At 67.1% G+C, this 57,671-nt stretch carries 49 protein-coding genes (1 of these 49 running past the window's edge); 23 read left to right on the top strand and 26 right to left on the bottom strand.

The annotated features are described in order from the left end of the window. The 3 genes from NA11_RS06490 to NA11_RS06480 all read left to right on the top strand — a co-directional run. On the top strand, nt 1–693 hold the 3' portion of the coding sequence (locus NA11_RS06490; RefSeq protein WP_069160988.1) for an RsbRD N-terminal domain-containing protein. Its footprint begins 261 nt before the window's first position; 693 of the gene's 954 nt are visible here — the last part of the coding sequence; its start codon lies beyond the left edge, outside the window; its stop codon occupies nt 691–693. 355 nt (nt 694–1,048) lie between these two features. Beyond that, a complete protein-coding gene (locus tag NA11_RS06485; RefSeq protein WP_069160847.1) occupies nt 1,049–2,086 on the top strand; it encodes an alpha/beta hydrolase in 1,038 nt (345 codons plus the stop codon). 107 nt (nt 2,087–2,193) lie between these two features. Beyond that, nucleotides 2,194–3,777: a GMC family oxidoreductase gene (locus tag NA11_RS06480; RefSeq protein WP_069160846.1), complete on the top strand. Its 1,584-nt coding sequence runs from the start codon at nt 2,194–2,196 to the stop codon at nt 3,775–3,777. Between the two features lies 1 nt (nt 3,778). Here NA11_RS06480 and NA11_RS06475 read toward each other — a convergent pair whose 3' ends face one another. Continuing rightward, complete coding sequence (locus tag NA11_RS06475) at nt 3,779–4,126, bottom strand: DoxX family protein (RefSeq protein WP_069160845.1); 348 nt, start codon at nt 4,124–4,126, stop codon at nt 3,779–3,781. A gap of 90 nt (nt 4,127–4,216) precedes the next feature. Between NA11_RS06475 and NA11_RS06470 the strand changes: the two genes are divergently transcribed. Continuing rightward, nucleotides 4,217–5,083 carry a sigma-70 family RNA polymerase sigma factor gene (locus tag NA11_RS06470; RefSeq protein ID WP_069160844.1) on the top strand — a complete coding sequence of 289 codons (867 nt, stop codon included), beginning with the start codon at nt 4,217–4,219 and terminating at the stop codon, nt 5,081–5,083. A 66-nt stretch (nt 5,084–5,149) separates the two neighbouring features. On the opposite strand, the gene NA11_RS06465 is transcribed toward NA11_RS06470, so the two are convergent. Next, the gene (locus NA11_RS06465; RefSeq protein WP_069160843.1) at nt 5,150–5,626 is read right to left on the bottom strand and encodes an HAD-IIIC family phosphatase; all 477 of its coding nucleotides are present in this window, start codon (nt 5,624–5,626) and stop codon (nt 5,150–5,152) included. A gap of 386 nt (nt 5,627–6,012) precedes the next feature. Here NA11_RS06465 and NA11_RS06460 point away from each other — a divergent pair, with 386 nt between their 5' ends. Continuing rightward, on the top strand, nt 6,013–7,233 hold the full coding sequence (locus NA11_RS06460; RefSeq protein WP_069160987.1) for a PucR family transcriptional regulator: 1,221 nt from the start codon (nt 6,013–6,015) through the stop codon (nt 7,231–7,233). 14 nt (nt 7,234–7,247) lie between these two features. On the opposite strand, the gene NA11_RS06455 is transcribed toward NA11_RS06460, so the two are convergent. After that, nucleotides 7,248–8,441, bottom strand: a complete 1,194-nt coding sequence (locus tag NA11_RS06455) for an esterase/lipase family protein (RefSeq protein ID WP_069160842.1) — start codon at nt 8,439–8,441, stop codon at nt 7,248–7,250. A gap of 308 nt (nt 8,442–8,749) precedes the next feature. On the opposite strand from NA11_RS06455, the gene NA11_RS06450 reads away from it, so the two are divergent. Continuing rightward, entirely contained in the window at nt 8,750–9,694 is a 945-nt protein-coding gene (locus NA11_RS06450) for an FAS1-like dehydratase domain-containing protein (RefSeq protein WP_167837581.1), read from the top strand. A gap of 6 nt (nt 9,695–9,700) precedes the next feature. Here the strand turns inward: NA11_RS06450 and NA11_RS06445 are convergent, their stop codons facing one another. Beyond that, entirely contained in the window at nt 9,701–10,732 is a 1,032-nt protein-coding gene (locus NA11_RS06445) for an LLM class flavin-dependent oxidoreductase (RefSeq protein ID WP_069160840.1), read from the bottom strand. 138 nt (nt 10,733–10,870) lie between these two features. Here NA11_RS06445 and NA11_RS06440 point away from each other — a divergent pair, with 138 nt between their 5' ends. After that, complete coding sequence (locus NA11_RS06440; RefSeq protein WP_167837580.1) at nt 10,871–11,308, top strand: nuclear transport factor 2 family protein; 438 nt, start codon at nt 10,871–10,873, stop codon at nt 11,306–11,308. Here the strand turns inward: NA11_RS06440 and NA11_RS06435 are convergent. Next, entirely contained in the window at nt 11,275–12,276 is a 1,002-nt protein-coding gene (locus NA11_RS06435; protein ID WP_069160838.1) for a GlxA family transcriptional regulator, read from the bottom strand. The genes NA11_RS06440 and NA11_RS06435 overlap by 34 nt on opposite strands. 154 nt (nt 12,277–12,430) lie before the next feature. Here NA11_RS06435 and NA11_RS06430 point away from each other — a divergent pair, with 154 nt between their 5' ends. Then, a complete protein-coding gene (locus NA11_RS06430; RefSeq protein ID WP_084654224.1) occupies nt 12,431–12,823 on the top strand; it encodes a hypothetical protein in 393 nt (130 codons plus the stop codon). A gap of 1 nt (nt 12,824) precedes the next feature. On the opposite strand, the gene NA11_RS06425 is transcribed toward NA11_RS06430, so the two are convergent. The 6 genes from NA11_RS06425 to NA11_RS06400 are packed head-to-tail and all read right to left on the bottom strand — an operon-like array spanning nt 12,825 to nt 18,400. Further along, complete coding sequence (locus NA11_RS06425) at nt 12,825–13,403, bottom strand: TetR/AcrR family transcriptional regulator (protein WP_069160836.1); 579 nt, start codon at nt 13,401–13,403, stop codon at nt 12,825–12,827. 24 nt (nt 13,404–13,427) lie between these two features. Then, nucleotides 13,428–14,897, bottom strand: coding sequence for an FAD-dependent oxidoreductase (locus NA11_RS06420; protein WP_069160835.1), 1,470 nt, complete (start codon nt 14,895–14,897; stop codon nt 13,428–13,430). A 12-nt stretch (nt 14,898–14,909) separates the two neighbouring features. Next, nucleotides 14,910–15,311 carry a carboxymuconolactone decarboxylase family protein gene (locus NA11_RS06415; protein ID WP_069160834.1) on the bottom strand — a complete coding sequence of 134 codons (402 nt, stop codon included), beginning with the start codon at nt 15,309–15,311 and terminating at the stop codon, nt 14,910–14,912. Beyond that, the gene (locus NA11_RS06410; protein WP_069160833.1) at nt 15,308–16,177 is read right to left on the bottom strand and encodes an NAD(P)-dependent oxidoreductase; all 870 of its coding nucleotides are present in this window, start codon (nt 16,175–16,177) and stop codon (nt 15,308–15,310) included. The genes NA11_RS06415 and NA11_RS06410 overlap by 4 nt, the downstream gene beginning before the upstream one ends. Then, nucleotides 16,177–16,923: an SDR family oxidoreductase gene (locus NA11_RS06405; RefSeq protein WP_069160832.1), complete on the bottom strand. Its 747-nt coding sequence runs from the start codon at nt 16,921–16,923 to the stop codon at nt 16,177–16,179. Before NA11_RS06405 ends, NA11_RS06410 begins: the two co-directional genes overlap by 1 nt. A gap of 13 nt (nt 16,924–16,936) precedes the next feature. After that, nucleotides 16,937–18,400, bottom strand: coding sequence for an aldehyde dehydrogenase (locus NA11_RS06400; RefSeq protein WP_069160831.1), 1,464 nt, complete (start codon nt 18,398–18,400; stop codon nt 16,937–16,939). Between the two features lie 297 nt (nt 18,401–18,697). Between NA11_RS06400 and NA11_RS06395 the strand changes: the two genes are divergently transcribed. The 9 genes from NA11_RS06395 to NA11_RS06355 all read left to right on the top strand — a co-directional run bounded on the left by NA11_RS06395 (nt 18,698) and on the right by NA11_RS06355 (nt 27,798). Further along, a complete protein-coding gene (locus NA11_RS06395) occupies nt 18,698–19,903 on the top strand; it encodes a cytochrome P450 (protein WP_141717457.1) in 1,206 nt (401 codons plus the stop codon). After that, entirely contained in the window at nt 19,903–20,715 is an 813-nt protein-coding gene (locus NA11_RS06390; protein WP_069160830.1) for an SDR family oxidoreductase, read from the top strand. Before NA11_RS06395 ends, NA11_RS06390 begins: the two co-directional genes overlap by 1 nt. Continuing rightward, the gene (locus NA11_RS06385) at nt 20,712–20,918 is read left to right on the top strand and encodes a ferredoxin (RefSeq protein ID WP_069160829.1); all 207 of its coding nucleotides are present in this window, start codon (nt 20,712–20,714) and stop codon (nt 20,916–20,918) included. The genes NA11_RS06390 and NA11_RS06385 overlap by 4 nt, the downstream gene beginning before the upstream one ends. Beyond that, complete coding sequence (locus NA11_RS06380; RefSeq protein ID WP_069160828.1) at nt 20,918–21,466, top strand: Cif family virulence factor; 549 nt, start codon at nt 20,918–20,920, stop codon at nt 21,464–21,466. Before NA11_RS06385 ends, NA11_RS06380 begins: the two co-directional genes overlap by 1 nt. A 5-nt stretch (nt 21,467–21,471) precedes the next feature. Beyond that, nucleotides 21,472–22,731, top strand: coding sequence for a hypothetical protein (locus tag NA11_RS06375; protein WP_069160985.1), 1,260 nt, complete (start codon nt 21,472–21,474; stop codon nt 22,729–22,731). 6 nt (nt 22,732–22,737) lie between these two features. Continuing rightward, nucleotides 22,738–24,342 (top strand): acyl-CoA synthetase, encoded by a 1,605-nt coding sequence (locus NA11_RS06370; protein ID WP_069160827.1) that lies wholly within the window; start codon nt 22,738–22,740, stop codon nt 24,340–24,342. A 109-nt stretch (nt 24,343–24,451) separates the two neighbouring features. Continuing rightward, nucleotides 24,452–26,038: a succinic semialdehyde dehydrogenase gene (locus NA11_RS06365; RefSeq protein WP_069160826.1), complete on the top strand. Its 1,587-nt coding sequence runs from the start codon at nt 24,452–24,454 to the stop codon at nt 26,036–26,038. Between the two features lie 51 nt (nt 26,039–26,089). Next, a complete protein-coding gene (locus NA11_RS06360) occupies nt 26,090–27,316 on the top strand; it encodes a cytochrome P450 (RefSeq protein ID WP_069160825.1) in 1,227 nt (408 codons plus the stop codon). After that, on the top strand, nt 27,313–27,798 hold the full coding sequence (locus tag NA11_RS06355) for a glutathione peroxidase (protein ID WP_069160824.1): 486 nt from the start codon (nt 27,313–27,315) through the stop codon (nt 27,796–27,798). The genes NA11_RS06360 and NA11_RS06355 overlap by 4 nt, the downstream gene beginning before the upstream one ends. A 71-nt stretch (nt 27,799–27,869) precedes the next feature. On the opposite strand, the gene cyp51 is transcribed toward NA11_RS06355, so the two are convergent. The 3 genes from cyp51 to NA11_RS06340 all read right to left on the bottom strand — a co-directional run bounded on the left by cyp51 (nt 27,870) and on the right by NA11_RS06340 (nt 31,967). Next, nucleotides 27,870–29,219, bottom strand: a complete 1,350-nt coding sequence (cyp51, locus tag NA11_RS06350; RefSeq protein ID WP_069160984.1) for a lanosterol 14-alpha demethylase — start codon at nt 29,217–29,219, stop codon at nt 27,870–27,872. Between the two features lie 160 nt (nt 29,220–29,379). Next, on the bottom strand, nt 29,380–30,576 hold the full coding sequence (locus NA11_RS06345; protein WP_069160823.1) for an FAD-dependent monooxygenase: 1,197 nt from the start codon (nt 30,574–30,576) through the stop codon (nt 29,380–29,382). Beyond that, entirely contained in the window at nt 30,573–31,967 is a 1,395-nt protein-coding gene (locus NA11_RS06340) for an MFS transporter (protein WP_069160822.1), read from the bottom strand. Before NA11_RS06340 ends, NA11_RS06345 begins: the two co-directional genes overlap by 4 nt. Nucleotides 31,968–32,109: 142 nt before the next feature. On the opposite strand from NA11_RS06340, the gene NA11_RS06335 reads away from it, so the two are divergent. After that, on the top strand, nt 32,110–32,739 hold the full coding sequence (locus NA11_RS06335) for a TetR/AcrR family transcriptional regulator (protein ID WP_069160821.1): 630 nt from the start codon (nt 32,110–32,112) through the stop codon (nt 32,737–32,739). A 6-nt stretch (nt 32,740–32,745) separates the two neighbouring features. Here the strand turns inward: NA11_RS06335 and NA11_RS06330 are convergent, their stop codons facing one another. From NA11_RS06330 to NA11_RS06315, 4 genes are all read right to left on the bottom strand, one after another. Then, on the bottom strand, nt 32,746–34,248 hold the full coding sequence (locus NA11_RS06330) for a dolichyl-phosphate-mannose--protein mannosyltransferase (protein WP_245745754.1): 1,503 nt from the start codon (nt 34,246–34,248) through the stop codon (nt 32,746–32,748). Between the two features lie 127 nt (nt 34,249–34,375). Then, nucleotides 34,376–35,740: an NtaA/DmoA family FMN-dependent monooxygenase gene (locus tag NA11_RS06325; RefSeq protein WP_069160819.1), complete on the bottom strand. Its 1,365-nt coding sequence runs from the start codon at nt 35,738–35,740 to the stop codon at nt 34,376–34,378. A gap of 13 nt (nt 35,741–35,753) precedes the next feature. After that, complete coding sequence (locus NA11_RS06320) at nt 35,754–36,803, bottom strand: LLM class flavin-dependent oxidoreductase (RefSeq protein ID WP_069160818.1); 1,050 nt, start codon at nt 36,801–36,803, stop codon at nt 35,754–35,756. Nucleotides 36,804–37,010: 207 nt separating this feature from the next. Next, entirely contained in the window at nt 37,011–38,459 is a 1,449-nt protein-coding gene (locus tag NA11_RS06315; protein ID WP_245745745.1) for an MFS transporter, read from the bottom strand. 222 nt (nt 38,460–38,681) lie between these two features. On the opposite strand from NA11_RS06315, the gene car reads away from it, so the two are divergent. Then, nucleotides 38,682–42,191: a carboxylic acid reductase gene (gene car / locus NA11_RS06310; protein ID WP_069160817.1), complete on the top strand. Its 3,510-nt coding sequence runs from the start codon at nt 38,682–38,684 to the stop codon at nt 42,189–42,191. Nucleotides 42,192–42,237: 46 nt separating this feature from the next. Here the strand turns inward: car and NA11_RS06305 are convergent, their stop codons facing one another. Continuing rightward, the gene (locus NA11_RS06305) at nt 42,238–43,428 is read right to left on the bottom strand and encodes a glycosyltransferase 87 family protein (protein ID WP_245745744.1); all 1,191 of its coding nucleotides are present in this window, start codon (nt 43,426–43,428) and stop codon (nt 42,238–42,240) included. Between the two features lie 280 nt (nt 43,429–43,708). On the opposite strand from NA11_RS06305, the gene NA11_RS06300 reads away from it, so the two are divergent. Further along, a complete protein-coding gene (locus NA11_RS06300) occupies nt 43,709–44,617 on the top strand; it encodes a helix-turn-helix transcriptional regulator (protein ID WP_069160815.1) in 909 nt (302 codons plus the stop codon). Nucleotides 44,618–44,623: 6 nt separating this feature from the next. Here NA11_RS06300 and NA11_RS06295 read toward each other — a convergent pair whose 3' ends face one another. Together NA11_RS06295 and NA11_RS06290 are read right to left on the bottom strand one after the other, a co-directional pair. Next, the gene (locus NA11_RS06295; RefSeq protein WP_069160814.1) at nt 44,624–46,345 is read right to left on the bottom strand and encodes an FAD-dependent oxidoreductase; all 1,722 of its coding nucleotides are present in this window, start codon (nt 46,343–46,345) and stop codon (nt 44,624–44,626) included. 111 nt (nt 46,346–46,456) lie between these two features. Beyond that, nucleotides 46,457–47,386, bottom strand: a complete 930-nt coding sequence (locus tag NA11_RS06290; protein ID WP_069160813.1) for an NAD-dependent epimerase/dehydratase family protein — start codon at nt 47,384–47,386, stop codon at nt 46,457–46,459. Nucleotides 47,387–47,554: 168 nt separating this feature from the next. Between NA11_RS06290 and NA11_RS06285 the strand changes: the two genes are divergently transcribed. Beyond that, the gene (locus tag NA11_RS06285; protein WP_069160812.1) at nt 47,555–48,253 is read left to right on the top strand and encodes a TetR/AcrR family transcriptional regulator; all 699 of its coding nucleotides are present in this window, start codon (nt 47,555–47,557) and stop codon (nt 48,251–48,253) included. Nucleotides 48,254–48,342: 89 nt separating this feature from the next. On the opposite strand, the gene NA11_RS06280 is transcribed toward NA11_RS06285, so the two are convergent. The 5 genes from NA11_RS06280 to NA11_RS06260 form a co-directional block, all read right to left on the bottom strand. Beyond that, on the bottom strand, nt 48,343–48,561 hold the full coding sequence (locus NA11_RS06280; protein ID WP_069160811.1) for a hypothetical protein: 219 nt from the start codon (nt 48,559–48,561) through the stop codon (nt 48,343–48,345). 7 nt (nt 48,562–48,568) lie between these two features. Beyond that, the gene (locus NA11_RS06275; RefSeq protein WP_084654268.1) at nt 48,569–49,915 is read right to left on the bottom strand and encodes a glycoside hydrolase family 1 protein; all 1,347 of its coding nucleotides are present in this window, start codon (nt 49,913–49,915) and stop codon (nt 48,569–48,571) included. A gap of 419 nt (nt 49,916–50,334) precedes the next feature. Next, nucleotides 50,335–51,267, bottom strand: coding sequence for a TIGR03621 family F420-dependent LLM class oxidoreductase (locus tag NA11_RS06270; RefSeq protein WP_084654222.1), 933 nt, complete (start codon nt 51,265–51,267; stop codon nt 50,335–50,337). A 79-nt stretch (nt 51,268–51,346) separates the two neighbouring features. Further along, complete coding sequence (locus tag NA11_RS06265; RefSeq protein WP_069160809.1) at nt 51,347–53,653, bottom strand: MMPL family transporter; 2,307 nt, start codon at nt 53,651–53,653, stop codon at nt 51,347–51,349. A 184-nt stretch (nt 53,654–53,837) separates the two neighbouring features. After that, nucleotides 53,838–54,425, bottom strand: coding sequence for a nitroreductase/quinone reductase family protein (locus NA11_RS06260; RefSeq protein WP_084654220.1), 588 nt, complete (start codon nt 54,423–54,425; stop codon nt 53,838–53,840). 165 nt (nt 54,426–54,590) lie between these two features. On the opposite strand from NA11_RS06260, the gene NA11_RS06255 reads away from it, so the two are divergent. Together NA11_RS06255 and NA11_RS06250 are read left to right on the top strand one after the other, a co-directional pair. Beyond that, nucleotides 54,591–55,067, top strand: a complete 477-nt coding sequence (locus tag NA11_RS06255) for a nitroreductase family deazaflavin-dependent oxidoreductase (protein ID WP_069160808.1) — start codon at nt 54,591–54,593, stop codon at nt 55,065–55,067. A 62-nt stretch (nt 55,068–55,129) separates the two neighbouring features. Then, complete coding sequence (locus tag NA11_RS06250; RefSeq protein ID WP_069160807.1) at nt 55,130–57,409, top strand: molybdopterin guanine dinucleotide-containing S/N-oxide reductase; 2,280 nt, start codon at nt 55,130–55,132, stop codon at nt 57,407–57,409. Nucleotides 57,410–57,671: the final 262 nt, after the last annotated feature.

Raw genomic sequence — 57,671 nt, 5'->3', positions numbered from 1 at the left:
ATTGCGGCCGAGACCGAGGACGACAAGGTGGTCGCGGGCGCGCAGCTGATGCTGCGTGTGCTCGAGATGGTCACGGTCACCACCTCGACGGCCTACGTGGACGAACATCGCGTGGTAGCAAGAGAACACCAGACCGCAGCGCAGACCCTGGTGTCCGCGCTGCTCGGCGGGCACGGCGTCGCCGAGCTGGCCAAACAGACCGGGATCGCGGTGGCGCCCGCCTATCAGGTTGTGGCGCTGAGTATTCCGGCGCACCCGGAGGAGCGAAGACCCGGTGCCGGCGTCGCGGCGGCTCGGCGCAGGCTGCGCAGGGTACAGGCCGCGCTGGCCGATCCGCTGGGCTCGCGCGCGTTGTCGCTGTTGTCCGTCGCAGGCGGCACGGTGCTTGTGCCGATCGAGGACCGGTCGGCGCGCGTCGGCGTTCCCGCGGTGACCGCGGACGTGCTCGGCCTGCTGAGCGAAGCCGCGGAGGTGCCGTTGACCGCGACCGCGGCCAGCGGCCCGACCGCCCGCATCCCCGAACTGGCCGCTCGCACACACGATTTGCTGGACAGCGTGCGCGCCGACGAGCGGCCGCCAGGCCTCTATCGGGTTGTCGAGCCCGAAGCGGATGACGATTGTGATACTGCCCAGCCCGGTCACCCGCCGTACGTCAACTCGACCAATGATTCCGAATTCGGCTGGTCGGCTTGAGATTTCACACTATCGTCGATCGCGCCGTGCCGGGTCGCGCCGAGAACAGAGGAGTTCGGTTGACCACCGCACCGACCGATCGCGACACGCTCCGCATTCCGGAATTAGTCGCCGAAAGTTCACTCGTTTGCCCGGCAGCAGCCACCGGGAATTGTCATAAGAACTCCGGAACAGTGTGTGCCGCGCCCACCGTCGGGCGTAGGCTCCGACCCGAAGCCACCGACGAAAACCTGTGCATGACCGATGACCGCTCCACCTGCTCTCGCGCAATGCGCCGCGCCATCGTGGCCGCGGCCGCGCGTGGCCGATTGCCTGGATCGCCCGCCGACCAGGCAGTACGAGGTGTCGTAGCGCGATGAGTCTGCGGGGCCCGATCAGCACGGCGGCAATAGCCATCGTTCTCGCGGCCGTCGCCGCGCCCGCGGTCGCAGACGACGTCCCCGGGGTGCCGAGCGGTCCGCCACCCGCCATCGATCCGTCGATGACCAGGACCGGACTGCTCGCCGTCGAGAATGTCGGACCCCAGCACGATCGCCTGAAGATCGCCTCCGCGGCCATGCGGCGGGTCATCGAGGTCGACGTGCTGCGCGGTGCGGGCGCCGCGCCACGGCCGACGCTGTACCTGCTCGACGGCGTCGACGGCGACGCCACCTCGGGTTGGCTGAGCAAGGGCGGCGCGGCGAAATACTTCGCGGACAAGCCGGTAGACGTGGTGGTGCCCGGTGGCGGCACCGGCAGCATGTACAGCGACTGGGTGCGCCACGACACCGCGCTCGGCCTGAATCGCTGGGAAACGTTCCTCACCGGCGAGCTGCCGCCGATCGTCGAGTCGCTGCTGAAGTCCGACGGGCGTCGCGCCATCGCCGGGGTCTCCATGGGTGCGCAGGCCGCGATGATGCTGGCCCAGCGGCACCCCGGCCGTTATCGTGCCGTTGCGGGCATGAGCGGATGTTATTCCACCGCAGACCCTTTGGGTCACGCCGTCACCACCATCACGGTGGCTTCGCGCGGCGGCAACGTGGAAAACCTGTGGGGCCCACCGTCTTCGCCGGAGTGGGCGGCCCATGACAGCGTGCTCGGCGCGGAAGAGTTGCGCGGCACCGCGATCTACCTCTCCGCCGCTACCGGTGCACCGACCGACGCCGACTTGGTCGCGATCGCACAGTCGCCGTCGGTCGCCGACGCGCTGCGGTTGGCAGGCGGCGGTACGGCATTGGAGGCGGGCGCGCGCTCGTGCACCGAGCGCTTCGCCGCCAGACTCGGCGAGCTGAACATTCCCGCCACCATCGACTACAGCCCGGCAGGCATGCATTCCTGGCCCGACTTCGAGGCAGGCCTGCCGCGCGCCTGGCAGGCGCTGGCACAGGGACTCGGCCTGCCGACCCCCGAGTGAAGTGCTAGTTCCCTTGGCGGTGAGTTGGCTCCGGTTGCGCCGAAAGTGGACAACGGTCCACCGGTAGCTCGTATCTTTGCCGTAGGCGTGCAGATCGGAGTGGGACAGTGCAACCAGATGGGCTTACTGCGGACTACGTGATTGTCGGCTCCGGATCGGCGGGCGCGGTGCTGGCGAATCGGCTCAGTGCGGACCCCGCGACCACGGTGGTGCTGCTGGAGGCGGGGCCGCCGGACAAGAACAAGTTTGCCCATATTCCCGCGGGGTTCGCGAAACTGTTTCGCTCCGAGGTCGATTGGGACTATCTCACCGAACCGCAGCCGGAGCTGAAGAATCGGCAGATCTACTGGCCGCGCGGCAAAATGTTCGGCGGCTCGTCGTCGATGAACGCGATGATGTGGGTGCGCGGGTTCCGGGCCGACTACGACGAGTGGGCGCTGCTTGCGGGTGAGGAGTGGGGGTTCGCGGCCGCGGTCGACCAGTTCCGGCGGATCGAAAATGTCGAGGACGCGCAGTATCCGGACGAGGGCGCCGCCGGTCCGCTGCACATCTCGCGGCAGCGCAGTCCCCGCACCTCGACCGCCGCGTACCTGCGTGCGGTGCAGGAGGCGGGCTTCGAGCTGGAGCCGCCGAATCGGCCGGAGCCGGAGGGGTTCTGCCAGACGATGGTGACCCAGCACGGCGGCAGGCGCTGGAGCACCGCGGACGGCTACCTGAAACCCGCCATGCGCCGCCCGAACCTGACGGTCCGCACCGAGGCGCTGGCCACCAGGGTGCTCTTCGAAGGCACCCAAGCCGCCGGTGTCGAATACCACCAGGGTGGCGGGCCGCACCGGGTCGCGGCGCGCCGCGAGGTCATTCTCTGCGGTGGCGCGATCAACAGTCCGCAGCTGCTGATGCTTTCGGGCATCGGCGACCGGGACGAGTTGGCGCGCCAGGGTATTCGCGCGTTGCGCCACGCACCGGAGGTGGGCGCGAACCTGCAGGACCATCTCGTCGCCGGCCTCGGCTACACGGTGGCGGACTCACTGTTCGCCGCCGAGAAGCCGCGCCAGCTGCTCGACTACCTGATCCGGCATCGTGGCATGCTGACCTCCAATGTCGGCGAGGCGTACGGATTCGTGCGCAGCACACCCGAACTCGATCTGCCCGATCTCGAGCTCATCTATGCGCCTGCCCCGTTCTATTACGAGGGTCTGCTCGATCCGACCGAGCACGGCAACATCCTCGCCGCGGTCCTGCTGCGCCCGCACAGCCGGGGCCGGATCACGCTCACCTCGCCTGATCCGGCCGCCAAGCCGATGATCGACCCGCGCTACCTGTCCGACAGTGCGGGCGCGGATCGCGCCGCGTTGATGGCGGGCCTGCGGATCTGCGCCGACATCGCCGACGCGCCTGCGATGAAGGCCGTGCTCGGCCCGATGATCTACCCGCCGCAGGCGCCGCTGCATCGGGAGGCCGCCCTCGAGCTCGCGCTGAACGGCTACTCGCACACCCTGTATCACCCGGTCGGCACCTGCCGGATGGGCACCGACGTGGCCAGCGTCGTCAACCCGCGCCTGGAAGTCCGTGGCGTCCAAGGTCTTCGGGTCGCCGACGCGTCGGTCATGCCGATGCTGATCCGTGGCCACACGCACGCCCCCGCGGTCTTCATCGGCGAGCAGGCGGCGCAGTTCATCCTGAAGGGGTGACTCAGGAGGCGACGAACAAGCCGAGCGAGCCTGCCGCCAGCGCCAGATAGGGCATCGGATAGGCGAGGTCGCCGTAGCCGCGGGCGCGCAGGATGGTGAGGATCGCGCCGAGGAAATAGAGGACGAGGCAGATCGCGGCGGCCAGGCCGAGCGCGGGGATGACAAGGCCGACTAGGAGGCCGAGCGCGCCTGCGGCCTTGATGACGGCCAACGGATAGAGCGTCCATTCGGGGAGCCCGTAGCTTTTCATGTTGTCGCGCACCCATTGGGCGCGAAAGACATCGATGCCTGTCGCGATCAGCATGGCGATCGCGGCGACGACGGTGACGATGATGTAGGCGGTGGACATGGGGGAGACCCTCCTGTTTCGTGGTGCAGATCGGTCTGCGATCGTTGCGCTGTCTTCCGTGTGACGGACGGCGGAACGGAAAGGTGACCGATGCACGCGCAAGACCTGCTGGCGCAGCGTTTCGAGACGCAGCGCGGCCAGTTGCGCGCGGTGGCCTACCGGATGCTCGGATCGCTGAGCGAGGCCGAGGACGCAGTGCAGGAGACCTGGCTGCGGCTGGCGGGGCACGACACCAGTGAGGTGGCGAACCTGCCTGGCTGGCTGACCACGGTGGTGTCCCGGATCTGCCTGGACATGCTGCGGGCCCGCGCGACTCGGCGGGAGGATCCGCTGGACCTGCTCGCCGAACTCGGCGACACCGCCTACGACAGCGATCCGGAACAGGAAGCGGTGCTGATCGATTCGGTCGGTCGCGCGCTGCTCGTGGTGCTTGACCGGCTCGGGCCGGACGAGCGGGTGGCGTTTGTGCTGCACGACCTGTTCGCGCTGCCGTTCGATCAGATCGCGCCGATCGTCGGGCGGACACCGGCGACCACGAAGAAGCTGGCGAGCCGCGCGCGGCAGCGAGTGCGCGGGGAAACCACGCCGGGACTCGCTGTGCAGCGGCCGGTGGTCGAGGCGTTCCTGACCGCGGCCCGCGGCGGCGACCTGGCGGCACTGCTCGCGGTGCTCGCCCCAGATGTGGTGCGGATCGCCGATCCCGCCGCGCTGCCCGCCGGAATCGCCGCCGTGGTCGCGGGCGCGACCGAGGTGGCGAAGGAAACCGTACTGCTGCAACGCCGTTCGCGGGTGGCCGCGCTTGCCGTTGTCGACGGCGCGATCGGCATCCTTGTCGCGCCGCGTGGGCGGCTGCTGCTCGCGCTTGTTGTCACCGTGCGCGACGATCGGATCGCGGCCTATGAAGTGATCGCGGATCCCGCCCGCCTGCGGGCGCTCGAAATCGCGGTGCCCGCGTAATCCGCAGGGCCGCAATGCAAACGTGCCCGCACGCCGGAGGGCGGGCGGGCACGGAAAACGGCGGGTCTACAGCGCGGGTACCCGGGCGAAGCCGATCGGCGGGGTGCGGTTCGGTCCGGACGGCACCGCAGGCCGGAAGTCCGGCAGCACCGGAAGCACGTCGACATTGCGGGCGGCATAGCAGCGCACCTTGGGCAGCGCGCGGGTCACTTCGGCGCGTTCGACCGGCTCGTCGTCGATGAAGCCGATGGTGTCCAAGCTCAGCCCGAGCGTCGCGCCGATCCGGATGATCGCCGAAGACTTCGGGCCCCAGCCGATTTCGACGGCGGAGAACATCTCGTAGACGCCGCGCCGGTACAGGGTGGCCATGGTCAAGTCGTGATCACCCCGGCTGGCCACGGCGTGCCAGATGCCGCGCTCGCTGAGCAGCCGCAGCGTGCGCAGCGCCGCCGGACGTAGTGCGCCACTGGACGCCTCGCTGACCGCGCCGTCCCACAATGTGTTGTCCAGTTCCCAGACAAGACATCTCAGAGCCGGTCTCACCGCAAGCCCCTATCGGTTCGTCATCCCTGCCATCCTGCCGCGCACCCATGCCGGTACTGCACACCCTCTCCGGCACGGCATATCTCCGGCAAGCCCCTGGTTCCTGGGGTTTGGCCCAGCGCGAGCGATACTACCGCCAGGGCGGTCCGCGCTCGGGGCAACCGACAGAACCGCTGGTACCGGATTTCGTCACCGAAGGATCCGCTGGTAGCGCCGTTGCGCGGCCGTTGTGACAAAGCACCAACACCAACCGACCAGTCTCCATCTAGAGCACAGAACCCGGCGAATCGGTCCGCGCCGAAGACCGAACGATTAGTGTGAATGCGCCGCACAGCTACATCCCCGGGGGCGGGTACAACGAGATCCGGGGGCAGAAGGAGTGGTCAATGTCGATCGACAACTCGGCGAGGCAGATCCTGACCCTTGCAGGTAAGCCGATGTCCCAGCCACTCAAGGACGTTCGCGCGTTATCGCGTCAGATGGTCGGGCACTTCGTCGAGAACGTCATCCCCTGCGGCACACTGCCGTCCGACGCGATCTCCGGCGACGTCACCACCATCACCAGGGTCTGCCTCGAATTCGCGGTCAGCATGCTCGACGGCCAGGACATCCCGGGAAAGCTGCAGCGCCTGCAAGAGGCCGCCGCGGGCTGGGCGCGCGAGGGCGTGCCGATCGACACCATCCACCACTCGATCCACGAGGGCTTCAAGATGGGCCTGGACCTGGTGGTGTCCGACGCGTCCATCAAGGACTACGACAGCCTGGTCGACGGCGCCAAGATGGTGCTGGAAATGCTGGACATGATCAGCTCGGCGATCTCGGTCGCCTACATCAGGGAACTGCGCTCCGTGGTCAGCGAACATCACACCGCGGTGCACACGTTGACCTCGGCCCTGCTCGGCGGGCACAGTACCTCCACCATGGCCCGCGAATGCGGCATTGCCATCGCCACCTCGTATGCCGTTCTCGCCGTGGCGATTCCGCCGCACCGCGAGGAGAACAACCCGATGATCGACAGCCAGGTCGTCGCGCGCCGCAAGCTGCGCCGGGTGCAGGCCGAGCTCGCGACGCGCTGCGGTGATCGCGCGTTGTCGCTGCTCAGCGTCGACGGTGGCACCGTGCTGATTCCGTCGGACGGATTCGACAACGAGGGCTTCGACGGACTGGTGACCCAGTTGTCGCACGCCGCTCAGGTCGGCATCACCGCGACCATGATCGAGGCCACCCCGGAACAGATTCCCAACGCCGCCGATCAAGCCCACGAACTGCTCGACATGGTGCAGCGCCTGGAAGCGGTGGCCGGGCTGTACCGGTTCGACGAGCTCGCGCTCGAATATCAGCTGACCAGGCCGGGTCCCGGCCGTGAGTACCTCGGCCAGTTGCTCGACCCGCTGGACGAGCATCCCGAACTGCTGGAAACCCTGCAGCGCCACATCGGCAACAACCTCAACCGCCAGCGGACCGCGCGAGTCCTGCACGTGCACACCAACACTGTCGACTATCGCCTCAAACGGATCGGCCAGCTCACCGGTTTCGATCCGTCGCAGCCGTCGGGCCTGTGGTATCTGCGCTCGGCATTGGTCGCGCGGTCCTACCGCACCGCCTGAGCGGCGCCGCGGGGCTAGAGCTTTCCGCCCCCGCCGAGCAACCATGGGTTGGCGGTGCAGACGAGGTCGGGGCCTGCCTGGTCGAGCGCGCGCAGCGCGATGGACAGTGCGCGTGGCGAGTACATGATCGTCAGGTGGTCGGAAACGTCCTGCTCGCAGCCGTCTTGGAGGGTGATGTTCTGCACCGTCGCGCCGGCGACGGGCCGGAGGAAGGTCAGCTCGTACGGCGTGGTCACTTCGTCGTAGCGGGAGCCGACGACGGTGTAGTCGACGCCTGCGACGGTGTCACCGTTCGCGTTGAGCCGGTTGACGAAATCCGAACCGACCGTCTGCTGGATGCCCGCATGGCCGACGAAGAGCTCGACGAAACCGAGGATGTCGATGCCGAAGTTGTTGATCGCGCGGCCGAGCGCGCCGATGCCGATCAGGGTGGTGCCGTGGTGAGTCGCGCCGAAGGTGATCAGGTGGCGCACCTTGTCTGCGCCGCCGTGGAACTTGGTGTACCAGTTGGCCATCGCGCCGCCCTGCGAGTGCGCGACGATATCGACCTCGGCTGCGCCGGTGGCGGCGAGCACCCGGTCCACGAACGTCGCCAGCTGCGCGGCGGAGTCCTGGATGTAGCCGGTGCCCATCGCGCCGGGCAGCACCGTACCGAGGCCGCCGCCTTGGATCGGGGTGGACCGACCGTAATTGACGGTGAAGGTGCACAAGCCAGCGTCCTTGATCGGCTGCCCCATGAACGCGAATCCGTTGTAGGCGTTCATCCAGGTGCCGTGCAGCAGGATCACCGGGCGCGGCCGGTCGGCGGTCGGCTTGCATGCCCAGTCGTTCGCGCCCGGCGGTGCGACATCCGGATTGAGCAGGCCGTAACCGAAGGCGGCCAGCCAGGAGGTCATCGGCGGGCCGTATCCGACTGTGTCGCTGGCATATCCACCGGACAGTCCCGCGCTGCTGCCCGAGCCGCCGTAGCAATTACCTGATCCGTTGCCCGAGCCTGCCCCGCTGCCGGACGTGCAGGCCGAGCCGGAGCCGCTGCCGGATTCGGCGACCGGTGCGGCCTTCCGGCCCGCGGCGATGTAGTCGGCGAGCGTCTGGTCCGTCGGTTCAGCGGTCGGTGCGGCGTTCGCACCGACCCCGGAGATACCGAACACGAGCGCCGATATCCCGACGAATACCGCTGCGGTGAGCGAGGACGAATTACGTTTCATGGCATGCCTTCCCGTTTCTGCGCAATAATTCGAGCCGCAGTGCCTGGTACGTCATTCGACGGCACTGAAACTGCGCCAACACTAGAGCCGGTTGTGCGAGTGACCCAGCGGGCGAATCGGGATCTGGACAGTTCACCAAAGGTGTTGCCACGGTTAGGTAATCGACACAGCCCCCCGTATTTCACATTAGACCCGGCTCGGTGGAACGCAGGTGTTCTTCACCAAATATGCCCCCGAAGAACCGTGAGATGTCCAGGGAGGCAGCCGACTACCTGGCAGGTGGCCCCCGATGTCCGACGATGGTCGCCATGACATCGTCCGAGCAGGCCAGGGTCCTGATCGAGCACCGAGACGGCGCGACGGCACCATATGTCGTTCGCCGGTCCCGGATTCGTGAATTCGCCCGCGCCATCCAGGATTTTCACCCGGCGCACTGGAGTGCGGACGCGGCTGTCGAGCTCGGCTTCGATGAGCTGCTCGCGCCGTCGACATTCGCTGCCGCGGTTCTTGTCGGGTTGCAGCGCGAAATACTCGGTGCGCTGGTCGACAACTATGGCCCGTCTCGAATTCTGCACGTGGATCACATATTCGACTTCGGCAGGCCGCTGGTCGCGGGCGATCAATTGACGTGTGCCGTCCGAGTGGAGTCCGGACACCATTTCGCCGACTATCGCGTGCTGACGGTCAAAGGTGCGCTCATCGATCAGCACGGCATGGTGGTGCACACCGGGACGACCGCTTTGCTGACCAGAACCGCCGACGACTGCGTACCCGGCCGACCGGGTCTCGTGCGGTCGTTCGATGAACTGACCGTCGTTGCGGAGGACGAACCCACCCGGATAGCGTGTCCCGCCGTAGCTTTCGACGACCTGACGATCGACACCGAGCTACCTGCGCGCACCATACGCCTGTCCCACGACGATCTGCGGGATTTCGCCAGGGTGGTCGGCGAGCACGACGCCACCGATCCTGCGGTCGCCGCCGAGTCGCTGAAACTCGGCCTGGCCACCACGTTCTTGAACTCCTGGCTCGGTGATCCCGTGGCGGTCACCCGGTTCCGCGCGCAGTTCGCGCCCTACACGCACTACGTGCGCATCCCGGCGTTCACCTCGCAAGCGATCGAGTTCCGTGGCCGCGTCACCGGGCTGGATCGACGCCGTCGGCGGGCCACGATAGCGATCGACGCGATATCGGGCAGGCGCGCACTTTTCGGCTATGCCGCCGCAGAAGTCTGCTTCCCGCAGGCTCATTGACCGCGACTACACCGCCGCTTTGCTCCTGTTGGCGTCGGACGCGAGCAGCCCGGTCAGCCGCGCCAGCCTGCGATGCGACTCCAGGCGCGCGGCCCGATCGTAAGTGCTTGTGTGCACCAGGATTTCGTCGGCGCCCGTGCGGGTGACGAGGTGCTCCAGCTGGTCGGCGACCTCGTCTTCGGTGCCGTGGATGTGCCCGAGCAGCGACTCCTCGAAGATCCGGCGCTCCCGATCGGTCATGTCCAACGCCTCGATCTCCGCGGGCGGGATCAAGGTCGGGAATTCGCCTCGGGTCCGCGAGTACGCGTTCGACCATGCCTCCGGCAGCAGCAGTCGGTGCGCCTGCTCAGTGGTGTCGGCAATGACGACCGAACCCGAAACGACCACATACGGTTCCGCGCCCCACGCCGTTACCTGGAACCCGGCGCGGTAGCGCTCGATCGCCTCGACCATCCGGTCTTCGCCACCCACCGCAGCGATCACCAGCGGCAGCCCGAACGCGGCGGCCCGGTCGGCGCCCGATCCGGTCGCGAGCAGAAACGCGGGCACCCGCAAGCCCTCGGCGGGCCAGCCGTGCACCCCGTTGCGCCCGTGGTCGAAGTAGTCGAGCAGCTCGGTGAGCTGGGCATCGAAATCCTCGGCATCGCGTTTGTCGTGGCCGAGCGCGCGGCGGACACCGTCGGTGAAGCCGACCGACCGCCCGAGACCCATGTCGATCCGTCCCGGATACAGCGACTCCAGCACGCCGAACTGCTCGGCGACGATCAGCGGCTGATGGTTGGGCAGCATCACCCCGCCGGTGCCGATCCGGATGTGGGTGGTCGCCGCCGCGGCGGCCGCCGCGAGTACGGTCGGCGCCGAGCCTGCCACGCCGGGCACGCTGTGGTGTTCGGACACCCAAAACCGGTGGTAGCCCCACTCTTCGGCGAGCCTGGCGAATTCGACGGTGTCGCGCAGCGCCGCGGAATGGGTCTGCTCGCGCCGGACACGAGAGCGGTCCAGGATGGAGAACCGGACGGTGGGAAGTGCCGAGGTCATATTTGTGTCAACACGCCGATCGGCTGGTGATTCCGCGGGCGGAAGGTGAGGCCGGTCACCAAACGAACGATCGGTCGCAAATGTTGGTTAGCCTTACGGTAGCCCATACGGTTCCACTTCTGGAAAGGCGTGATGGAGATGGCACACGACGACCGTGCGCAGAAGATGGCGACGATCGAGAAGTTCTACCAGCTCACCTCGGTGAAGGATTTCGAAGGTTTCCTGGCGCTGTGCACCGACGATGTGCACATGTCGATCCCGTACCAGCTGCCTGGATTCCCGAACAGCGCCGACGGCAAGGATCAGATTCGCCAGACCAGTTCGGCAGTCGACCGGTACGAGCGCTACGCGATGTGGGTGACCAAGATCGAGCCGCTGCTCGACTCCGACAGCTTCCTGGTCGAAACGAAGGGCGACATGGTGGTCGAGTCCACCGGACGGCCCTACCGCAACGACTACCTCAACATCTTCCGGTTCCGCGACGGCAAGATCTGCGAGTGGGTCAGCTACCACGATCCGGTCAAGCAGCTCGTCGCGTTCGGCTACACCGAGGTCCCGGTGCCCGCCGAATCCTGATCGGCCGCGGTATCGCTGTCCGCGTAGGCGGCCCGGAACCGCGACGGCGAGGTGCCATAGCGGTCGGTGAACGCCTGGCGCAGGGTTTCGGCCGAGCCGAATCCGCACCTGGTGGCGATCCCGGCGACCGGCAGGCGCGTGCCTGCCAGTAGTTGGGCGGCGGCCTCGGTCCGGGAGCGGCGCACGAAACGGCCGGGCGCCTGGCCAAGCTCGGCGACGAACAATCGAGTGAGATGTCGTTCGCTGACCCCGATTTCGCCCGCGACGCGCTTCGCGGACAGATCTTCGTCGAGGTGGCTGTTGATGTAGCCGACGGCGCGGCGCACCAGGTCGTGGTCGGCAGGTGGTGCGGCAACGAACATGCTCATCTGTGCCTGATTGCCCGGTCGGTGCAGGTAGGTCACTTGCGCTCGGGCCACCTCGCGGGCGACGGCGGCGCCGTGATCGTCCTCGATGAAGGCCAACGCCAGATCGAAGGCGCTGGTGACGCCCGCGGCCGTGGTCACGTTGTGCTCGCGGATGTAGATCGGGCCTGCATCCATGGTGACGTTCGGATACTGCGCGGCGATCCGATCGGCGAAGAGCCAGTGCGTTGTGATCCGCTTCCCGTCGAGTAACCCTGCGGCGGCGAGGATTTCGGCGCCGGTGCAGACCGAGGCGACCCGCCTGCTTTCGGCGGCCAGCCTGCGCACGTGGCTCGTCACGCGGGCGTTGTCCGCGGCGGCACGACTGCCGAAGCCGCCGCTGACGATCAGGGTGTCGAGCGGCCCGGTGAGCCGTTCGAGGCTGTGCTCGCCGCGCAGCACCAGGCCGGACTGGCACGCGATGTCGTTGCCACCCGGCGTCGCGAGCCGCACCCGATACTGCGGCGTGACACCGATCCGGTTCGCCACATCCAGACAGCTGGAGACGCCGGAAATCTCGACGAGCTCGCTGTCGTGGTATCCGATGATGACGACTTCGCGCACCCATCGAGGGTACGTCGAACGACAGGGATCCCAAGTTTTCGGACATCACTGATGGCAGAGATTGTGCGGTCGTGGGCGTGGCGGGCACGGTGAGGCCATGGTCACTGAAACAACGCAGGCAATCCCGCGGTCAGACAATGCTCTGGTCGCTGTCTTGAAACGCCGGTGGCCGACGCTGCTCGGCATCGGCGTGGTGCTCGCCGCCGCGGCGGTGCGGCCAGAGGGCACGCGGTTCGCCATCGTTGCCCTGATCGCAGCGGCGGTCGCCTACCCGCTCTTCGGCATGTACCGGCGTCATCTGCACGGCCGAAATGTGTTGCTGGCGCAGGCAACAGCCCTGCTCGCCTTTGTCGGTCTCGCCGCGGTCGTGCTGTTCGTCGACGACCCGCTTGCCCGTGTTCTGCTCGCCGTCGGATTCCTTGCGCACGGTGCGTGGGATGTCTGGCATCATCGCGCGGACCGGATGGTGCCGCGCTGGTATGCGGAACTCTGCGCCGTCGTCGATGTCCTCGCCGCCGTCGCGCTGGTGCTCGTGCCGCTGGTGTGAGCTAGCGGAGCAGGAGCAGCGCGGACTTTTCGATGCGGTCGGCGATCTCCGAGTACGATGCGTAACCCATTCCGGCCCGCACGAGTGCGCCCGCGTACAGCAGCTCCAGCGATTCCACGATATCGAGGTCCGGATCGGGCCCGAGCGCCCGGATGATCCGCTTCCGGATCTCTGTCCCGATACGGCCGCGCAGGTGCACCACATCGGGATCGCGGCCGAGCAGTGCGCTGTTCACCGCGCCGGACAGCTCCTGTTCGTCGGCCACCAGCAGCGCGATGGTGCGCAGCTCGGCAACTACGCGGACGGTCGGATCCGCGTCCTCGCTCGCCGGCGACGGCGCGGAAATCAAACGCCGCCAGAAGATCTCGGCGACCAGATGCTCCTTCGAGGAGAAGTAGGTGTACGCGGTCGCCGTGCCGACCCCCGCCGCAGCCGCGACCATCCGGATGGTCATCCCCGCGAACCCTTCGCGGGCAAGCACTTCCACCGCCGCCCTGGTGAGCTTGTCGACGGTGTCGGCCTGCTTACCGGACAGCCTGCGGCGGGTCGCCTCGACGATGACGGACTCGGGTTCGGACATGTGTCTGGATGCTACTCGGCCGGATCAGTTCTTCGCCGCGGCGATACCGGCCCGACGGCCGTAGAAACTGCCGTCGCCCAGCGACGCTCCGCTCACGTAGCCGCCCGCGCACAATCCGGAGGTGCAGCGTCCTGCGGCGAACAAGCCGGCGATCGGCGCGCCGGAGACGTGCAGCACCCGGGAATCGAGATCGGTGCGCAGCCCGCCGAGCGTGAAACCCGCAGTGCAGCCGCGCATGTCGAATGCGGCAAGCGGACCACGCAGTGGCCGAACCCATTCCGGCTTCTTACCGAGCAGCGGATCGATGCCGTCGCCAGCGTGCAGGTTGTAGCAGTCGACGGTGGCTTGCAGCGCGAGCGTCGGCAGTCCCATGTCGTGTTCCAGCTCGGCCACCGTCTCGGCCGCCCAGGTCGGCGGCTGCCGGAAGAACGGCGTTGCCGTCTCGGTGGCGAGCCCCGCCTCATAGGAGGCCTCATCGATGACCAGGAACGCCTGGTTCTCCTGCTGGATCAGCGCCGCCTGCCCGATCCGGCCAGGGTAGGTGTCCTCGGCGATAAACCGCTGGCCGCGGCCGTTGACGAGGATGCCGCGGGCCATCAGCTGCGGATCGCCGAAGAACGCCACCTCGGTCGCGTCCATGTGCGCGAGGTCGGCGCCGAGCGCCTGGGCGACCCGGATACCGATGCCGTCGTGTTCTTCGATGGCGGCGGCCGGGCGACCGATCAGCCGCGGCGCGTAGCCCTCGATCATCTGCTGGTGGTAGGCGAAACTGCCGGTGGCCAAGACGATGCCGCGTTCGGCGCGGATCGCCACCTCGGTGCCGTAGCGGCGGGCGAGCACGCCGACGACGCGCTCGTCGTCGTCGACGACCAGGCGGGTGATCCGCAGGTCGTATTCGACACGCACACCGAGCGATTCGGCGGTCTCGGCCAGCGGCTTCATCAGCATGTAGCCGCCGCTCTTGCGTCCGATCTTCTTGTCGGCGAACTGCGGAACATGCCCGCGCGGCGCCGGTTTCGCGATCGCGTTGAACGGTGCGGCGTTCTCGCCGCCGGAATACATCAGGCCCTCGTCGTGCGGCGGCTCCCAGCCGGGCTCACCCCAGAAGGCCTCGCGGAACGGCACACCGCAGGAGACCAGCCAGTTGTAGTGCTCGACGCTGCCTCGGCAGTAGTCGGCGATCTTCGCCTTGTCCACGCCGGGGCCGAGGGCGGCGAGCAGGAACGTCTCCATGTTCTCCGGGGTGTCCTCGAAACCGAGCGCCCGCTGCAGCGGCGTCCCGCCGCCCAGATAGATGAAACCGCCGGCCATCGCGGCGGCCCCGCCCCAGCCGCCGGTGCGTTCGAGGATCAGCACCTCGGCACCCGCGCGCGCCGCTTCGATCGCGGCGCACACTCCGGCGATGCCGTAACCGGCCACCACGACATCGGCCTGGTGATCCCACTGGGCGATCGTGCTCGCGCGTACCGGACGAAGGGTGCTGGCATCAGACATGTTTCGGGTCCTTCACTCGGTCGGTGCGGTCTGCTGGCGGGCTTGCTTCTTCTGCTGCGCGACTATGGTGCCGACGAGCAGGTCGAGTTTGGTGCCGTTCGGCCACCCGACGTAATGGCAGAGGAACACCGCGATCTCGTGCAGTTGCTCCTCGGTGAGTTCTTCGTTACGCAGCGCGGCGCCGATCTGGATGCCCGCAGTGTCGATGGCGCCCTGTGCGGTGAGCGCGCCGAGTAGGAGCAGCCGTCGATCGCGGATGGACAGCGCGGTGCGCGACCAGATGTCGGCGAAGAGGTGATCGGCGGTGACCGCGAAGTGGCTGCCGGGGTAGTCCTGGAACTCGGTGCCGTACACCTCGGCCATCTTGGCCAGCCCGCGTTCGCGCACGGAATCACCGGAACCGTTGTCACTCATAAGGATTGCCTTTCGGATGGCGGTACGCCGAGGCCTGGACCGAGGTGTTGCAGTGCGAGTTCGGCGAGGGGGAGGGGGACGTCGAGGCGTGCGCCGAGCTCAAGCGCGAGGGTGAGGTCCTTCTCGCCGAGGTCGCGGACGTGGCGCAGGATCGGCAGCCAGAAGTCGCCCTCCTCGATGGGCGCGGTGCGGTCGCGCAGCATGATCGCGCCGGGCCCGCCGGTGACGGCATCGGAGTGCCGCACCACCTTGCCGAGCGTGGTGATGTCGAGTCCGGCCGCCTCGGCCAGCCGCTGAGCTTCGGTGGCTGCGGTGAAGGCGATGAAGTGGAGGAGGTTGCGCGCCAGTTTCATTCGCGTTCCCGCACCGACTGGCCCGGCGTGCACGATCAGGTCGGCGAAGCAGCCGAACGGCGCACTCACGCGCTCGAACGCCGCGTCGCTGCCGCCGACCAGCACGGCGAGCGCGCCCCGTTTCGCGCCGGGTGCGCCCCCGCTGACCGGAGCATCGACGAATTCGACGCCGTGCGTGGCACATTCGGCGCCGAGCTGCTCCGCGGTGCGGTCGCTGATGGTGGAGTGCACCGCAACAACGGTTCCCGGTGCGGCACTGCGCAAGACGCCGTCCGGGCCGGTGAGCACGTCGCGCACCTGGGCGTCGTCGACCACCGCCACCGAGACGACCGCGGCCTGTGCGGCCACCTCGGCAGGCGACCGGACGGCGGTGGCGCCGGCCTCGGTGTAGGGCTGTACCGCTTCGGGCCGGACGTCGCAGACCGTCAGGCCGCCGGGCCAGGCCAACAGCCGGGTGGCCATCGGCGCGCCCATGGCGCCGAGCCCGATGAAGCCGATCCGTGCGTCGTCCATCACCGGAACACCTGTCCGCCATCGACATTGACGATCTGCCCGGTGACCCAGCTCGCCTCGTCGGACAGCAGATACAGGCACGCGCCGACCAGATCCTCCGGTGTCCCCATCCGTTTGAGCGGCAGCCGCTTGATCATGTCCTCGACGATGACGTCAGGTGTCACCGTCTTGGTGGCGTCGGTATCGATCGGACCCGGTGCGATGGCGTTGATCCGGATGTTCGAGCCGCCGAGCTCGAACGCCAACTGCTGGGTCAGGCCGTTGATGCCGACCTTGGCGAGACCGTAGAAGCTGGCGTACATCCATGCGGCGGTGGAGGATTGGTTGACGATGGAGCCGCCGTTCTTACGCATGTGCGGCCACACGGCGCGGGTCATGTTCAGTGCGCCGTCCATGTTCACGCTCATGAACTTCTTGTAGTAGTCCCAGGGCACGGTGAGCAGCAGGTTGACCTTCATCTCGCCGTAGATCGCCGCGTTGTTCACCAGGTGGTCGATGCCGCCGAACTCGGCGACCGTGAATGCGGCGAGGGCGGCGGCCGATTCGGGATCGGACACATCGACGTCGCCGAACACCGCGGTGCCGCCGTCGGCGCCGATCTTCGCGGTGACCTCCTGCCCGCGCTCGGCATTCTTGTCCGCGACAACGACATTCGCGCCTTCGGCGGCGAGCGCCGCGGCGTAGACGGCGCCGATGCCCTGTGCCGCACCGGTGACGATGACGGATCTTCCCGCGAATCGGGCCATGACAGTGCTCCTCTTATCCCGCGGTCGCGACCAGCTTGGTTTCCAGGTATTCCTCGAACCCGGCCACGCCCATCTCCCTGCCGATGCCGGACTGCTTGTAGCCGCCGAACGGAGCGTCGGCGGAGTACCAGACGCCGCCGTTCACGCTGAGCGTCCCGGTGCGGACACCGTTGGTGACCCGGCGGATTCGTTCGGGGTCGGTGCCCCACACCGAGCCGGACAGGCCGTAGGGGGAGTCGTTGGCCAGCCGGATTGCGTCGTCGTCGCCGTCGTACGGAATGACGACCAGCACCGGTCCGAAGATCTCTTCTCTTGCGACGGTCGCGCTATTCGAAACGCCCGCAATGAGTGTCGGCTCGACGAAGAAGCCGCGCTCCAGGTGCGCAGGCCTGCCACCGCCTACCACGATGCGGCCGCCTTCGGCTCGCGCGATCTCGAGATAGCGCTCCACCCTGGCGCGCTGCCGTGCGGAGATGAGCGGCCCGCACACCGTGCGCGGGTCGGTGGGATCGCCGGGCCTGATGCCTGCGAGGGTGGCCGCGGCCGCCTGCACCGCCTCGTCGTACTCGCTGCGGGGCACCAGCAGCCGGGTGGTGATCGCGCAGCCCTGTCCGGCGTGCACGCAGACCGAGAACGCCGCCACTCCGCAGGCCGCGGCGATATTCGCGTCGTCGAGCACGATGAACGCGGACTTGCCGCCGAGCTCGAGGAAGGCCTTCTTGAGTGTTGTTGCCGCGCTGCGCATCACGGCCCGACCGGTCTGGGTCGAGCCGGTGAAGCTGATGAGATCGACCCGCGGATCCTCGGTGAGCTGAGCGCCGAGCCCGTGGTCGGACGAGGTCACGATATTCACCACGCCTGCCGGAATATCGGTTTCCTCGGCGATGATCGCGCCGACCGCCGCCGCGCAGCCCGGGGTGTCGGGAGCGGGCTTGAGCACCACGGTGTTTCCGGCGGCGAGCGCGGGGCCGAGCTTGGCGAAGGTGATCTGATGCGGGAAGTTCCACGGGGTGATCGCGCCGACTACGCCGACGGGTTCGCGGCGAAGTACTCGTCGGGTCTTGATGCCCATCGGCTGCGCGACACCGAGATCGGTTTCCCAGCTGTAGGTTTCGGCAAGCTCGGCCGAGTAGGCGAGGTCGGCGACCGGGCCGTCCAGCTGCGGTCCACGGGTGAGCATGGCTGGTGCGCCCGCTTCGGCGATGGTGAGTGTGCGCAGGTCTTCGAGGTGCGCGCCGAGCGCGGTGCGCAACTGTTCCAGGCAGTGGGCGCGGAAGGCGTGCTCGCGCGACCAGTCCGTGTCGTCGAATGCGGCGCGGGCTGCGGTGATCGCCGCGTCCATATCGGCCGCGTCGGCGTTCGCCGCGTGCCCGATCACCTCCTCGGTCGCCGGATTCACCGTGGCGAAGACGCCGTCCGCCCCTTCGACCAGCTTGCCGCCGATCAACAGCCGGGCGCTGGGCAGCAGGCTGGTCATGCGTTGCTCCGATGCTGTCTGGACACGTGTACGGAATATAGTCTCGGCCCGCGATTTTGCGCAAGAACGCGTTCTAACACAGCCATTCTCAACGACGCGGCGCTCGCTGGGTGGGAAATCTCGACGGTTTCCGTGCGGGTTGGCCGCGTCGTGCGCAATGGTGTTGGTAATCCAGCGGAACCATTGTCGGAGGTGTGGGCCGATGGTACCGTCCAGACACATGTCCAGTTATGTGTCTCCCATGGCGATCAGCCTCGATCGCGACCCGGAGAACGTGTTCTCGATTGCGGGGTGCGAGTGGTGACAGCCGCAGTGGAACCCTTGGTGTTCGATCCGTACGACTACCGATGTCACGAGGACCCGTACCCGACCTATCACCGGTTGCGCACGGAGGCACCGCTCTACTACAACGCCGACCTGGATTTCTGGGCGTTGTCCCGGCACGCCGACGTCACCGCGGGATTCCGGGACAGCGCCCGGTTGTCCAGCGCCAACGGCGTCTCGCTCGATCCGGCCGCCTGGGGCCCGCACGCGCACCGGGTGATGTCGTTTCTGGCCATGGACGATCCGCGGCACCTGCGGCTGCGGCGGCTGGTCTACAAGGGCTTCACGCCGAAGCGCGTGGCCGAAATGCAGGACCGGATCAAAGAATTGACCATGTCGTATCTCGAACCGGCGCTGGCCGAAGGGACTTTCGACTGGATCGAGACGGTCGCGGGCAAGCTGCCGATGGACGTCATCTCCGAGCTGATGGGCGTACCCGCTGCCGATCGCGTCGAAATCCGCAGGCTCGCCGATCTGGTGGTGCATCGCGAGGACGGCGTGCTCGACATTCCGCCTGCCGCCGTCGAATCCTCGATCACGCTGCTCGGCTACTACACGGAGATGCTGGCCGAGCGCAGGCGCCGACCGACCACCGACCTCACCTCGGCGCTGCTCGACGCCGAAATCTCCGGTGACACACTGACCGACGAGGAGATCATCGGCTTCCTGTTCCTGATGGTCGTCGCAGGCAACGAGACCACGACCAAGCTGCTCGGCAACGCGCTGTACTGGGCGGCGAAGAACCCGGGGGAGTACGCCAAGGTCGCGGTGGAACCGGCCGCCGTGCCGGACTGGGTCGAGGAGACCCTGCGCTACGACACCTCGACGCAGGTGCTCGCGCGCTCGGCCACCACCGACCTGGATTATCACGGCGGCACCATCCCCGCGGGGGCGAAGGTGCTGCTGCTGATCGGCTCGGCCAACCGGGACCCTGCCGTGTTCGCCGACGGTGACACCTATCGGATCGACCGCCCCGACACCGCCGGGCTCGCGAGTTTCGGGGCGGGCGTGCACTACTGCCTCGGCGCGCATCTGGCCCGGCTGGAAGCCGTTGTCGCGCTGCGTGAGTTCGCGGCGCGGGTGCGCGGGTACGACGTCGTCGACGCGGGGATCGTGCGCGTGCATTCCTCGAATGTGCGTGGCTTCGCGAAACTTCCGGTCACCGTGGAGGTGCGCTGATGCCCCGGTTCCCCGCACACCCGCCGCGCCGCCCGGCACTGGTGTCGGGTGCATCCTCCGGCATCGGCGCCGCCACCGCCGTTGCGCTCGCCGAACTCGGGCATCCGGTGGCGCTCGGCGCACGCCGCTTCGAGCAGTGCCAGGAGCTGGCCGAGAAGATTCGGGCCGACGGCGGCGAAGCCTTCGCGCAACGGCTGGATGTCACCGACGCCGGATCGATCGAGGCCTTCGTCGGTGCTGCCGAAAACGCGCTCGGCCCCATCGAGGTTCTCGTATCCAGTGCCGGGGACATCGAGTTCGGGCCGGTACACGAGATGGACCCGGAGCATTTCGCTCAGCAGGTCCAGGTGCACCTGATCGGTGCGCACCGGCTGGTGCATCGGCTGCTTCCCGGCATGCTCGATCGCCGTCGCGGCGACGTCGTGCTGATCAGCTCCGACTGCGCGGTCGAGCCGCGGCCGCGCACGGGTGCCTACAGCGCAGCGAAAGCGGGCTTGGAGGCGATGGCGATGCAGATGCGAATGGAATTGGAGGGCACGGGGATTCGTGCCTCACTGGTGCGGCCCGGCCCGACGCTCACCGGCATGGGCATGAACTCGACCCCCGAGGTCATCGGGCCGCTGCTCGATGCATGGCGGGACTGGGGTTTCGCGCGTCACTCGAACATGCTGCGCGCCCGCGACCTCGCGGCGGCGGTGGTCGCGGTGGTGTCCACGCCGCGTGGCGCCCATCTGGTGCTCGTCGAGGTGCAGCCGGAGGCGCCGCTGCGGGAGCCGGATGAGCCGAAAGACCAAGGCGGGAGCACGCAGTGAGAATCGTCGCCGACCTGGACTTGTGTCAGGGCCACGCCGTATGCCAGGACGAGGCTCCGGGCGCGTTCCACGTGCCCAAGCGCGGGAAGGTCGAAATCCTCATGACGGCACCGGATCCGGCCGCCCGCGCGGACATCGAGCGTGCCGTCGAATACTGCCCGACCAGGGCGCTGTCGATCGAGCCGTCGGAAGGGGCACGGTGATGGCCGGAGTCGACCGCGCGGAACTGGACGAGATGATCCGGCGCTGGGTGCTGGCGAACCAGCGCTGCGAGGCACAGGGCGACTGGACGCCGCTGGCCGAGATGTACACCGAGGACGCCACTTACGGCTGGAACTACGGGCCGACGCAGGAATTCATGGCGCTCGGCCGCGACGAGATCCGCGAACTCGCGCTCGGGCAGGAGATGCAGGGCCTCGACGGGTGGACCTACCCGTACCAGGAGTTCGTCATCGACGACCGCAGCGGCACCGTCATCGGCTTCTGGAAACAGGTGTCGGAGGTGAAACGCTCCGACGGGCAACCCTATTCACCCGAGGGCATCGGCGGCAGCTGGTTCCGGTACGCGGGCGAGTTCCAATGGTCATGGCAGCGTGACTTTTTCGACTTCGGCAACGTGTCGCACATGTTCATGGCGATGATCAGCGCGCAGGCGCTGTCCGACGGCATGCGGCAGCGGATGGAACGCGCGATCGCGGGCCCGCTGCCCGGGTGGTATCCGATCGGTCAGGCACCGGCCACGCTGTGGTGACACCGATGTCGGACAGCGGTTTCGGGCAGTTGACGCGGGCCGAGCTCGGGGTCTTGCTGCCCGAGCTGCTGTTGTGCGGCCACCTGATCGACAGGTCGGGCATGGCGCACACCATCGCGGCCTTCGGCAGGTCGGGCATGACCGCCGTCGCGATCGAGGAATGGCAGCTGGCGAGTCCGGTCTACACCCGGCGCATGCAGCGCGCGTTCGGCTTCGCCGGTGCCGACGTGGTCACCATCTTCAAGGGGCTGCAGCTCGACATCGGCGCACCGCCGCAGTTCATGGACTTCCGGTTCAGGGTCGACGACAGCGCGCACGGCGAGTTCTGGCTCGAGCACTGTGGCGCGCTGCTCGATGTCGAGCCGCTCGGCGACGATTTCGTGTTCGCCATGTGCCACGACATCGAGGACCCGACCTTCGACGCCACCGCGCTGGCCACCAACCCACACGCGCAAGTCCGGCCGATCCATCGACCGCCGCGGCGTCCCGCCGATCGGAAACCGATGTGCGCGTGGACCGTCACCATCGATCCCGCCCATGTCCCGCCGCCGCTGCCGCCGAACGCGGACCTGGTGGCGAATTCGGCCGCCGCCCGGCTCGAGCTGTCCGCCATCGACATGCACGAGGAGGGACAGTCGGACTACGCGGGTCCGCTGCTGAGCGATCTGCGCTTCGCGGACTTCTCCAGGTCGGCACTGGTGCGCATGGCCGAAGAGGTGTGTTTGCAGCATCACCTGCTGACCCTCGGCTTTCGGGTCGCGGTGCGGTCCCGGCTCGACCCGACTGGTGCCCGTGAGCTGGTGCGCAAGCAGTTCGTCGGCATCGCCGGACTCACCGCCGAACGGTTGCGGAAGGCGCTCGGCCTCGGCGACGACCTGGCCGCCCTCGCGACCGTACTTCGCCTGCATCCGGCCTGGAACCCGCTGCCGTACACGGGTGTTCGAGTGGCGGAAGCCGACGACGTGGTGCGGTTGACGGTGCCACGGAACAGCGCCGCCATGGCCGACGGCGCGTGGCCCGCACTGGTCGATACCGACTACATCGCCCCGATCGCCGCGATGGCGCGCGCGGTCAATCCCCGATGTGCGGTGTGCGCCACCGTGTCCGGCGACGAGCTGCGCGTCGACCTCACCCTCGGCGACGAATCGCGGCCCGAATCTACCGAAGTGGCGCTCACTCGGTTCAGCACCGGCGCAGACTTCACGTTCAGTGACCGCGGCGTCCCGTTGCCGCTCACGGTGGTGCGACAAGGATCGAGAGAGTGAATTACCATGGCCCGCAATTTCGCCGACCTGTTCGAGCATGCTGTCGACGCGATGCCCGACCGGGTCGCGCTGCTCGAAGGTGACCGCAGCCTGACCTTCGCCGAGGTCGACGCGCGGGCTAATCAATTGGCCGCGCATCTGAGCGATGTCGGCATCCGTGCGGGCGCGCACATCGGATTCCAGATGCACAACGGCATCGAAACCGTGGAAACGTTGCTGGCCTGCTTCAAGACTCGCGCCGTGCCGATCAACATCAATTATCGCTACGGCGTCGAAGAGCTGCGCTATGTCTACGGCAACGCCGACCTGGCCGCTCTCGTCTACCACGCGACCTATGCGGCGGCCGTGCACGAAGCCGCCGCTTCCGTGCCCTCGGTGCACCACCGGATCGTGGTGGACGACGACACGGCGCACACCGAACCACCGGTCGACGCCGTGCATTACGAGGACGCCGTCGCCGCGGGCGCGCCCGAACGCCGCAGCACCGAACGCAGCGCCGACGACCTGTTCATGATGTACACCGGCGGCACCACCGGCATGCCGAAGGGCGTCATGTGGCGCCAGGAGGACATGTGGCGAGTGCTCGGCGGCGGCATCGACTTCTACACCGGTGAACCGGTCGCCGACGAATACCAGCAGTCCAGGGTCGGCGCGCAGGGGGCGCAGGTCACCTGGTTCGTGCTGCCGCCGCTGATTCACGCGGCCGCCATGATGCCGACGTTCACCGCGCTGTGGTCGGGCAACGCGGTGCTGTTCGAGCCGCGCTTCGATCCGGATCGGGTGTGGCAGGCGGTGGCACGGCATGGACCGCAGGTCATGGTCATCACCGGCGACGCGATGGCGCGGCCGCTGCTCGCGGCCTATCGCGCTGCGCCGGTCGACGCGTCCGGATTGTTCGCCATCGGCTCCGGCGCGGCATTGCTGTCGCAGTCGGTGAAGAACGAACTGCTGGAACTGTTTCCGTCGCTGGTGATCACCGATTCGATCGGTTCGTCCGAAACCGGCTTCGGCGGCATCGGTTTCGCGCAGAAGGACGACAATCCCGGCCGCGGGCCGCGGGTGCAGACCGGGCGCGGCTCGCTCGTCGTCGACGACGAGGGACGTCGCGTCGAACCGGGCGAGGAGGGCTGGCTGGCCAAGACCGGCTCGGTGCCGATCGGCTATTACAAGGACCCGGCCAAGACCGAGCGGCTGTTCAAGACGGTCGACGGCGTGCGGATGGTGGTCACCGACGATCGGGCCAAGGTCGAGACGGACGGGTCGGTCACCCTGCTCGGCCGCGGCAACATGGTGATCAACACCGGCGGCGAGAAGGTCTTCGTCGAAGAGGTGGAGGGTGTGCTGAAGGCGCACGACGGGATCTACGACGCGGTGGTGGTCGGCGTGCCGCACGAGCGGTGGGGTCGGCAGGTTGCGGCCGTGGTCTCGGTCTCGGCCCCGCTCGACGGCGCCGCGCTCGACCGCCATGTGCGCGCGCATCTGGCCGGTTACAAAGTGCCGAAACAGGTCTGGCTGACCGACGCGGTCAGCAGGGCGCCAAGCGGCAAGCCGGATTACCGCTGGGCCAAGGAGTATGTGGCGAACCGGCCGCCGGACTATCAGGCGGAGTGACCATGGACCTTCGCGAATCCGCACGCCAATCAATGAGAACGTGTTCTAATTCGAAGGCAATGTCCGGCCCGATACCTGCGGCGATTCCGCACGTGATGGAGAAGTCTCGATGAGTACCGACACCACGCAGAGCCCGACCATGCCCGGCCGGATCACCGACGCCGTGCTCGAGCGGCTGACCGGCCTGGTCGCCGCCGACGGCACCGCGGCGCCGTACGCGATGACGGAGGTCTACACCGGCTCGGTCGTCGGCCAGTTGCCCCAGTCGACGCCGGAGGACGTGCGCGCCGCCGCCGTGACCGCCCGTGCGGCCCAACGGGAATGGGCCGCGCAGCCGCTGCGGAGCAGGCTGCGGGTGTTCGAGCGGATGCACGAGTCGATCCTCGCCGAGATCGAAACCATCGCCGATCTCATCCAGATCGGCTGCGGCAAGACCCGCCGGATGGCCGTCGAGGAATCCTGCGACGTGCCGATGGTCATCAGTCACTACCTGAAAACCGCACGCCGCGTGCTGCGTCCGACGCGACGCGGCGGCCCGCTGCCGATCCTGACCACCTCGACCGAGGAGCACCGGCCCAAGGGTCTGGTCGCGGTCATCGCGCCGTGGAACTTCCCGTTCGCCATCGCGCTCTCCGACGCCATGCCCGCGTTGATGGCGGGCAACGGCGTAATCCTGAAGCCGGACAACAAGACCGCGCTGTGTGTGCTCTACGGCGTCGAGCTGCTGCACCGGGCGGGTCTGCCGCGCGGGCTGGTCCAGGTGGTCTGCGGCGAGGGGCCCGACATCGGGCCGAGCCTGATCGACGCGGTGGACTTCGTGATGTTCACCGGCTCGACCGCCACCGGCCGAGTGGTCGGCGCACAGGCCGGGGGCAACCTGATCGGCTGCAGCCTCGAGCTCGGCGGCAAGAATCCGATGATCGTGCTCGACGACGCCAACCTCGACGAGGTGATCCCCGGCGCGGCGTTCTCGGTGTTCGCCAACTCGGGCCAGGCGTGCATGCACATCGAGCGGATCTACGTGCACCGCAGCCGATATGACGAGTTCGTGCGCCGATTGGTCGGCGCAGCAGACGCATTGAACGCAGGCATCGGCGCGGCCTACGACTATCGTCCCGAATTCGGTTCGCTGGTCTCGGTGCAGCACCGGGACCGGGTAGCGGCGCATGTCGACGATGCCCGCGCCAAAGGGGCGACAGTGTTGACCGGCGGCAAGGCGCGCCCGGACATCGGCCCGGCGTTCTACGAGGCGACCGTGCTCACCGGCGTCACGCCGGAAATGACGCACGCGCGGCTGGAAACCTTCGGCCCGGTGGTGAGCGTGTACCCGTTCGACGACGACGCCGAGGCCATTCGGCTCGCCAACGACACCGACTACGGCTTGAACGCGAGCGTGTGGAGCCGAGACCTGGCCCGCGCCGGACGGATCGGCGCGCAACTCCAAGCGGGCAACATCAACATCAACGACGGTTTCGTGGCGACCTACGCCGCCAAGGGCACGCCGTCCGGCGGGGTGAAGCAGTCGGGGGTCGGGACGCGGCACGGCGATCAGGGCCTGCTCAAGTACACCGACACGGTGAACGTCGGTGTCCTCAAGCGGCAGGTGCTCGCCGCCCGCGCAGGCCAGCCGTACGAGAAACAACTGAAGACGACGCTGCTGTCCTTGCGGCTGATGCGTCGAACAAGGCTGCGCTGACGCGCAAGGCTGCGCCGGACGGCGCGGTTCGCAGTACCCGAGGAGGTTGCCGTGGTGGCACCGTCGTTGCCTGCCGGATTCGATTTCACCGATCCCGCGCTGTGGGAATCGCGAAGGCCGGTCGAAGAATTCGCGATGCTCCGCAGGACCGCACCGGTCTGGTGGAATCCGCAGCTGGACGAATATTCGGGTGGCTACCGGGACGGCGGCTACTGGGTGGTGAGCACCCTCGCCGACGTCAAGGAGATCTCCCGCAATGCGGAACTGTTCTCCTCCGAACAAAAGGGCAGCATCATCCGGCCCGCCGATGCCACAACGCCGGAACAGCAGGCAGCCTCCAGCGTGCTGCTCGTCAATATGGACCCGCCGAAACACACGAAGTTCCGGCGCATCATCACCAAGGGATTCACGCCGCGTGCCATCGAAGGATTGCGCACCGCATTGACCGAGCGGGCGCATGCCATTGTGCACGAGGCGAAGAAAACGGGCGGCGGCGACTTCGTCGAACAGGTGGCCTGCGAACTCCCGCTGCAGGCGATCGCGGAACTCATCGGCATCCCACAGCAGGACCGGCGCAAGCTGTTCGACTGGTCGAATCAGATGCTCAGCTATGACGACCCGGATTACGGTGATCCCGCGGTCGCGTCGGCTGAAATCCTCAGCTATGCCTGGAACCTGGCCGAAGAGCGCCGCGGCCGGCCTGCGGGCGATATCGTGTCCGAGCTGGTGCACGCCGATGTCGACGGCGAATCCCTCGGCTCCGACGAATTCGGCTTCTTCGTCATCCTGCTTTCGGTGGCAGGCAACGAAACCACACGCAATGCCATTACGCACGGAATGAAGGCATTCGTGGACAATCCGGAACAGTGGGAGCTCTACCAGCAGCGGCGCCCGCGCACCGCCCCCGACGAAATCGTCAGGTGGGCAACACCGGTGACCGCCTTTCAGCGCACGGCGACCCGCGACACCGAACTCGGCGGACAACGGATCCGGCGCGGCGATCGGCTCGGGCTGTTCTACGGTTCGGCCAACTTCGACGAGTCGGCGTTCACCGATCCGTTCACCTTCGACGTGCTCCGCGATCCCAATCCGCATGTCGGTTTCGGCGGCACCGGCGCGCACTTCTGTGTGGGCGCCAACCTGGCCAGACTGGAAATCGACCTCATGTTCAACGCCATCGCCGACGCCATGCCCAAGATCACCCAGGTCGCCGATCCGGTACGGTTGCGATCGGGGTGGATCAACGGAATCAAGAATTGGCAGGTCCGATACGAATGAATCTTCGAGACGTACCGCTAGAGACGCTGAGCGGCAAACCGGCGACGCTGTCCGAGCTGGTCGGCGACAATGTGGTGCTGCTGGTCAACGTGGCATCGAAATGCGGGCTGACGCCCCAGTACACCGGGCTGGTCGAACTGCAGAAGTCCCTCGGGCCGCGCGGTTTCAGCGTGGTCGGGGTGCCGTGCAACCAGTTCATGGGTCAGGAGCCCGGCACGGCCGAGGAGATCCAGGAATTCTGCTCGACCACCTACGGGGTCGACTTTCCGCTGCTGGCCAAGGCCGACGTCAAGGGCGACGATCAGCATCCGCTGTATGCGGCGCTGGTCGAGACCGCCGATGCCGACGGCGCGGCGGGTGAGGTGCAGTGGAACTTCGAGAAGTTCCTGATCGGCCGGGACGGCACGGTGGCAGGGCGGTTCCGGCCGACCGTGACCCCGGACGCGCCCGCGCTCGTCACCGCGGTGGAATCGCTGCTCTGAGGGCAATAGTCGAGGCCCGTCCGCGTCATCAGCGCGGACGGGCCTCGAATCATGTTCGGGGGAGCGGTGCTTCAGCGGCGCCTGCGGTAGCGCACCGTGCAGGGTTGCATCAACTGCACCACCATCTTGCTGTGGTCGTTGCGGTAGCTCGATGCGGGCTGTGCCATTTCGAACTCCCAATCCCGCAGCAGCACCGAGAAGATCGCCTTCAGCTGCATCAGCGCGAAGGCCGCGCCGACACAGCGATGCCTGCCGGCGCCGAACGGAATCCAGGTCCATCGGTTGACGATGTCCTCCTGCTTCGGATCCAAATAGCGTCCGGGATCGAACATCTCGGGATCCGGGAAGTCCTCGGCGATCCGGTTGGACACAGCAGGCGTCGCCGCCACTAGATCGCCGGGCGTGATGCGGTGCCCGCACACCGCGAAATCGCCGCGAGCCACCCGCATCAGCACGATCAGCGGCGGATGTAGTCGCAGGGTCTCCTTGACCACCGCCTCCAGTTGCGGGATCTGGCGCAGCGCACCGAAACTGATGTCGGAGCCGTCGGCGTAGAGCTCATCGAGTTCGGCGACCACCTCTCGAAGCCGGTCCGGGTGGCGCAGCAGTTCGATTACCGTCCATGCCGCGGTCCCCGAAGTGGTGTGATGCCCCGCGAACATCATCGAAATGAACATGCCGGTGATTTCGCTGGCACTGAACCGCGGCTCACCTCTGTCATCCCTGATCGAGATCAGCACATCGAGCATGTCCCGGTCATCTTTGCCCGCAGGCGGATTCGCCGATCGCCGATCCATGATCCCCTGCACCAGTTCGACCAGCTCCGCCCGCGCGGCATCCCGGCGCCGGAAACTCTCGATCGGCGCGTACGGATCCACGTACGCCAGCGCGTCGGTCCCGCGCTCCAGATCGTGATAGAGCCGGGCGAAGCGGTCGTCGAGTTCGTCGCGGAACTTGACCCCGATCAGGCAGGCCGACGAGGTGTAAATCGTCAGCTCCGCAAAGAAATCCAGCAGATCGATCTCGCCCGCGTCGCCCCAGCGCGCCAGCATCCGATCCACTTCACGCCCGATCGTCTCCGCGTGCCCGCGCATCTGCTCGCCCCGCAGCGCCTGGTTGTGCAGCATCTCCTTGCGCCGCTCCGGCGGTGCGTCGAAGACGACGCCTTCGCCGAAGATCGGCTTCATGAACGGATAGGCCGCGCCCTGATCGAGGTCGTCATCGCCTGCCCGAAAGAAGAACTCATTCGCCTCGGCCCCCGACAGCAGAATCACCTGGCGCCCAGCCAACTCGAAGGCCCCGACATTCCCGCACTCCGCCCGCACCCTGCGCATCAATCCGATGGGATCACTGCGGAACTCCTCGAGATGCCCATGTTCATGCTGCCCACCCGAAACCCGTTGCGGAGTAACCAGAGTCATCGAGAGACCTCCCGGGATCACGGTCCAGAACACACATGGACACTTGTCTGGACAGTACTACGGTGCAGGGGCTCGAACAAGCCTTCGTAGCGGCACCGGCGGGGCCGATTTGGACCCCGGCTGGAACCCGTCGCAGACACATCGCTTCGGTCGTGAACTGTCATGACATTGCGGCGAACTCAGGCAGCGAAAGAGCCGAGTGGGCGGGTCGTGGTGTCGTCGGAGGCGCGGTGACGAGGTCGCGCAGCATGGCGTTGCGGCGCTCCAGGGCCTGCGCGGTGGTGGGGAACAGCGTTGCCTCACCGTTGTCGACGAGCGCTTGGTTCATGGCAACGAACCCTCGCGTGCTCTGCTCGTAGGCGGCGAATGCGGCGGCGTAGTCTTGGTGCGTGGCAAGGGCATTGGCGAGCATATAAGCCCCGGACAGCGCGAGGCTGGTGCCCTGCCCGGTCAGGAACGAAGGTGCGTATGCGGCGTCGCCGACCAATGCGACCCGCCCGCTCGACCAGCCGGGCATGCGAATCTGGCCGACCAGGTCGAAGAACAGATCATCCGCAGCACGCATGGCGTCGACAATGCTGGGCACCTCCCACCCCGCATCGGTGAAAGCGGCCGCGACCAAATCGCGCTGTGCGTCAGGGTTTCGGAGAACATCGAACGGCGGTTCCGGTCGGTGAAAGTTCAGGAACGCATGTACTTCGTCGGGCTGGCCGGTGGCATAGAGGGCCACAGCCTTGCCCGGGGCGTTCCACAGCGTGAGCTCGCGCGAGAGGCCGAAGATGTTGGGCATGGTGAACAGGGCGAAGCAGTAGCCGAGGTAGCGATGGAACTGCTGTTCCGGCCCGAATAGCAGTTCCCTGGTGCGCGAATGCATACCGTCGGCACCGAAGACCAGGTCGAACGTGCGCTGTTGCCCGTTCCGGAAGGCAACGTCGATCCCGTGTCCGGACTGATCGAGGGTGTCGATGGAATCGTTGAACAGGATCTCGACGTCGTCGCGGATCGCGGTGTGGAGGGCCGAGGTCAGATCCCCTCGGCTCACCTCGAGATCCTGTCCCTCGACGCTCCCGGCCACGGCATACGGGTGGAGCGAAACCACCTCGGTGCCTTCGGCATCGAGGAAGGTGAACCGTCGCGAGTCGATGTGCGCGTCCCGCAGTCGGGGCAGTATGCCCATCCGCCGCACGACCTCTATCGCGGTGCCGCGCACGTCGATGGGGTAGCCACCGCCGCGTGGCGCGGTCGCCTTCTCCACGAGCGTGACCGCGAATCCGGACCGGTGCAGCCAGTACACCAGCGCGGGTCCGGCGATACTGGCTCCGGAGATCAGCACGGTGCGCTTCGAGGTAGCCGTCATGCCTCGATTCCCTTCTTGGTGACACGAACAACGAACAGGGAAAGCGCGGCAACGAGGCCGGCAACGAGAAAGCCTGTGGCGAAGGCGGATTCGGTCGGTTGGTGCGTCATCGGGTCGGCTCCCGCGGCCAGGATCGCGCCGCCGACCTGGACGCCGATGGCGATGCCGAGCACACGGGTCACCACAAGAAGGCTCGTGGCAATACCGGTGTCTTCGGCCGCGACGGCGGTGGCGGTGCCTGCGAGCAAGGCCGTGGTGCCGACGCCGGCGGCGAATGCGACCAGCACCTTCGCGAGAACGAGCTGCCATGCCGCGGTGTGCACCGCCGCCAGGGCGAGCAGCGTGGCCGCCGTGACGACCGCACCGACGATGACGACGGCACGCGGACCGAACCGCCGCGCCGCGATCCCGCCGACCGAATCGCTCAGCGCGCCAACGATGGCGCCTGGCAGCAGAAGCAGCCCGATGTCGGTGGTGTCCGCGCCGAAGCCGTGTCCGTCGGCCGACGCCGCGAACAGCTGCGGGAGGAGAAAGACCACCATCCCGAAACTGGCGGTGATGACGAAGGTGAGCACGAACGCATTCCGCATGGCAGGCAGTGCCAGCATGCGGAGATCGACCATCGGCGCGGCCGCCCGGCGCTCGACGGCGACCCATCCGGTGGCGAGGGCTGCCACGAGCATCGCAATGGCGCCGACCGCGAGTGGCGGCAGGCTGCCGCCGGTCACCGACACCAGCCCGATCATCAACGCGAGCAACGTGGCGCTCAGCAGAATCACGCCGGGCCAGTCGATGCTGCTGTCCGATCGGATCGGCGGATCCTGCGGCAGCAACTGAGCGACGACCACCGTCGTCGCGATGATCGCGATCGTCGGCAGCGCGAACATCCACTGCCACGACAGCGCAGCCGCGATCGGCCCGGCAATCGCCGTTCCCACCATGCCGCCGCCGGTGAACAACGCGACGACCACGCCGATCGCCACCTGTGACGCTCCGGCGGAGAGGTGCTTGCGCACCAGGATGAAGGAGAGGGGCAGCACGCCGACCATGGCGCCCTGCAGCACCTGACCGAGCAACAACACCGGAAAGTTCGGGGCCGTGCCTGCCAACAGGCCGCCGGCCGAGACCACCGCCATCAGCCAGATCAGGACCCGCTTTCCGCCGTAGCGGTCGCCGAGTTTGCCGACGACGGGTGTGAGCACCGCGCCGGTGATGAGGACCGTGTTGCCGACCAATGCGCCTTCGGCAGGACTCACCCCCAGTTCGCGTTGTAGGAGCGGGAGCGCAGGCTCCACCACCGACTGCAGGCTGCCAAGCGCAAGCGCCAGGGTGCCGAGCGCACCTATCGCGAGTTTGCCGATGGGAACCGGCGAAGTCAGTGTTCTGGACATGGGCGTTGTGGACATAGGCGTCCTCTTCATCGTGAGCAGGGGGCGATTCTCGATGTGCGCCAGGCTCTTTCGGGAGCCGGAGGACGCCTCGACCGCAGTCACTACACTACACCGTGCAGTGTAGTTCTGCTACGATCCGTGCATGCCAGACGCGAAGACGCTGCGTGCGGGGTCAACCCAGAAGCGGGCGGCCATCCTGTCGGCGGCCCGAGAGTTGTTCGTAGCCGATGGTTTCGACCGAACAAGCGTCGACGCGGTCGCCGCCCGTGCCGGGGTGTCCAAGCGGACGGTCTACGACTACTTCGGCGACAAGCAGACCCTGTTGCACGCAGTGTTCGACGGGGTCGGCCAGTCACTGCTCGACACGATCCGGCGCACCCTCGACGAGACGCTCGACGGTCTGACCGACGCCGCCGAGCTGGAGCCCGCCCTGGTCACGTTCTCGATGCAGATCGCTGCCGACATGCTCGACTCGGCGGAATACACCACGCTGCAACGACTTGTCCGGACCGGATCCGATCACCTGCCACACCGCGACGACCACGCGTTGACCGACGCGCCCGAGGAGGCGATGGGCGAACGGTTCGCCGCCCTCGCCCGTGCCGGGCTGCTCGATGTCCCCGATGCGCGACTCGCTGCCGACCACTTCATCGCGCTGACCTTCGGGGTCGCCCTCGGCAGATTCGGTTCCGCCAACGCCGTGAAGGACGCCAGGATCAAGCCGCTCATCGTCGCAGGCGTGCGGGCGTTTCTGCGGGCCTACCGGGCGTGAGAGCGCTCAGCGCCAGCTGGGGAGCCAGAGTTCGGCGTGCCAGGTGGACATCGTGATCGGGATGGCGGTGAGGATCGGGTAGATCCAGGCGAAGTTGGCGATGACCACCCCGAGGTAGAGGCAGACCAGGAGCAGTCCGGTCCCGCGCCGTTCGGAGGAATCGACTGTGCGGCCGAGGAATTGGCCCAAGATCAGGGCGAGCAGCATGGCGAGGAAGGGAGCCATGGCGGTCGCGTAGAAGAAGTACATCTGGCGGTCCAAGGCGGCGAACCAGGGTAGCCACGCCGCGCCGTATCCGGTGAGAACCGCGGCGTAGCGCCAATCCCTGGCCGTGACGCTGCGCCACAGCCCCCAGGCGAGGGCGGGAACGGCGAGCCACCAGATCGCGGGGGTGCCGAGCAGCATGATCGCGCGCACGCAGGTCGATTGCCCGCAGCCGGTGGTGCGTTCGGGGTCGGTGAGGTGATAGAGCATGGGACGCAGGCCCATCGGCCACGTCCACGGCTTGGACTCCCACGGATGGTGGTTGCCCGCCGAATTGGTCAGGTGGGTATGGAAATTCAGGATCCTGCTGTGGTTGAACCACAGTGAGCGCAAGGCATCGGGAAGGAACGAAAAGGGTCCGTCCGACCCGACCTCGACACCGACGGCGTAGCGGTTGATGCCGGTTTCGCTCGCGTACCAGTTGGCGTAGGACGCCAGATACACGATGGTCGGGATCAGCACCAGCGCGTACGCCGCGGGGAGCACGTCACGCACCATGGTGCCGAGGAACGGCCGAGGCACCCCGTACCTGCGGCGCGCGGCGGCATCGAAGGCGACCGAAAGCACGCCGAAGAAGACGACGAAATAGATCCCCGACCACTTGGTCGCGCACGCGAGCCCGACCAGCACGCCCGCGCCGAATCGCCACCACCGCACGCCCAATCGGGGGCCGAACCAGGTCGTCGCGATGCGTCCTTCGCGAGCGGCGTTCGCCATTCGCGCCCGCACGTCGTCACGGTCGACGATCAGACATCCGAAGGCCGCGGTGACGAACAGCGCCAGGAAGATGTCGAGCATGCCGATGCGCGCGGACACGAAGCTCACACCGTCGGCGATCACCAGGATCCCCGCGATCGCACCGATCAACGTCGAGCGGGCCATCCTGCGCACGATCCGGACGACGAGCAGCACCAGGACCGTGCCCGCGACGGCCGCCGAGAACCGCCACCCCAGCGGCGTGAAGCCGAACATCGCCTCGCCGACCGCGATCAGCAGTTTGCCGAGCGGTGGGTGCACGACCACCGGATACGCGGCGTTGTCCTCGATGCCGATCCCGTTGGACAGCATCTCCCACGCCTGCAAGGCGTAGTACTTCTCGTCGAAGACAGGCGTGCCCCCGTCGGTCACCGAACCCAGCCCGCCGAACCGCGTCAGCGCGGCGATCAGGGTCAGGAAGATCGACACCCACCAGCCGCGCGCGGTGTCGGTCGGCCCGGCGTTGTGATCGGGCCACAGCACCGCCACGCTGACCGACGGTTTCGACTCCGACCGCACACCCCCCAACCCGACCACGCCACCACCTTATGCAAGGTTGCACCGCGCGCAAGTCGCACGACCGACATTGCTGCGGCCGCAGCCGGTGAACCTCGAATCAGCTTCGGCGCGTGAGGGGCTCGCGGAGCCCGAGGTGCGCGCGGAGGGTGGTGCCGGTGTACTCGGTGCGGTAGACGCCGCGTTCCTGGAGTTCGGGGACCAGCCAGTCGACGATCTCGTCGAGGCCGCCGGGCACGAGGTAGGGCGAGATGTTGAACCCGTCCACGGCGCCGTGCCGCACCCAGCGGGCCAGCTCGTCGGCCACCTGGGCGGGGGTGCCCGCGAACCCGGACCGCTCGGTGGTCGCGATGACGACCTCGCGCAGCGACAGGTTCTCGGCCTCGGCGCGGGCTCGCCATGCGCGGGCGATGCTCTGCGGGTCCTGGCCGTGGCGCGGTGAACCACGCGTCTCGGAGATCGGCTTGGCTTCCGGATCCTCCTTCGGCAGTGGGCCGTCCGGGTCGAGATGGGACAGGTCGCGGCCCCACACCTGACCGGCGAGCGACAGCGCGGTCTGGCCGGTGTACTGGCCGTCCTTGACCCAGCGCACCTTCTCCTCGACCTCGGATTCCTTCTCCGCCAACACGATCTGGGTGCCGGGCAGGATCTTGATGTCGTCGTCGGGTCGGCCCGCGGCACGCAGGCGGGCGCGGATGTCGTCGGCGAAGGCCAGCGCGTCGTCGAAATGTGTTCCGTGCCTGGAGAAGATGACGTCGGCGTGCGCGGCCGCGAAGTCGCGGCCGGTGGGGGAGTCGCCCGCCTGGAAGATCACGGGGTGGCCCTGCGGGCTGCGTGGCAGGGTGGGGGTGATGGCCACGTCGAAGTGCGCGTTCGATCGTTCGACCGGGCGCACCGCGTCCTCGGTCGCCCACGACGGGCTCTGTTGCGAGGTGGCGATGGCGCCGTCGCGCCACGAATCCCAGATTGCCCGGGCGGTGGCCAGGAACTCGCCTGCCCGCTCGTAGCGCAGCGCATGATCGAGATAGCCACCGCGCCGGAAGTTTTCACCGGTCCAGGCGTTGTCGGTGGTGACGGCGTTCCAGCCGGCGCGACCGCCGGAGAGCAGGTCGAGCCCGCTGAGACGGCGGGCGAGATCGGCAGGCTCGTTGTAGGTGGTGTTCTGGGTGGCGACCAAGCCGATGTGCCGGGTGATGCCCGCCAGTGCGGCGAGCTGGGCAATCGCGTCGGGCCTGCCCGCGATGTCCTGTTCGAGGATCTTGCCGTCCTGTTCGCGCAGCCGCAGTCCCTCACCGAGGAAGAACGCGTCGAACAGCCCACGCTCGGCGGTCTGCACGATGCGGCGGAAGGTCTCGAAGTCGATCTGCGAGCCGCTGGCCGGGTCGGACCAGATGGTGGTGTGGTTGACGCCCTGGAAAAACACGCCGAAATGCACGTGGGCATCCGGCCGCTCGGGGACTGTCATCGTGGTGCTCCTGTCAGTGCGTCGCGGCGTAGCGGTTGGCGGGGCGGGTGAGGCCGAGGTTCGCGCGGAGCGTCGAGCCCGGCACCGGGCGCTGGGCGACGCCGGCGCGCAGCAATGCGGGCAGCACCTCGCGGGCGAGGACGGGCAGGTCCTCGTCGATGACCGCTGGGTGCAGCCGGACTCCGTCGAGGTGCGCGCTGAGGTGGGTCAGGAGGTCGACCAGTGCCGACGCGGAACCGGAGAAGGCAAGCCGGGCCGGGGAATTGGAAGGTGCGGCACCGAAACGTTCAGCGGCGGTCGCGCCAGGGGTATCGAGCGTGACATCGATTTCGGCGAAAGCCAGCGGAGCCCCGACGGATCGGGCCCGCTCCGCCTGCTCGATGGCGGCGGCGATCGAGTCGGCCGCGACGAGCCGGACGTCGACACCGCCGTCCGCGCCGAACACCACCGGCTGGCCCTGCGGCGGACGCGGCACGATGGCTGGCCCCTTCACGGAGAACTTATCGCCACGAAAGTCGATGTAGTGCAGCTTGTTCCGATCCAGGAAACGTCCGTTGGGGTAGTCGCGGATCACCGCGTCGTCCTCCCATGAGTCCCACAGGCGGCGGGCCACCTCCAGCGAATCGCGCTGTTCCCTGGTGAGTTCGACCGCGCCGGTGACGGGTTCGCGTCCCCAGGCGGCCGCCGCGCGCGGGTCATCGATGCGTTCGGCGATCCATCCGGCCCGGCCGCGTGACGTGTAATCCAACGTCGCGATCTGCGACGAGGTGTGGAACGGTTCGGCGTAGGTGGTGGCGACCGTCGGAACGAGGCCGATGGTGCTTGTCGTCGCCGCGACGAACGAGGCCCTGGTCACCGCGTCGATCCGGCCCGCAACCTGTTCCGGCGGCAGGATCGAGTCGGCGAAGGTGACCAGCGTGAACCCCGCGTTCTCCGCGGCCGCGACCCTGGTGCGCAGCGTGTCGCCGGTGAGCAGCCGGTCCGGCGCGTGCGCGGCGCGTCGCCAGGCCTCGGGGTGGAAGCCTTCGCCGTCGAGTTCGATACCGAGCGCGAAAACGCCCATCCGACACCTTCTTCCGTGCTGCGATCGAGACCTGTTCGCCTGACTGACTTTTGGGCACCTCGCTGTGCGAACTGTCGAAGCAGTCCTCCTCGAGCATGCTGGGCATTGCGGCGCGGCGCGATGGTTTGCGTCGACGTGATTCGAAGCCCGGAATGCACGAATCCCGAGCCCGCGCAGTGCGCGGACTCGGGATCGAAGGACGAACCGCTAGCGTGCGGCGCGGACCGACAGCGCCGCGGCGACCAGAAGGGTCACGCCTTCCGCGATGCCGGTGACGCCGAGCGCGTTGGCCGCCGACAGCGTCGTGGCGCCTGCCAGCCCGAGGAACAGCGCCCCGAACGCGGCGATCCCGACCACGATGCCGAGCTGCACGTTGGTCACCATGATGCCGCTGGCATCCGCGGCAAGCTGGATCGGCACCTTCGCCAATGTCCGGGTCATCAGCGGACTGAACGCGAGTCCGTTGCCGACACCGCAGGCGCCGAGGAGCACCAGCACCAGCGGCCCGACGTCGGCGCCATCGCGCAGCAGCGCGCCTGCCGCAGCCATGCTCGCGGCGCCGAGCACCAACCCGAGCGGAATCATGCTGGGGTGCCACCGATTCGGAATGCGCTCCCAGTTGAGGCTGGCGATCGCGAACATCGTGCCCATCGGGAGGAAGACCAGTCCCGCATGGATGGCGCTGTAACCGAGCGTGCTCTGCAGGTGGATGGCCATCACGAACATCCAGCCGCCGAATGTCGACATGGTCACGAACAGCGTCGCGGCCGCGAGCAGCAGCCCCGGCGCCGCGAGCACCCGGTGCGAGAACAAGGGTTCACCCGCGCGTGCCGCCACCGCCCGCTCGATCAACACGAACGCCGTGAACGCAACCACGCAGGCGCCCAACGAGATCCATGACCACAGCGGCCAACTCATCTCGCGGCCGAGCACCAGCGGCAGGACCAGCGTCAGCACTGCCACGGTCAGTACGGTGAGCCCGGCCAGGTCGAGCTTGCGATCGAAACGCTGGGTCGCCTGCGGCAGGATGCGTGGCGCAAGCACCAGCAGCACCAGTCCGATCGGCACGTTCACCAGGAACACCCCGCGCCAGCTGCTGCCCCACAGATCGGCGTTGACGATGAGCCCGCCGAACACCTGGCCCGCGACCATGCCACCGGACAGGATCGCGGAGTACACGCTGAGCGCCTTGGCGCGCGCGTTGCCGGTGAAGTTCCGCTGGATCAGCGTCATGACCTGCGGCACCATCGCGGCTGCTCCGACGCCCTGGGCAAACCGAAACACGATGAGCGACACTTCATTCCACGCCAGCCCGCAGGCCAGCGAGGCGACGGTGAAGAGCGCGAGCCCGGCGATGAACATCCGCCGCTGGGTGAATCGGTCGCCGAGCCGGGCGCCGGTGACCAGCAGGACGGCGTAGGCGATGACATAACCGGCGACGATCAGCTGCAAGCCCGCGCCGGAGGTGTGCAAGGACTGGCGAATGGACGGAATCGCGACATTGACAATGGAGGCATCGAGGACCGACATGAATTGTCCGGTCAGGATGACTACGAGAATGGCCAGCGTGCGCCGCGCACCGTACGCGGCGGGTGGAGCTGCCGGTGGCGTGGCGACCGTCGGGGCGGCCGAATCCGGCGACAAGATCTGCGTCATGGAGTTGATGATGCGTGCACCGCGACACCGGTAACAGGAGCCCATTAAAACTGGTACCGACAGCACCCGGATAGTTGCAATTGTCCGCATTATTACCTTGTAATGTGGCGGAGACCACCGCTTTTGTCGCTCGGCCCGTACCTTCACGGAAATGTTTAGGTAGGCTAATCTGTTTTTACAGCTGCAGGGCTTTTCCTCTTTGTAGACCAAGGGAGTTTTGCGATGGTGCTCGAGTCGAGAGATGAACGGCAGAGGCTGCGCCTCGCGCGCCTGCTGGCCGACGACGGGCAGATCAAGGCCGCGAAGCAGCTCGAGTCCGTCGCCTCGGCGATGCGGGAACCTGGCCTGCGGCTGGCGCAGATTGTCGCCACCGTGATGGAGGGCTACGCCGACCGCCCGGCTGTTGGACAGCGTGCCTTCGAGGTGGTCGCCGACGAGGCGACGGGACGTAAGTCCGTGCGCCTGCTGCCCGAGTACGAGACGGTGAGCTACGGCGAACTGTGGCAGCGGGTCGGCGCGGTCGCCTCGGCATGGCATCATGACGCCGAAAGGCCTTTGCGCGCAGGCGAGTTCGTCGCCGTTCTCGGGTTCACCAGCGTCGACTACGCCACGGTCGACCTGGCCGACATGGTGCTCGGCCTGGTCACGGTGCCGTTGCAGGCCAGCGCGTCGTTACCGCAGCTGGGCGCGATCGTCGCCGAAACGGCGCCACGCGTACTCGCTACGACACCGGAACATCTGGCGACCGCCGTCGACATGCTGCTGGCGGGAGCCTCGCCCGACCGCCTGGTGGTGTTCGACTACCACTCCGAGGACGACGGTCAGCGCGAAGCCTTCGAAGCCGCAGAGCGACGCCTTGCCGACGAAGGCAGCGATGTGACCATCGAAACGCTCGACGCGGTACGCGAGCGGGGCAGCGCGCTGGCCCCCGCGCCGCTTTTCGTTCCGGAACCCGACGACGACCCGCTCGCGCTGCTCATCTACACCTCGGGCAGCACAGGCACGCCCAAGGGTGCCATGTACACCGAGCGCCTGGCGGCGTCGATGTGGCTCAGCGCGCCGCTGCAGACCGTCGCCATCAATCTCAACTACATGCCGATGAGTCACATCGCCGGACGCGTCGCGCTGTTGGGCGTGCTCGCTCGCGGCGGCACCTCGTATTTCGCGGCCAAGAGCGATATGTCGACGCTGTTTCAGGACATCGCGATCGTGCGGCCGACCGAACTGTTCTTCGTTCCGCGGGTGTGCGACATGATCTTTCAGCGCTACCAGAGTGAGATGACGCGGCGCTCCGGTGCAGGCGTAGACCGGGACGCGCTCGACGAGGAAGTGAAAGTCGAACTGCGGGAACGCCTTCTGGGTGGCCGGTTCCTCGGTGTGCTCGTCGGCAGTGCGCCGATCGCCGCCGAGATGAAGACCTTCATCGAATCCGTCCTCGACCTGACGCTGCACGACGGCTACGGCTCGACCGAGGCGGGCCCAGGCATCGTGCTCGACAACCGGATGCAGCGGCCGCCGGTCATCGACTACAAGCTGGTCGACGTCCCTGAGCTCGGCTACTTCCGCACCGACCAGCCGTACCCGCGCGGTGAGCTGCTGGTGAAGTCGTCCACCATGATTCCCGGGTACTACCGGCGGCCGGAGGTCACCGCCGAGGTATTCGACGAGGACGGCTTCTACAAGACCGGCGATATCGTCGCCGAACTCGGGCCCGATCAGGTGGAGTACGTCGATCGGCGCAACAACGTCTTGAAGCTGTCGCAAGGTGAGTTCGTCACCGTCGCGCATTTGGAGGCGGTGTTCGCCAGTAGCCCGCTGATCCGGCAGATCTACATCTACGGCAACAGCGAGCGTTCCTACCTGCTCGCGGTGATCGTGCCGACCGAGGACGCACTGCGCGGCGGTGACCTGATGGCGTTGCGAACGGCGCTGTCGGAATCGATTCAGCAGATCGCGAAGGATGCCGAGCTGCATCCGTACGAGATTCCCCGCGACTTCCTGATCGATACCGAGCCGTTCACCGTCGAGAACGGGCTGCTCTCCGGTATCGCAAAGCTGTTGCGGCCCAGGCTGAAGGAGCACTACGGCGACCGCCTGGAACGGATGTATTCCGAGCACGCCAGTAGTCAAGCCGATGGCATGCTGGCTCTGTACAAGGAAGCTGCCGTGCGTCCGGTACTCGAAACGGTCTGTCGCGCAGCGCAAGCGATGCTCGGCGTCGCGGCGGACGACGTGCGCCCGGATATGCAATTCACCGACCTCGGCGGCGACTCCTTGTCCGCGCTGGCGTATTCGAATCTGTTGCACGAGCTCTTCGGCGTCGAGGTGCCGGTCGGTGTGGTCATCAGCCCGGCGAACGATCTGCGCGATCTCGCGGACTATATCGAGGCGGAACGGAATTCGGGCTCGAAGCGGCCGAGCTTCTCCTCGGTGCACGGCGCGGGGGCCGAGGTCACGGCGGCAGATCTCACGTTGGACAAGTTCATCGATGCGAAGACGCTCGCCGCTGCTCCCGGCATTCCGCGCGCGCCAGTTCGCGCCAAGACGGTGCTGCTGACCGGCGCCAACGGTTACCTCGGTCGCTTCCTGTGCCTGGAATGGCTGGAGCGCCTTGCTGATTCGGGCGGCACGGTGATCTGTCTCGTGCGCGGCAGCGACGCGGCCGCGGCACGCAAACGGCTCGATGCCGCGTTCGACAGTGGGGATCCGGCGCTGGTCGAGCACTATCAGGAGCTGGCGGCCGCTCACCTCGAGGTGCTCGCGGGCGATATCGGTGACCCGGATCTCGGGCTGGACGAGCGCACGTGGCGGCGGCTCGCCGACACCGTCGACCTGATCGTGCATCCTGCCGCGTTGGTCAACCACCTGCTGCCGTACAGCCAACTGTTCGGCCCGAATGTCGTTGGTACCGCGGAGATCATCCGCCTGGCCATCACCGGGCAGCGTAAGCCGGTCACCTACCTGTCCACGGTTGCCGTTGCGGCGCAGATCGACCCGGCGCGCTTCGAAGAGGACGCCGATGTCCGAGTGATGAGCTCGGTGCGCGTCGTCGAAGACAGCTATGCGAACGGCTACGGCAACAGCAAGTGGGCGGGGGAGGTCCTGCTCCGCGAGGCCAACGACCTGTGCGGCTTGCCGGTCGCGGTGTTCCGTTCGGACATGATCCTGGCGCACCGCAAGTACGCGGGCCAGCTCAATGTCCCCGACGTGTTCACCCGTTTGGTGCTCAGCCTGGTCGCCACCGGCATCGCGCCGTTCTCCTTCTACCAGACCGGCACGGACGGAAGTCGGCAGCGGGCCCATTACGACGGGCTCCCCGTGGATTTCGTCGCCGAGTCGATCGCCGCACTCGGTGCGCAAGCCACGGAGGGCTTCCGGACCTATGACGTGCTGAACCCACACGACGACGACATCTCGCTCGACACGTTCGTCGACTGGCTCATCGAGTCCGGGCATCCGATCCAGCGGATCGGCGACTACGCCGAGTGGTTCCGCCGTTTCGAGACCGCGATCCGCGCCCTCCCGGAAAAGCAACGCCATGCCTCGGTGCTGCCGTTGCTGGACGCCTACCGCTCCGTGCGCCCGGCCGTCGCAGGCGCGCTGATGCCTGCCGAGAAGTACGCGGCAGCGGTGCAGGACGCGAATATCGGCCCCGAGCACGACATTCCGCATCTGAACTCGGCGCTGATCGATAAGTACGTGAGCGATCTGGAACTGCTGCAGCTGCTGTGAGTATTCGACAGGGAGTGGCCACGGTCTTCGCTCCGTGGCCACTCTGTCATACCGCCGCAGGCACGTCCTCGGGGACGGTGGGGCAGCCGCTCCGGCGCCGCACCAGCAACGCGATCGCCCCGGCCAGCACCACGGCATAGATAATGACGAAGCTGTTGATCAGTACCTGAGCGAACGTCCACCACGGTGGAAACAGGAACAGCCCGACGACAACGTAATCCGGGTCGTACTCCCACGTCCACGCGCCGATGGCGGCCCAGAGCAGTGCGGCGGCGATCCACCACTGCCACCGCGTCTGCGCGTGATGCACCAGATAGACGAGCAGCGGGACGAACCACACCCAGTGGTGATCCCAGGAGAACGGCGACACCGCGCAGGCGGTGAGGCCGGCGAGCGTCACGGCAAGCAGTCGTTCGCCCCGCTGGTACAGACCCGAGGCGACCCACAGGCCGGCAACGGCGACCAGGCCCGCGATGAGCAGCCACAGCCACACCGGCGCGGGTTTGTGCGTCAGGTGCGCGATCGCGCCCCGCAGCGACTGGTTCGACGGATGCGTATCGTCGCCGATCCGCGTGGACTGGAAGAACGTCGACGTCCAGTACTTGCGCGAGTCCTCGGGCAGCACGAGCCAGGCGAGGGCGACGGACGCAACGAAGACCACCGCCGCCGTGCCCGCCGCCCGCCATTGCCGCAGGAAGACGAACTGCGCGATGAAGAAGGCAGGAACGAGCTTGATGCCTGCGCCGAGGCCGACTCCGATGCCACGGAGCGTGCTCCGGTCGGCGCGAGCGAAGTCCCACAGCACCAGCAGCATCAGCACCAGGTTGATCTGCCCGTAGAAGAGCGTGGTGCGGACCGGCTCGATGAACGCGCAGGTGCTCGCCAGCAGCGCGCTGACGACGGCGAGCCTGGCGTTGAGCCGGTAGCCGAGCAGTCGAAAGCTCAACAGGACGCACGCGAACAGCACCGTCAGGTTGAACACCATCCAGGTGTTGGTGACGTATGCCCATGGGATCAGGACGATCGGCAGGAACGCGATCGTCGAGAACGGTGTGTAGGTGTACAGCAGGCCCAATACGGTCGGTTCGGTGTAGAGCGGTTCACCGTGCAGGATGCGCCAGGCGCCATCGCGATACACGTGCACGTCGAGCCCGCCTGCCAGGAATCCGGCGCGGTCCAACCACGGGTCGACCGTGGTGAACAGCAGGATCACTGCCAGTACAGCGCTTGCGGTCAAGATGAAAAGCGTTGGGCCCGTGCGTGGAAAGTCCAGCTGCCGGGATTTGCGCACAAGTGATCAACATACCGAATAACTGGTTCGGAGCATGCCCCGAGGGTTGGGGGCACCCGGTGCGGTCCCTGAATCATGGCCGCTAGCAGGCGTTTTTCAGTCCGAGCGTACCGTCGTGACCCGGCGCGTCGGGCCGGGACAATGGAGTCGGTGTGCCGGGGCGCCGCCGTAAAACGGGTACTGGCAATACCTGGATACCGCTAGCGGTTTCGGGCACGATCATGGGATGACCGATGTGCTGGATGTGCGGGCGGTGCGCAAGGCGCGCCGCGCGGAGTTGGGGGCCTTCCTGAAATCGCGGCGGGCGAAGATCTCGCCGGACGATGTCGGGCTGCCGCCGGGGCCGCGCAGACGGACGCCAGGCCTGCGGCGCGAGGAAGTCGCACAGCTGTCCGGTATCGGGGTCACCTGGTACACCTGGCTCGAGCAGGGCCGCCCGATCAATGTCAGCGTGCAGGTGCTCGACGCGGTGGCAAGGACGCTCGCGCTGGACGAGGCCGAGCGTGGGCATCTCTACCGGCTCGCCGAAGTGCCGACAGTGCCTGCGCCGCACGCGAACAGCGCGCTGCCCGAAGAGTTGCAGGTCATTCTCGATCATTTGGAACCGCTGCCTGCGGCGGTGCTGAGCGCACGGTACGACGTGCTGGCATACAACGTGCCGTACCAGTCGCTCTGCCCGGCCTTCCTGACTGCCGAGCGCAATGTGGCGCGCCGGGTGTTCCTCATGCCGCAGTGCTGCAACACCTACAAGCACAGCTGGGACGACCTGCGCCGCATGGTCGCCTACCTGCGCGGGGCGTACGCGAAGAATCTCGACGATCCGAGCTGGCAGCAGTTCATCGACGAATTGTGTTCCGAGAGCGCTGACTTCGCCGCACTGTGGGCGCGCAACGATGTCGCGGTGCCGGCCAGCCGGGTGAAGACCCTGCGCCATCTCGCCGTCGGTGACCTGGAAATGTACGTCACCAGCATGTCGCTGCCCGTCGTCGCGGGTGCGTGGGTCCAGATCTACACGCCGACCGACGAAACCCAATGGGCCAAGCTCAGGGAACTACTCGCGATGAGCCGCGAACAACGGCAGGCGGCCTGGAGCGATCACCAGGAAAGGCACCACCCGGAGGCCGCGGCGGTGTGACGGCGCTCAGCCCGCGGCGGGCGTCTCCCTGATCTCCACGATCGGAAGCACGAGCGCCGCAGGCGAACTCGCGGGCACCATCGGCTGGGTCGGTGCCACCGGCGCAATCCGCTGATAGCCTGCGCCGAGCTCGGGCCTGGTATCCACCTCGCCCTTGTTCGGCCAGAACGCGGCGGCGCGCTCGGCCTGGGCGGTGATGGTCAGCGACGGGTTCACACCGAGGTTCGCCGACACCGCGGCACCGTCGACGACGCTGAGCGTCGGGTAGCCGAAAACGCGGTGGTAGCCGTCGATTACGCCGTGCTCCGCGTCGGCGCCGATCACCGCGCCACCGAGGAAGTGCGCGGTGAGCGGGATATTGAAGATCTCGCCCCAGCTGCCGCCCGCGATGCCGCCGATCTTGGTGGCCACCCGCCGCGTCACGTCGTTGCCGACCGGGATCCAGGTCGGATTCGGTTCGCCGTGGCCCTGTTTGGAGGTCAACTTGCGGCCGAAGAGCCCACGTTTGGTGTAGGTGGTGATCGAATTGTCGAGGTGCTGCATGACCAGCGAGATGATGGTGCGCTCGCTCCAGTCCTTGGTGCTCATGAAGCGAAACAGATCCATCGGGCGGCGCAGCACCAGGCCGAGGAACCGCAGCCAGCGCGGCAGCCGCCCGCCGCCGTCCACCATCAGCGTCTGCAGCAGGCCCATGGCGTTGGAGCCCTTGCCGTAGCGGACCGGCTCGACGTGGGTGTCCGGCGTGGGGTGGATGGACGAGGTGATCGCGACGCCCTTGGTGAAATCGACACCGGGCGTAACCTTTTGGGTGGCCGCGCCGACGATCGACTCGGAGTTGGTTCGGGTCAGCTGGCCGAGCTTGGGCGAGAGATTCGGCAGTGCGCCCTTGTCGCGCATGGCGAACAGCAGCTGCTGGGTGCCCCTGGTGCCCGCAGCGAGCACGACATGTGCGGCGGTGTAAGTGTGCGGACGCTTGCGCACCCACGCGCCGGTGCGCGCGGTGGACACGTCCCATGTGCCGTCCGGGTGTGGCCGGACGTCGGTCACCGTGGTCATCGGAATGACCTGTGCGCCCGCCTTTTCCGCGAGATAGAGGTAGTTCTTCACCAGCGTGTTCTTGGCGCCGAACTTGCAGCCGACCATGCAGTCGCCGCATTCGAGGCAGCCGGTGCGCTCGGGGCCGACGCCGCCGAAGTACGGGTCGGGCACGGTCTTTCCCGGTTCGCCGAAGAACACGCCGACCGGCGTCTGGACGAACGTGTCGCCGACGCCGAGGTCGTCGGCGACCTGCTTGAACACCTCGTCGGCAGGAGTCATGTGCGGGTTGCGCACCACGCCGAGCATCCGTTGCGCGCGTTCGTAATACGGCGCGAGCTCGGTCTGCCAGTCGGTGATGTCGCGCCACTGCGCGTCGCGGAAGAACGGCTCCGGCGGCACGTACAGCGTGTTGGCGTAGTTCAGCGAGCCGCCGCCGACTCCGGCGCCGCCGAGGATGAGGACGTCGCGCAGCAAGTGGATGCGTTGGATGCCGTAGCAACCGAGCTTGGGCGCCCAGAGGAACTTCTTCAGGTCCCAGCTGGTCTTGGGCAGCTCGTCGTCGGCGAATCGTTGACCGGCCTCGAGCACGCCGACCTTGTAGCCCTTCTCCACCAGCCGGAGGGCGCTCACGCTGCCGCCGAAGCCGGAGCCGACGATGAGTACGTCGAAATCGGTCGCCCGCTGGTCCATAGGGAACTCCTCGATTGCGTCGCCAGTGACTCAGCCAACACTACTACCGAGTAGGTTGTGCGCTGAACGAGGGCGACGCGGCGCGGTTTGTTCCCGTCGCCAATGTCGCCGTCAGGGCTGGGTCCGCCACCAGGCGGCAGTGGCCGCGACGGCCTCGTCGATCGGCGTCGGGTGCAGGCCGAGCTTGCGCTCGCTGTCGGTGGAGTCGAGCACGAGCGGCTGCGCGAGCTGGTGCCCGAGTTCGGCGAGCTCGCGGACGAGCTCGCTGGTGAGGCCGATCAGGCGCATCATCCAGATCGGAATGGCTGTGATCTTGGGCGCTGGCGCGCCTGCGGCCTGCGCGATGGCCGTCATCAGCTGGCGCTGGGTGATCGCGGGCGCGGTCGGTGCGTGCAGCACGCTGTTCCATACGGACTTGTCGGCGGCCGCGCTGATCATTGCGGCGGCGAGGTCGGGGATGTAGGTGAACGAATGCGGGAGGTCGACCTTGCCGAAGGCGGTGACCCGCTTGCCTGCGAGGATCGGCCTGATCGTCTGCTCGCCAACGAGCGATGACCGGACGTAGGGCCCGATGAAGTCGGCGGCGACCACACTGACCGTCGGGGTCGCGTGTGCGGCACGGGCGCGCAGCAGCTGTTCGCGTACCGCGCCCTTGCCGGAACGGCCGGTGCGGGGCGAGGTTTCGGTCAGTGGGCCGTCGGTCGGGCCGTAGGAATAGAGGCTCTCGGGGAAAACCACTACGGCGCCTGCCTTTCCGGCCTCGTCCATGACGGCCTGCTCGGCGCCGGGGAGTTCGGCGGCCCAGACTTTCGCCGAATACTTGGAGCCGTGGATGCAGTGGAAGACCGCGACGGCACCGTCGAACTGGCCCGAAAGCTTTTCCGGCTGAGCGACATCCACGCTGCGGAGCTCGATGAGCGGGTGTGCGGGGCCGCGACCGGAGCGGGTGAGGACCCGCACCTGCTTGCCCGATGCCGCCAACTGCTCGGCAATCGTGGTGCCGACCGGTCCGGCGCCGGAGACGATGTACAGCTCAGACATGAGTGGATCCTTCCGCAGGGGCGGGTTGTCGCCCGAGGTGCGAGACGCTTTTGCATTGAGAGAGCAATGCTCTCTGATGGGTACGAGCATGCGGCACGGCCGCGGCAGTGTCAAGAGCAGTGCTCACTGTTGTTGACAATGCTCTCTGAATATTGCACGGTAGGGGCTATGCCGACGACTCCACGCGCCCGAGCGCGGGCCCAGACGATGAACGACATAGTCCGCATTGGCCGCGAGCATCTGGCCACTCAGGGTGCTGCGTCGTTGTCGCTGCGCGCGGTCGCGCGTGACCTCGGTGTGGTCTCGTCAGCGGTCTACCGATACGTCAGCAGTCGCGACGAACTGCTCACTCTGCTGGTGGTGGACGGCTACAACGCGCTCGGCGACGAAGTCGATGCCGCGCTCGCGACCGCACCCGACGATCCGATCGAGCAGTTGCGGGTGCTGTGCCGCACCGTGCGGCGCTGGGCGCAAGCCGAGCCCGCGCGGTATGGGTTGCTTTACGGCACACCGGTACCCGGATACGACGCGCCCGCCGACGAGACCACGACGGCGGGCATCAGGGTGATCGTCGCCATGCAGGGCCTGTTCGCGCGCGCGTATGCGGCGGGTCAGCTCACGGCTCCATCGTCGGAACCGCACGTAACGGGCACTCTCGCAGCCGATTTCGCCAGGATCCGGGAGGAATTCCAGCTGGAACTGCCGGACTGGCTGTACGCCCGCGGGGTGACGTTCTGGGTCAGCGTGTTCGGCGCGGTGAGTGCGGATCTCTTCGATGTGTACGGCCCCGGCACGTTCAACGATCGCGACGAGCTGTTCGAGCATCAGCTCGACGGACTGCTGGAGATGCTGGGCTATCGGCGCTGAGCGCTTAATACGCTTGGGGCGTCCACGTTTTCGAATCCGCAGTCGCCTTGGACCGGCCACCGCTTCGCTGCAACTGACCACCGGGGGTTTCAGGAGGAGTCTTCGTTGCTCGATCGGTCGCCGAGGAAATGCAGGAGGGCCGGGTCTGTCGAGGTGAGGCGGTCGACCTCCTGGCCGCCGGTGCATTCATAGAGCCCGATCGTCACTCCGCCTGGACCGCGCGACAGGACCCGCCAGATCGCGCCCGAGTCCTGCCACCGCTGCAGAATCGCTGCGGCGCCGGGTGTTTCGTGCGGCGTGCCGGACATGATCGGATCAGCGGGGGACGGCGACCGGGTCAGTGCAGCTGGCTGCCGCGTCGACGAGCGAGCACCACGCGGGTGCGCGGGTCGGCCGGTAGTCGGGGGCGACGCCGCCGGCTCCGGTGATCGCGGTGTACGCGGCGACCGCGTCCGTAGGCTTGCGCGTCAGCGTGGGATCGGTCAGTGCGTCGACCGTGTAGAGACCGAAACGGGGTGCGTAGGAACCCCATTCGTAGTTGTCGGTAAGGCTCCAGTAGTTGTAGCCGATGACGTTCATCCCGTCCGCCTTGGCCCGTTGCAGCCAGTAGATCGTGTCGCGCAAGTTGTCGGCGCGGGTGTAGCCGTCCGCGCGCGGCAATCCGTTCTCCGTCGGCATACCGTTTTCGACGATGTAGAGCGGGAGGGTGGGGTAGCGGCGGGCATAGTTCTGCAGCGCGTAGTAGATGCCCTCCGGTTGCAGCGGTTGCCGCCAGAGTCGCTCGAAGTCCGGAAGCCCGCCGGTCAGCAGGGATTCGGGGGAGAGTCCGTAGTAGTAGTCGATGCCGATGTAGTCCAGCTTCCCGGCGAGCTTGTCGAGGAACGGCTTGTCGATCTGGTCGTCGCCCGCAGGGAGGAAGGCGACGTTGCTCGTGATCATCGCGCCGGGTTGCACGCCGTGGATGTAGTCGTAGATGCCGTTGTGCGCCTGCGCGATTCGATCCTGCATGGTTGGCGCCATGGCAGGGGAGAGGCCGCCCTTGCGCAGTTCGTTGACGATGTAGAACAACGGCTCGTTGAAGGTGACCCACAACGGGTTTCGCGCGGCATATCGATCCACGACCACGCGCGCGTTGGCCAACCAGTCTTCGACGATGCCCGGATTGGCCCAGCCGCCGCGATCGACCTCCCAGCCCGGATACACCCAGTGGTCGAGGGTCAACATCGGGCGCATGCCTGCCGCGGTGATCGCGTCGATGACATCGTCGTAGAACCGCAGGCCGGTCTCGTCCCACCCGCCGGGACTCGGCTGCACCCGCGCCCATTCGATGCCGATGCGATAGACCTTGACCCCGAGCTGCGCCGCGAGCGCGATATCCGAGCGGTATCGGGTATGGAAGTCGATCGAATTGTCGTACGGTTCAGGGGTTTTGCCGCTCGCGGCGTAGCGCGACCAGTTGCTGTCCGGCGCGTCGCCCTCCGACTGGAATCCCGATGCGGCGACGCCCCAGAGGAAGTCCGACCCCAGCGGCGCCACCTGCGCGGGCGGTTCCGGACGGGCCGCGGTGGTAGCTGTGGCGCCGAGGGTGCACACCGCGGAGGTGGCGGCCAGCATGGCGAGGAAGCGGTAGCGGCGGTGTGATCGCACAGAACGTGATCGCATCGAACTCCTGTCCACGGTGACCATCGGGCTCGTGAGGACGCGTGCTGGGCTGTTGTTCGGGCCAGCGTAGCTGGTCGAGTGCCCGACTCAGTCGATATTCGTTGGCGATCCGCCCAACCGCGTCCGGTTGTGGGGGAGCGGTGGTCTGGCGTTGGCGCCAAAGGGGCTGGGGGAGAGGAGAAGTAGGGCCGGGTGGTTCAGGGGGGCAGTGGCGAGCGATGAACTGGTATTTGCCTCATTCGATGCCACCAGAAGCAGAGCGTATTAGTCCGGATATTACATCTGGATACGTAGATATGCGCATCTACACATATAATCGCCCTCAATTGGACCACCCCCACAAATCACCTCCCGCAATATCCTCACGCCACAGCCCACCCACCTGCACAGAGGAGAGGGGGTGGGCTGTGCGCTCGGTATCAAGACTCGGAGAGGGCGTCGAGGAGTTGGGCACCTGCCGCGCGGAACGGTGCACGCATGATGAACCGGTCGAAACCCCAGCGCTTTTGGTGCCCGCGCAGTTCGTCGACCAGCTCGTCGACCGTTCCGATCAACACGTACGGTGCGGCGAGCAGCTCGGCGACATCGGTGGTCGGGATGTCCTCGGCGAACCTGGCACACGCGGCTTCGGCATCGTCGGTGATCTCCACGTGCTGCACGAGCGCCTCGAAGGCGGGTGTCCGTCCGGCCTGTGCCGCGGTGGCGCGAACCAGCTTGACTTGCGCGTCGACGTCCGCACGGCGCCAGCGGGTTTCATGCTGGTGGCCGTCGGGCAGGGTTCGCCCGAGTCCGGAGAATCCGACGATGTCCGCGTTGGCCGCGGCGTACCGGAGGACTCGGTTTCCGCTGCCGCCCACCAAGAGTGGGATCGGTTCCTGTACCGGGCGGGGCTTCGCCAGGAAGGCGTCCTGCAGTCGCACATGATCGCCCGTGTAGGTCACGGTGTCGCCGGCGAGCAACCGCCGGGTGGTGTCGGTGACCTCGACCATCCGGTCCACCCGCGCCGCCGCTGACGGGTGCTCGCGGCCCTGCATGGTCCATTCGGCGGGGGTGTGGCCTGCGCCGATCCCGAACAGGGCGCGCCCGTGCGAGACGAGGTCGAGGGTGGCGACCTCGCCGGCGAGGAGGAACGGTTCCCACATTCCGGAGTTCACCACGTTGGTGCCGAGCCGGATGGTCGCGGTCGCGGTCGCGGCGGCGGCGAGCGCGACGAACGGGGAGACGAACGACCCGGGATGGTCCGGGACCATCAGCGCATCGAATCCGTCTGCCTCGCAGCGGCGGGCGAAATCCGCCCAGGTATCCACCGCGACCACATCGGCGGCCATCGAGAACTTGATCGAATCGTTCATGTTCGACCTCCCTTCGAGCCGCCAACGCTAGTTCGCGTGGGTGGGCGGCGTAAGGGAGTCCGCTACAAGCAGATTCGGGTCACCGGTTGGCCTGTTCGGCGGCGATGATGGGGAGTTTGACGGTGACCGGATCGGTGATCGGCGTGGTCTCGACGAGGTCGGCCATGTTGAGTGTGGCGGGGTGTTCGTCGGCGAGGATGGGTTCGTTCATGCCGACGCGCTCGTGCAGGCGCTTCATCCACGCGGGCGCCCACCAGGAGTCGTCGCCGAGCAGTTTCATCACGGCGGGAACCAAGAGCATGCGCAGGATGGTGGCGTCGATGAACAGCGCGGCGATCATGCCGTAGGCGACGTACTGCATCATCACCAGATCGGAGAAGGCGAAAGCGCCGGTGACGACGAGCAGGATGAGCGCGGCCGCGGTGATGATGCGCCCGGTGTGCGCGGTGCCGATCCGGATGGCCTCGGTGGTTGTCGCGCCCTTGGCTCTGGCTTCGACCATGCGGGACAGCAGGAAGACCTCGTAGTCGGTGGACAGGCCGTAGATGATCGCGATGATCAACACGAGGACCGGTGCCGAGATCGGTTGCGGGGTGAAGTTGAGCAGTCCGGCGCCGTGACCGTCGACGAAGATCCAGGTGAGGATGCCGAGGGTGGAGCCGAGCCCGAGCGCGCTCATCAACGCGGCCTTGATCGGCAGTACCAGGGACCCGAAGGTGAGGAACATCAGCAGGGTGGTGAGCAGGAGAACCACCGCGACCATGAAGGGGATGCGGCCGAGAAGTCCGTCGATGGAATCCTTTTGGATCGCGGGCTGGCCGCCGACGAGCATCGTGACGTCGTCGGGGATGTCGATCGAGCGGAGATAGTCGATGGTCAGGTTGGGGTTCTGGCCTTCGACGAGGGTGGCTTCCGATCGATAGATGCCTGCGGTGTTCGGCGCAGGTGCCGGCGTCGGGACGGTGAACTCGCCCGGTTTGCCTTTGATCGCGCTGGCGAGTCCGGGTGCTTGATTCGCCTGTTTGAGAATGGCGCCGATGGCGGCGGTGTTCTCGGTGCGGAAGACCAATTGCACGGGATCGGATTTGCGCAGCGGGAAGGTTTCGTCGAATTCCTGTTGGGCGTGCCGGGTTTCGTTGTCGGGCGGGAGGTAGGTCTCGCTGAAGCCGCCGAAGGCGATGTTCTTGATCGGAATGATCAAAAGCAGTAGCAGGATGCAGATCGGGACGGCGATCCGCATCGGGTACTTCATCACCCAGCGGGTGGAGCGGCCCCAGAAGCCTTCCTCGACTTCTTCGGCGGTCTTGGTTTTGCGGAATCGGGTGATGCCGAGCATGTCTACCCGCGGGCCGAGGATGCTCAGGATTGCGGGCAGGACGGTGATCGCGGTGAGTGCGGCGAGGGTGACGGTCGCGATGGAGCCGTACGCCATGGATCGCAGAAAGCCCTGCGGGAACAGAAGCATGCCGCCGAGGCTGGCGATGATCATGGCTGCCGAGAAGACGACGGTGCGGCCTGCGGTCATTACGGTGCGGCGCACGGCGGTTCTGGTGTCGTAGCCTTCGGCGAGTTCTTCGCGGAATCGGCTGACGATAAAGAGACCGTAGTCGATGGCAAGCCCGAGGCCGATCAGCGTGACGACGCTGGAGACGAACGAATTGACCTCGGTGAATTCGGTGATCGTTCGGACGATTCCGTTGGCGCCCAGAATGGTGAGCCCGCCCATCAACAGCGGTAGTGCCGCGGCGACGAGGCCGCCGAAGATGAAGAAGAGCAGCACCGCGACGGCGGGCAGGGCCAGGATTTCCATCCGGTGCAGGTCGTCGTCGAGGGTGTCGTTGAGGGTGCCCGCGACCGGTTGGAGTCCGGCGACCTGGACGTCGACGCCGAGATCGGCGAGGCCTGGGACGGCGAAGACGCCCTTGACCTTCCGATAGTTGTTCACCATCTCGGTGTCGGTGTTGCCGCGGATGGCGATGGAGGCAAAGGCGCGGTTCTTGTCCGGCTTGCCGAAGAAGCTCGGGTTCGACTGGCCGGTCTTGGTCGGCCAGAATGCGCCGTTGACCTTCGCGATCTGGTCCGGGTATTGCTCGGGCAGGCGATTGAGGTTCTCGACGATCTTGGTGCTGCGCGCCGGATCGTCGAGGTTCACACCGGCGGGAAAGGTGTACATCACGATGACGTCGGAGCCGTGTTCGCGGCCGTACGCCGCGTCGGCCAGCTGTGCGGCCTTCGCCGATTCCGAGGTCGGATCGTCGAGACCGCTCGAACTGAGGTGTTCTTTCAGGTCGGCGCCGTACGCACCGAGTGCCAGGAGCGCGGCCCCGAGGAGGGCGACGACCAGAAAGCGGAATCGATGGACCAGGTCTCCCCAACGCGCGAACATCAGGCGGCCCTTTGTAAGTGTCGGCAGCACGGTCGGTTAGGGAGCGGCCTGGCGGCACCGTTCAACAAGAGGCTGCATCCTTCCGGTTTGTCGCGCTGATCTGCGCGCTATCCAACCTACCGGTGCAGCTGAGGAACTCCTGTGAATGCGGCTGCCGGGAAAAGTTGGGGCAGTGGGCGACGCCTCAGTGCGTCGCGAGTTCGATGACTATCGGATGTCCGGTGTCGAACCAATAGCGGTGCAGGTGTTGAATCTTGGCGCGGGTCGGGCGTCCGCGCCGATGGATTGCGCATTCGCCGTAGTCGAGCGGGACAACCGTTTCGCAGAGGATCGTACGCGCGATCACGAGCTCGGTCGAGTGGGTGATTTCGCGAGCGACTCCGTCGAATGTGCCGTCGGACAACCGGATTCGAATGTTGGGGTTGGCGAGGATGTTGAGCAGCCAGCCGGTGCGGGCACCGGGACGTTGCATCGCGACATGCGGCGGGAGCAGTTGGACGAGATAGGCCCGGTCGCCGCGGCGGATGACGCGGACACATTTGGGTCGCGGCTTGCCTGTCTTGCGTCCGGTTGTGGTGAGGATGCCGTAGCCCTTCGGCGTCTTGACCAGGAATGCGGGGCGCATGAGGGCGCTGAGGATGCCGCCGGAGCGGACGGTGCGGATCAGCAGCGTGTGGGTGCGGGCTTCGGTCTCGGCGGCGAGGCGGAGGTCGCGCAGGCGGGTGCTGTCCGGCGGCTCGGGTGTCGGTGGGCCGGTTGTCGAATCCCCCATGGGGCCATCATCCGGCACCTGCATGGGGTTGTGGGTCGATTTCGGGGGTGTTCCTGGCTGTCTCGACGCTGGATCGTTGTGTGCGACAGCGCCGTAGATGTGAGATCGCCCTCTGTGCGGCTTGTCGATTCGGGAGGTGGAAAGGAGACATGTCAGGATTTCCTGATGGTTTCGAATCCGCTGCCGCCGCTGGCCCGACGGCTCGCGCAACAGCGCTGGGTGATGCGAACGGCGCCGGTCGTGCTGCCGGTGGAGCGGACGATTCGGCGGTGGACCGGCGGCCGGATGGGTGTGCTGGATCTGGCCGGGCTGCCCTCGATCGAGATCACCGTCGCGGGCCGCAAGAGCGGGATTCCGCGGACGACGTCGCTGTTGTATGTGCCGCGTGGCGCGGATTTCTTGGTGATCGGCTCCAATTGGGGCAGTCCGAAGCATCCGGTGTGGTCGGCGAATCTGCGTGCTGCGAGCACTGCGACCGTTCAGCACAAGGGTGAGCAGTTCGAGGTGAGCGTCACCGAGGTAACCGGTGTCGATCGCAAGCGGGTGTGGGATCTGGCCGTGGAATTCTGGCCTGGCTACGAGATGGAGTACGAGCTGTCGGGTGGTCGGGAGTTCCGGATGTTCGAACTGCGTCGCCGCTGAACAGACTGGGCGGCTGGATCCTGGCTTGCCGGGGTGTCGGTCGGCGGGGTTACGGTGGGTAGATGACCACGCATCTGACGCATTGGGGTGCCTTCGAGGCGGACAGTGACGGTGACCGGCTGACCGCGGTCCGGCCATGGCGCGACGATCCGGAGCCGATGCGGCTGATCGAGAATGTGGCTTCGGCACAACATCATCCGACGCGCATCGATCAACCGTATGTGCGGCAGGGGTGGTTGGAACACGGGCCGGGAGCCGCGCGGCGTGGCAACGATCCGTTCGTACCGGTGTCGTGGGAGCAGGCGCTCGATCTGCTGGCCGGTGAGCTGGGGCGGGTGTATCGCGAGCACGGTGCGGAGTCGGTGTACGGCGGGTCCTACGGGTGGGCGAGCGCGGGCCGGTTCCATCATGCGCAGAGTCAGATGCATCGGTTCCTGAACTGTCTCGGCGGGTATGTGCACCACGTCAACAGCTACAGCCTCGGGGTTTCGCAGGTGCTGTTGCCGCATGTGATCGGCGAGCTCGGCTGGGTCATGCAGGCGGCCACGTCGAAATCGGTGCTGGCCGAGCATGCGGAGCTGGTGGTGGCGTTCGGCGGGTTGTCGCCGAAGAATGCGGCGGTGTCGCCGGGTGGGGTGTCGCGGCACAACGTGCGCGGGTGGATCGGGGCCGCGCGGGCGCGGGGGTGCCGATTCGTGTCGGTGACGCCGTTGCGTGACGACAGTCCGGCGGAGGCGCAGGCCGAGTGGCTCGCACCGCGGCCGGGCAGTGATTCGGCGTTGATGCTGGCGCTGGCGCAGGTGCTCGACGCGGAAGGGTTGGCGGACACCGGGTTTCTGGACAAGTACACGGTGGGCTACGACCGTTTCATGGACTATGTGCGTGGCACGACCGACGGCATCGTCAAGTCGCCGGAGTGGGCCGCGACGATCACCGGCCTTGCCGCCGAACGGATCCGGACGCTGGCGCGCGAAATGGCGGCGGCGCGAACGATGGTGACGGTCAGTTGGTCGTTGCAGCGCGCGCAGTACGGTGAACAGCCGCTATGGCTCGGTGTGGTGCTCGCGGCGATGCTCGGTCAAATCGGTTTGCCCGGTGGGGGATTCGGGCATGGTTACGGGTCGGCGGCGAGTCTCGGCGAGCCCGCGCGGTTGTTCTCGCCGCCACGACTTCCGCAGGGGCTCAATGGGGTCGACAAGTTCATTCCGGTCGCTCGGATCGCGGACATGCTGCTCAATCCGGGACAGCCGTTCGAATACAACGGGCAGCACCTCGTCTACCCCGACATCAAGCTGGTGTATTGGGCGGGCGGAAATCCGTTCCACCATCACCAGGATCTGGCCAGGTTGCGTGCGGCATTCGCGCGGCCCGACACGGTGGTGGTGCACGATCCGTTCTGGTCGGCGACTGCACGGCACGCGGACATCGTGCTGCCGTCGACGATGTCGATCGAACGCGACGACTTCGGTGCGGGGGAGAACGATCGGGTGTTCTTCGCGATGAAGGCGATAACCCGCCCGCACGGGCAGGCACGCGACGACTACGCCATCCTCGGCGAACTGGCCGACCGGCTCGGCATCGGCAAGGATTTCAGCGAGGGCCGCACCGTCGACGAGTGGTTGCGGCACCTGTACGAGGAGTGGCGGCTGCACCACTCCGGTCACGACCTGCCCGACTTCGATACGTTCTGGGCGAGCGAGCACATCGAACTTCCGGTGCCCGACCCAGATCAGGTGCTGGGCGCGGAGTTCCGTGCCGATCCCGAACGACACCCGCTCACCACCCCCAGCGGCAAGATCGAGATCTTCTCCGAAACCATCGACAGCTTCGGCTACGCCGAGTGCCCGGGCCACCCGGTGTGGTTGGAGCCGGAGGAATGGTTGGGCGGATCCGCCGCCGCCGAGTTCCCGCTGCAGCTGGTCGCCAACCAGCCCCGCACCAAGTTGCACAGTCAGCTCGACGTCGGCATTCACAGTCAATCAGCGAAAGTGGCTGGGCGCGAACCGGTTCGGTTGCACCCCGAGGACGCGGCAGCGCGCGGCCTGCGCGACGGCGACGTGGTACGCATCGTCAGCCGCCGCGGCAGCTGCCTGGCAGGCCTGATCGTCGACGACGGACTGCGCCAGGGAATCGCACAGCTCTCCACCGGAGCGTGGTACGACCCCGACCCCGCCAACCCCGCATTCTGCCGCCACGGCAACCCGAACGTCCTGACCCCCGACCGCCCGTCGTCGAGACTGGCCCAAGGCTGCACAGGCCAGCTGTCGCTGGTGGACGTTGAGCGGTATGAGGGTGCGGTGCCAGAACTGGCAGTCAACCGCCCGCCCGCGACGGCTTTGTAGGTAGTGCAACAGGTTACGTGCGACGACGTCGGTGAGCCGCAATCTGCTCTCGTCCCGTGGATCGGCGAGAGCCAGATGGTTGCCGCCCTCGTCTGTGGGGCCGACGCCGGTGATGCGACGACGCCGGTGAATCGACCTCTGCGCGGGTCCTCTGGATCGGCGGAAGCCAGATGGTTGCAGCCTTTGTTGGCGGGAGTCGGTTGATTGGGGGCCTCGTTTAGTGGTGTCGATTGATTGCGGGGCCTCGTTGACGGGAGAGAAA

It is taken from the genome of Nocardia altamirensis NBRC 108246 (assembly GCF_001612685.1).
Taxonomy (GTDB): domain Bacteria; phylum Actinomycetota; class Actinomycetes; order Mycobacteriales; family Mycobacteriaceae; genus Nocardia; species Nocardia altamirensis.
This window is presented reverse-complemented; position numbering and strand designations above follow the sequence as displayed.

Excerpts from the sequence above, each read along its gene's own strand:
- NA11_RS06460 (WP_069160987.1), top strand. The coding sequence starts at position 6,013 with ATGTCGATCGACAACTCGGCGAGGCAGATCCTGACCCTTGCAGGTAAG.
- cyp51 (WP_069160984.1), bottom strand. The coding sequence starts at position 29,219 with ATGACTCTGGTTACTCCGCAACGGGTTTCGGGTGGGCAGCATGAACAT.
- NA11_RS06275 (WP_084654268.1), bottom strand. The coding sequence starts at position 49,915 with ATGCGATCACGTTCTGTGCGATCACACCGCCGCTACCGCTTCCTCGCC.
- NA11_RS06455 (WP_069160842.1), bottom strand. The coding sequence starts at position 8,441 with ATGAAACGTAATTCGTCCTCGCTCACCGCAGCGGTATTCGTCGGGATA.
- NA11_RS06295 (WP_069160814.1), bottom strand. The coding sequence starts at position 46,345 with ATGGACCAGCGGGCGACCGATTTCGACGTACTCATCGTCGGCTCCGGC.
- NA11_RS06325 (WP_069160819.1), bottom strand. The coding sequence starts at position 35,740 with ATGACAGTCCCCGAGCGGCCGGATGCCCACGTGCATTTCGGCGTGTTT.
- NA11_RS06470 (WP_069160844.1), top strand. The coding sequence starts at position 4,217 with ATGCACGCGCAAGACCTGCTGGCGCAGCGTTTCGAGACGCAGCGCGGC.
- NA11_RS06345 (WP_069160823.1), bottom strand. The coding sequence starts at position 30,576 with ATGACGGCTACCTCGAAGCGCACCGTGCTGATCTCCGGAGCCAGTATC.
- NA11_RS06375 (WP_069160985.1), top strand. The coding sequence starts at position 21,472 with ATGTCGGACAGCGGTTTCGGGCAGTTGACGCGGGCCGAGCTCGGGGTC.
- NA11_RS06420 (WP_069160835.1), bottom strand. The coding sequence starts at position 14,897 with ATGTCTGATGCCAGCACCCTTCGTCCGGTACGCGCGAGCACGATCGCC.
- NA11_RS06270 (WP_084654222.1), bottom strand. The coding sequence starts at position 51,267 with ATGAACGATTCGATCAAGTTCTCGATGGCCGCCGATGTGGTCGCGGTG.
- NA11_RS06415 (WP_069160834.1), bottom strand. The coding sequence starts at position 15,311 with ATGAGTGACAACGGTTCCGGTGATTCCGTGCGCGAACGCGGGCTGGCC.
- NA11_RS06340 (WP_069160822.1), bottom strand. The coding sequence starts at position 31,967 with ATGTCCAGAACACTGACTTCGCCGGTTCCCATCGGCAAACTCGCGATA.
- NA11_RS06405 (WP_069160832.1), bottom strand. The coding sequence starts at position 16,923 with ATGGCCCGATTCGCGGGAAGATCCGTCATCGTCACCGGTGCGGCACAG.
- car (WP_069160817.1), top strand. The coding sequence starts at position 38,682 with ATGGTGCTCGAGTCGAGAGATGAACGGCAGAGGCTGCGCCTCGCGCGC.
- NA11_RS06300 (WP_069160815.1), top strand. The coding sequence starts at position 43,709 with ATGACCGATGTGCTGGATGTGCGGGCGGTGCGCAAGGCGCGCCGCGCG.
- NA11_RS06450 (WP_167837581.1), top strand. The coding sequence starts at position 8,750 with ATGACATCGTCCGAGCAGGCCAGGGTCCTGATCGAGCACCGAGACGGC.
- NA11_RS06425 (WP_069160836.1), bottom strand. The coding sequence starts at position 13,403 with ATGTCCGAACCCGAGTCCGTCATCGTCGAGGCGACCCGCCGCAGGCTG.
- NA11_RS06485 (WP_069160847.1), top strand. The coding sequence starts at position 1,049 with ATGAGTCTGCGGGGCCCGATCAGCACGGCGGCAATAGCCATCGTTCTC.
- NA11_RS06290 (WP_069160813.1), bottom strand. The coding sequence starts at position 47,386 with ATGTCTGAGCTGTACATCGTCTCCGGCGCCGGACCGGTCGGCACCACG.
- NA11_RS06315 (WP_245745745.1), bottom strand. The coding sequence starts at position 38,459 with ATGACGCAGATCTTGTCGCCGGATTCGGCCGCCCCGACGGTCGCCACG.
- NA11_RS06255 (WP_069160808.1), top strand. The coding sequence starts at position 54,591 with ATGGTTTCGAATCCGCTGCCGCCGCTGGCCCGACGGCTCGCGCAACAG.
- NA11_RS06400 (WP_069160831.1), bottom strand. The coding sequence starts at position 18,400 with ATGACCAGCCTGCTGCCCAGCGCCCGGCTGTTGATCGGCGGCAAGCTG.
- NA11_RS06475 (WP_069160845.1), bottom strand. The coding sequence starts at position 4,126 with ATGTCCACCGCCTACATCATCGTCACCGTCGTCGCCGCGATCGCCATG.
- NA11_RS06280 (WP_069160811.1), bottom strand. The coding sequence starts at position 48,561 with ATGTCCGGCACGCCGCACGAAACACCCGGCGCCGCAGCGATTCTGCAG.
- NA11_RS06445 (WP_069160840.1), bottom strand. The coding sequence starts at position 10,732 with ATGACCTCGGCACTTCCCACCGTCCGGTTCTCCATCCTGGACCGCTCT.
- NA11_RS06260 (WP_084654220.1), bottom strand. The coding sequence starts at position 54,425 with ATGGGGGATTCGACAACCGGCCCACCGACACCCGAGCCGCCGGACAGC.
- NA11_RS06370 (WP_069160827.1), top strand. The coding sequence starts at position 22,738 with ATGGCCCGCAATTTCGCCGACCTGTTCGAGCATGCTGTCGACGCGATG.
- NA11_RS06265 (WP_069160809.1), bottom strand. The coding sequence starts at position 53,653 with ATGTTCGCGCGTTGGGGAGACCTGGTCCATCGATTCCGCTTTCTGGTC.
- NA11_RS06355 (WP_069160824.1), top strand. The coding sequence starts at position 27,313 with ATGAATCTTCGAGACGTACCGCTAGAGACGCTGAGCGGCAAACCGGCG.
- NA11_RS06390 (WP_069160830.1), top strand. The coding sequence starts at position 19,903 with ATGCCCCGGTTCCCCGCACACCCGCCGCGCCGCCCGGCACTGGTGTCG.
- NA11_RS06285 (WP_069160812.1), top strand. The coding sequence starts at position 47,555 with ATGCCGACGACTCCACGCGCCCGAGCGCGGGCCCAGACGATGAACGAC.
- NA11_RS06440 (WP_167837580.1), top strand. The coding sequence starts at position 10,871 with ATGGCACACGACGACCGTGCGCAGAAGATGGCGACGATCGAGAAGTTC.
- NA11_RS06335 (WP_069160821.1), top strand. The coding sequence starts at position 32,110 with ATGCCAGACGCGAAGACGCTGCGTGCGGGGTCAACCCAGAAGCGGGCG.
- NA11_RS06320 (WP_069160818.1), bottom strand. The coding sequence starts at position 36,803 with ATGGGCGTTTTCGCGCTCGGTATCGAACTCGACGGCGAAGGCTTCCAC.
- NA11_RS06365 (WP_069160826.1), top strand. The coding sequence starts at position 24,452 with ATGAGTACCGACACCACGCAGAGCCCGACCATGCCCGGCCGGATCACC.
- NA11_RS06380 (WP_069160828.1), top strand. The coding sequence starts at position 20,918 with ATGGCCGGAGTCGACCGCGCGGAACTGGACGAGATGATCCGGCGCTGG.
- NA11_RS06250 (WP_069160807.1), top strand. The coding sequence starts at position 55,130 with ATGACCACGCATCTGACGCATTGGGGTGCCTTCGAGGCGGACAGTGAC.
- NA11_RS06410 (WP_069160833.1), bottom strand. The coding sequence starts at position 16,177 with ATGGACGACGCACGGATCGGCTTCATCGGGCTCGGCGCCATGGGCGCG.